The organism is Hassallia byssoidea VB512170 (assembly GCF_000817785.2).
GTDB lineage: Bacteria > Cyanobacteriota > Cyanobacteriia > Cyanobacteriales > Nostocaceae > Hassallia > Hassallia carrinoi.
The window spans coordinates 1-57,671 of sequence record NZ_JTCM02000014.1 but is presented as its reverse complement, the minus strand read 5'-3'; the positions used below and the strand labels follow the sequence as shown (position 1 = coordinate 57,671).

58 protein-coding genes, 1 tRNA gene and 2 pseudogenes (1 of these 61 running past the window's edge) are annotated in these 57,671 nt (G+C 41.9%); 24 read left to right on the top strand and 37 right to left on the bottom strand.

The annotated features are described in order from the left end of the window. The 9 genes from PI95_RS09705 to prfB form a co-directional block, all read right to left on the bottom strand. On the bottom strand, positions 1-1,532 hold the beginning of the coding sequence (locus PI95_RS09705; protein ID WP_039738349.1) for a WGR domain-containing protein. The gene continues 1,642 nt to the left of window position 1, outside the view; the window shows 1,532 of its 3,174 coding nt (coding positions 1-1,532); its start codon is at positions 1,530-1,532; the stop codon falls past the left edge of the window. Positions 1,533-1,870: 338 nt separating this feature from the next. Next, positions 1,871-2,527, bottom strand: a complete 657-nt coding sequence (locus tag PI95_RS09700) for a hypothetical protein (RefSeq protein WP_039737981.1) — start codon at positions 2,525-2,527, stop codon at positions 1,871-1,873. A 54-nt stretch (positions 2,528-2,581) separates the two neighbouring features. Further along, positions 2,582-3,355 (bottom strand): MBL fold metallo-hydrolase, encoded by a 774-nt coding sequence (locus PI95_RS09695; RefSeq protein WP_039737979.1) that lies wholly within the window; start codon positions 3,353-3,355, stop codon positions 2,582-2,584. Between the two features lie 2 nt (positions 3,356-3,357). Next, the gene (locus tag PI95_RS09690; protein ID WP_039737977.1) at positions 3,358-3,954 is read right to left on the bottom strand and encodes a glutamine amidotransferase-related protein; all 597 of its coding nucleotides are present in this window, start codon (positions 3,952-3,954) and stop codon (positions 3,358-3,360) included. A 241-nt stretch (positions 3,955-4,195) separates the two neighbouring features. Next, entirely contained in the window at positions 4,196-4,657 is a 462-nt protein-coding gene (locus PI95_RS09685; RefSeq protein ID WP_039738348.1) for a diacylglycerol kinase family protein, read from the bottom strand. 142 nt (positions 4,658-4,799) lie between these two features. After that, a complete protein-coding gene (gene ybeY / locus PI95_RS09680) occupies positions 4,800-5,324 on the bottom strand; it encodes an rRNA maturation RNase YbeY (RefSeq protein ID WP_039737975.1) in 525 nt (174 codons plus the stop codon). A 42-nt stretch (positions 5,325-5,366) separates the two neighbouring features. Beyond that, positions 5,367-5,522 carry a DUF3285 domain-containing protein gene (locus PI95_RS09675; RefSeq protein ID WP_163518750.1) on the bottom strand — a complete coding sequence of 52 codons (156 nt, stop codon included), beginning with the start codon at positions 5,520-5,522 and terminating at the stop codon, positions 5,367-5,369. Next, positions 5,519-5,764 carry a hypothetical protein gene (locus PI95_RS09670; RefSeq protein ID WP_163518749.1) on the bottom strand — a complete coding sequence of 82 codons (246 nt, stop codon included), beginning with the start codon at positions 5,762-5,764 and terminating at the stop codon, positions 5,519-5,521. The genes PI95_RS09675 and PI95_RS09670 overlap by 4 nt, the downstream gene beginning before the upstream one ends. Before the next feature lie 132 nt (positions 5,765-5,896). After that, a protein-coding gene (gene prfB, locus PI95_RS09665) for a peptide chain release factor 2 (protein WP_143598205.1) occupies positions 5,897-7,013 on the bottom strand; the annotation gives its coding sequence in 2 pieces (ribosomal slippage) (positions 5,897-6,940 and positions 6,942-7,013; 1,116 coding nt in all). A gap of 240 nt (positions 7,014-7,253) precedes the next feature. Between prfB and PI95_RS09660 the strand changes: the two genes are divergently transcribed. From PI95_RS09660 to PI95_RS09635, 7 genes and pseudogenes are all read left to right on the top strand, one after another. After that, entirely contained in the window at positions 7,254-7,967 is a 714-nt protein-coding gene (locus PI95_RS09660) for a GAF domain-containing protein (RefSeq protein WP_052324674.1), read from the top strand. A gap of 649 nt (positions 7,968-8,616) precedes the next feature. Continuing rightward, a pseudogene (locus PI95_RS35770) lies at positions 8,617-9,300 on the top strand (acyltransferase); the annotation flags it as partial. A gap of 30 nt (positions 9,301-9,330) precedes the next feature. Next, on the top strand, positions 9,331-9,861 hold the full coding sequence (locus PI95_RS35765) for a GAF domain-containing protein (protein WP_373695694.1): 531 nt from the start codon (positions 9,331-9,333) through the stop codon (positions 9,859-9,861). A 9-nt stretch (positions 9,862-9,870) separates the two neighbouring features. Further along, the gene (locus PI95_RS09650; protein ID WP_039737974.1) at positions 9,871-10,503 is read left to right on the top strand and encodes an HD domain-containing protein; all 633 of its coding nucleotides are present in this window, start codon (positions 9,871-9,873) and stop codon (positions 10,501-10,503) included. Positions 10,504-10,512: 9 nt separating this feature from the next. Next, positions 10,513-10,746 (top strand): annotated as a pseudogene (locus tag PI95_RS35760) (Uma2 family endonuclease); the annotation flags it as partial. A gap of 193 nt (positions 10,747-10,939) precedes the next feature. Beyond that, positions 10,940-11,194, top strand: a complete 255-nt coding sequence (locus PI95_RS09640) for a type II toxin-antitoxin system Phd/YefM family antitoxin (RefSeq protein ID WP_039737972.1) — start codon at positions 10,940-10,942, stop codon at positions 11,192-11,194. After that, a complete protein-coding gene (locus PI95_RS09635; RefSeq protein ID WP_039737971.1) occupies positions 11,191-11,616 on the top strand; it encodes a PIN domain-containing protein in 426 nt (141 codons plus the stop codon). The genes PI95_RS09640 and PI95_RS09635 overlap by 4 nt, the downstream gene beginning before the upstream one ends. A 209-nt stretch (positions 11,617-11,825) precedes the next feature. Here the strand turns inward: PI95_RS09635 and cpcG4 are convergent, their stop codons facing one another. The 15 genes from cpcG4 to PI95_RS09560 all read right to left on the bottom strand — a co-directional run bounded on the left by cpcG4 (position 11,826) and on the right by PI95_RS09560 (position 24,812). Continuing rightward, the gene (gene cpcG4, locus PI95_RS09630; RefSeq protein WP_039737970.1) at positions 11,826-12,587 is read right to left on the bottom strand and encodes a phycobilisome rod-core linker protein CpcG4; all 762 of its coding nucleotides are present in this window, start codon (positions 12,585-12,587) and stop codon (positions 11,826-11,828) included. Positions 12,588-12,736: 149 nt separating this feature from the next. Next, the gene (gene cpcG2 / locus PI95_RS09625; RefSeq protein WP_039737967.1) at positions 12,737-13,480 is read right to left on the bottom strand and encodes a phycobilisome rod-core linker protein CpcG2; all 744 of its coding nucleotides are present in this window, start codon (positions 13,478-13,480) and stop codon (positions 12,737-12,739) included. 94 nt (positions 13,481-13,574) lie between these two features. After that, positions 13,575-14,408: a phycobilisome rod-core linker protein CpcG1 gene (gene cpcG1, locus PI95_RS09620; RefSeq protein WP_039737964.1), complete on the bottom strand. Its 834-nt coding sequence runs from the start codon at positions 14,406-14,408 to the stop codon at positions 13,575-13,577. Positions 14,409-14,484: 76 nt separating this feature from the next. Then, complete coding sequence (cpcF, locus tag PI95_RS09615; RefSeq protein ID WP_039737962.1) at positions 14,485-15,090, bottom strand: C-phycocyanin alpha-cysteine-84 phycocyanobilin lyase subunit CpcF; 606 nt, start codon at positions 15,088-15,090, stop codon at positions 14,485-14,487. Between the two features lie 168 nt (positions 15,091-15,258). Next, positions 15,259-16,083, bottom strand: coding sequence for a C-phycocyanin alpha-cysteine-84 phycocyanobilin lyase subunit CpcE (gene cpcE, locus PI95_RS09610; protein WP_039737960.1), 825 nt, complete (start codon positions 16,081-16,083; stop codon positions 15,259-15,261). A gap of 11 nt (positions 16,084-16,094) precedes the next feature. Next, positions 16,095-16,370 carry a rod-capping linker protein CpcD gene (gene cpcD / locus PI95_RS09605; RefSeq protein WP_039737958.1) on the bottom strand — a complete coding sequence of 92 codons (276 nt, stop codon included), beginning with the start codon at positions 16,368-16,370 and terminating at the stop codon, positions 16,095-16,097. 152 nt (positions 16,371-16,522) lie between these two features. Beyond that, positions 16,523-17,383: a phycobilisome linker polypeptide gene (locus PI95_RS09600; RefSeq protein WP_039737956.1), complete on the bottom strand. Its 861-nt coding sequence runs from the start codon at positions 17,381-17,383 to the stop codon at positions 16,523-16,525. 160 nt (positions 17,384-17,543) lie between these two features. Further along, a complete protein-coding gene (cpcA, locus tag PI95_RS09595; protein ID WP_039737954.1) occupies positions 17,544-18,032 on the bottom strand; it encodes a C-phycocyanin subunit alpha in 489 nt (162 codons plus the stop codon). A 73-nt stretch (positions 18,033-18,105) separates the two neighbouring features. After that, the gene (gene cpcB / locus PI95_RS09590) at positions 18,106-18,624 is read right to left on the bottom strand and encodes a C-phycocyanin subunit beta (protein WP_039737953.1); all 519 of its coding nucleotides are present in this window, start codon (positions 18,622-18,624) and stop codon (positions 18,106-18,108) included. A gap of 752 nt (positions 18,625-19,376) precedes the next feature. Next, entirely contained in the window at positions 19,377-20,006 is a 630-nt protein-coding gene (locus PI95_RS09585; RefSeq protein WP_039737949.1) for a HEAT repeat domain-containing protein, read from the bottom strand. 170 nt (positions 20,007-20,176) lie between these two features. Continuing rightward, positions 20,177-20,947 (bottom strand): HEAT repeat domain-containing protein, encoded by a 771-nt coding sequence (locus tag PI95_RS09580; protein ID WP_039737947.1) that lies wholly within the window; start codon positions 20,945-20,947, stop codon positions 20,177-20,179. A gap of 178 nt (positions 20,948-21,125) precedes the next feature. After that, positions 21,126-21,956 (bottom strand): phycobilisome rod-core linker polypeptide, encoded by an 831-nt coding sequence (locus PI95_RS09575; RefSeq protein ID WP_039737944.1) that lies wholly within the window; start codon positions 21,954-21,956, stop codon positions 21,126-21,128. Positions 21,957-22,144: 188 nt separating this feature from the next. Next, positions 22,145-22,636 carry a bilin-binding protein gene (locus PI95_RS09570; protein WP_444881576.1) on the bottom strand — a complete coding sequence of 164 codons (492 nt, stop codon included), beginning with the start codon at positions 22,634-22,636 and terminating at the stop codon, positions 22,145-22,147. A gap of 51 nt (positions 22,637-22,687) precedes the next feature. Continuing rightward, positions 22,688-23,206 carry a bilin-binding protein gene (locus tag PI95_RS09565; RefSeq protein ID WP_039737941.1) on the bottom strand — a complete coding sequence of 173 codons (519 nt, stop codon included), beginning with the start codon at positions 23,204-23,206 and terminating at the stop codon, positions 22,688-22,690. Positions 23,207-23,852: 646 nt separating this feature from the next. Further along, positions 23,853-24,812 carry an RluA family pseudouridine synthase gene (locus tag PI95_RS09560; RefSeq protein WP_039737937.1) on the bottom strand — a complete coding sequence of 320 codons (960 nt, stop codon included), beginning with the start codon at positions 24,810-24,812 and terminating at the stop codon, positions 23,853-23,855. Positions 24,813-25,862: 1,050 nt separating this feature from the next. Between PI95_RS09560 and PI95_RS09555 the strand changes: the two genes are divergently transcribed. Together PI95_RS09555 and PI95_RS09550 are read left to right on the top strand one after the other, a co-directional pair. Beyond that, complete coding sequence (locus PI95_RS09555) at positions 25,863-26,945, top strand: response regulator (protein WP_163518747.1); 1,083 nt, start codon at positions 25,863-25,865, stop codon at positions 26,943-26,945. 621 nt (positions 26,946-27,566) lie between these two features. Beyond that, a complete protein-coding gene (locus PI95_RS09550; RefSeq protein WP_052324673.1) occupies positions 27,567-30,278 on the top strand; it encodes a HEAT repeat domain-containing protein in 2,712 nt (903 codons plus the stop codon). Between the two features lie 10 nt (positions 30,279-30,288). Here PI95_RS09550 and cobA read toward each other — a convergent pair whose 3' ends face one another. From cobA to PI95_RS09530, 4 genes are all read right to left on the bottom strand, one after another. Further along, positions 30,289-31,074 carry a uroporphyrinogen-III C-methyltransferase gene (cobA, locus tag PI95_RS09545; protein ID WP_039737935.1) on the bottom strand — a complete coding sequence of 262 codons (786 nt, stop codon included), beginning with the start codon at positions 31,072-31,074 and terminating at the stop codon, positions 30,289-30,291. Continuing rightward, positions 31,071-31,835, bottom strand: a complete 765-nt coding sequence (locus tag PI95_RS09540) for a sirohydrochlorin chelatase (protein ID WP_039737934.1) — start codon at positions 31,833-31,835, stop codon at positions 31,071-31,073. The genes cobA and PI95_RS09540 overlap by 4 nt, the downstream gene beginning before the upstream one ends. 504 nt (positions 31,836-32,339) lie before the next feature. Beyond that, complete coding sequence (locus PI95_RS09535; protein ID WP_039737933.1) at positions 32,340-33,023, bottom strand: manganese catalase family protein; 684 nt, start codon at positions 33,021-33,023, stop codon at positions 32,340-32,342. A gap of 239 nt (positions 33,024-33,262) precedes the next feature. Next, positions 33,263-33,643, bottom strand: coding sequence for a DUF4359 domain-containing protein (locus PI95_RS09530; RefSeq protein ID WP_039737932.1), 381 nt, complete (start codon positions 33,641-33,643; stop codon positions 33,263-33,265). 114 nt (positions 33,644-33,757) lie between these two features. Between PI95_RS09530 and PI95_RS09525 the strand changes: the two genes are divergently transcribed. Beyond that, positions 33,758-33,830, top strand: a tRNA-His gene (locus PI95_RS09525). Position 33,831: 1 nt separating this feature from the next. On the opposite strand, the gene PI95_RS09520 is transcribed toward PI95_RS09525, so the two are convergent. After that, on the bottom strand, positions 33,832-34,407 hold the full coding sequence (locus PI95_RS09520) for a TetR/AcrR family transcriptional regulator (RefSeq protein ID WP_039737930.1): 576 nt from the start codon (positions 34,405-34,407) through the stop codon (positions 33,832-33,834). Between the two features lie 360 nt (positions 34,408-34,767). Between PI95_RS09520 and PI95_RS09515 the strand changes: the two genes are divergently transcribed. From PI95_RS09515 to PI95_RS09490, 6 genes are all read left to right on the top strand, one after another. Beyond that, entirely contained in the window at positions 34,768-35,736 is a 969-nt protein-coding gene (locus tag PI95_RS09515; protein ID WP_039737928.1) for a sodium-dependent bicarbonate transport family permease, read from the top strand. Between the two features lie 4 nt (positions 35,737-35,740). After that, positions 35,741-36,052 (top strand): P-II family nitrogen regulator, encoded by a 312-nt coding sequence (locus PI95_RS09510; RefSeq protein ID WP_039737927.1) that lies wholly within the window; start codon positions 35,741-35,743, stop codon positions 36,050-36,052. A gap of 16 nt (positions 36,053-36,068) precedes the next feature. Next, positions 36,069-36,791 carry a carbonic anhydrase gene (locus tag PI95_RS09505; protein WP_201280376.1) on the top strand — a complete coding sequence of 241 codons (723 nt, stop codon included), beginning with the start codon at positions 36,069-36,071 and terminating at the stop codon, positions 36,789-36,791. 280 nt (positions 36,792-37,071) lie between these two features. Next, on the top strand, positions 37,072-37,560 hold the full coding sequence (locus tag PI95_RS09500) for a hypothetical protein (protein WP_236117005.1): 489 nt from the start codon (positions 37,072-37,074) through the stop codon (positions 37,558-37,560). A 228-nt stretch (positions 37,561-37,788) separates the two neighbouring features. Continuing rightward, the gene (locus tag PI95_RS09495; protein WP_052324672.1) at positions 37,789-38,049 is read left to right on the top strand and encodes a peptidoglycan-binding domain-containing protein; all 261 of its coding nucleotides are present in this window, start codon (positions 37,789-37,791) and stop codon (positions 38,047-38,049) included. Between the two features lie 566 nt (positions 38,050-38,615). Further along, complete coding sequence (locus PI95_RS09490; RefSeq protein WP_039737925.1) at positions 38,616-39,290, top strand: peptidoglycan-binding domain-containing protein; 675 nt, start codon at positions 38,616-38,618, stop codon at positions 39,288-39,290. A 162-nt stretch (positions 39,291-39,452) separates the two neighbouring features. Here the strand turns inward: PI95_RS09490 and PI95_RS09485 are convergent, their stop codons facing one another. After that, on the bottom strand, positions 39,453-41,864 hold the full coding sequence (locus tag PI95_RS09485; RefSeq protein ID WP_039737924.1) for a sucrose synthase: 2,412 nt from the start codon (positions 41,862-41,864) through the stop codon (positions 39,453-39,455). Between the two features lie 1,134 nt (positions 41,865-42,998). After that, complete coding sequence (cax, locus tag PI95_RS09480) at positions 42,999-44,081, bottom strand: calcium/proton exchanger (protein ID WP_039737923.1); 1,083 nt, start codon at positions 44,079-44,081, stop codon at positions 42,999-43,001. Positions 44,082-44,889: 808 nt separating this feature from the next. On the opposite strand from cax, the gene PI95_RS09475 reads away from it, so the two are divergent. Continuing rightward, entirely contained in the window at positions 44,890-47,562 is a 2,673-nt protein-coding gene (locus PI95_RS09475; RefSeq protein ID WP_039737921.1) for a DUF3536 domain-containing protein, read from the top strand. Next, positions 47,541-47,723 carry a hypothetical protein gene (locus PI95_RS09470; RefSeq protein WP_163518746.1) on the top strand — a complete coding sequence of 61 codons (183 nt, stop codon included), beginning with the start codon at positions 47,541-47,543 and terminating at the stop codon, positions 47,721-47,723. Before PI95_RS09475 ends, PI95_RS09470 begins: the two co-directional genes overlap by 22 nt. Here the strand turns inward: PI95_RS09470 and PI95_RS09465 are convergent. The 5 genes from PI95_RS09465 to PI95_RS09445 form a co-directional block, all read right to left on the bottom strand. Further along, positions 47,697-47,963 (bottom strand): hypothetical protein, encoded by a 267-nt coding sequence (locus PI95_RS09465; protein WP_052324671.1) that lies wholly within the window; start codon positions 47,961-47,963, stop codon positions 47,697-47,699. The genes PI95_RS09470 and PI95_RS09465 overlap by 27 nt on opposite strands. A 30-nt stretch (positions 47,964-47,993) precedes the next feature. Next, a complete protein-coding gene (locus PI95_RS09460; protein ID WP_039737918.1) occupies positions 47,994-48,236 on the bottom strand; it encodes an HNH endonuclease in 243 nt (80 codons plus the stop codon). Next, positions 48,233-48,592: a KGK domain-containing protein gene (locus tag PI95_RS09455; protein WP_039737916.1), complete on the bottom strand. Its 360-nt coding sequence runs from the start codon at positions 48,590-48,592 to the stop codon at positions 48,233-48,235. Before PI95_RS09455 ends, PI95_RS09460 begins: the two co-directional genes overlap by 4 nt. Before the next feature lie 233 nt (positions 48,593-48,825). Then, positions 48,826-49,200, bottom strand: a complete 375-nt coding sequence (locus PI95_RS09450; protein WP_052324670.1) for a KGK domain-containing protein — start codon at positions 49,198-49,200, stop codon at positions 48,826-48,828. A 329-nt stretch (positions 49,201-49,529) separates the two neighbouring features. After that, on the bottom strand, positions 49,530-52,016 hold the full coding sequence (locus PI95_RS09445) for a dynamin family protein (RefSeq protein WP_039737913.1): 2,487 nt from the start codon (positions 52,014-52,016) through the stop codon (positions 49,530-49,532). Positions 52,017-52,118: 102 nt separating this feature from the next. Between PI95_RS09445 and PI95_RS09440 the strand changes: the two genes are divergently transcribed. From PI95_RS09440 to PI95_RS09425, 4 genes are all read left to right on the top strand, one after another. Continuing rightward, entirely contained in the window at positions 52,119-52,520 is a 402-nt protein-coding gene (locus tag PI95_RS09440) for a PPC domain-containing DNA-binding protein (protein ID WP_039737910.1), read from the top strand. A gap of 330 nt (positions 52,521-52,850) precedes the next feature. Continuing rightward, positions 52,851-54,260, top strand: coding sequence for a DUF2157 domain-containing protein (locus PI95_RS09435; protein WP_039737908.1), 1,410 nt, complete (start codon positions 52,851-52,853; stop codon positions 54,258-54,260). A gap of 63 nt (positions 54,261-54,323) precedes the next feature. Then, positions 54,324-54,482 (top strand): hypothetical protein, encoded by a 159-nt coding sequence (locus PI95_RS09430; protein ID WP_163518745.1) that lies wholly within the window; start codon positions 54,324-54,326, stop codon positions 54,480-54,482. After that, the gene (locus PI95_RS09425) at positions 54,479-55,198 is read left to right on the top strand and encodes a GDYXXLXY domain-containing protein (protein ID WP_039737906.1); all 720 of its coding nucleotides are present in this window, start codon (positions 54,479-54,481) and stop codon (positions 55,196-55,198) included. Before PI95_RS09430 ends, PI95_RS09425 begins: the two co-directional genes overlap by 4 nt. Here the strand turns inward: PI95_RS09425 and PI95_RS09420 are convergent. Then, the gene (locus PI95_RS09420; RefSeq protein ID WP_039737904.1) at positions 55,195-55,434 is read right to left on the bottom strand and encodes a hypothetical protein; all 240 of its coding nucleotides are present in this window, start codon (positions 55,432-55,434) and stop codon (positions 55,195-55,197) included. The two genes, PI95_RS09425 and PI95_RS09420, sit on opposite strands and share 4 nt — an antisense overlap. A gap of 553 nt (positions 55,435-55,987) precedes the next feature. On the opposite strand from PI95_RS09420, the gene PI95_RS09415 reads away from it, so the two are divergent. Then, entirely contained in the window at positions 55,988-56,704 is a 717-nt protein-coding gene (locus PI95_RS09415; RefSeq protein WP_039737902.1) for a Crp/Fnr family transcriptional regulator, read from the top strand. Positions 56,705-56,967: 263 nt separating this feature from the next. Beyond that, complete coding sequence (locus PI95_RS09410; protein ID WP_039737900.1) at positions 56,968-57,372, top strand: NUDIX hydrolase; 405 nt, start codon at positions 56,968-56,970, stop codon at positions 57,370-57,372. Positions 57,373-57,671: the final 299 nt, after the last annotated feature.

Below are 57,671 nucleotides of genomic sequence, written 5' to 3'. Positions count from 1 at the left end.
CAAAAGCGATCGCACGTTCTCAAAACTTTGACTGCAAAATGATGAACGCGATCGCATTCACTCTGCAATAATAAATATAAAAGCGCATCTGGGTTTTGCTCCCAAAGTTGCCCAAAAGCTTCTTCTCTAACTGCCGGTTCTGCATCTCCCGGTTTATAACCTTCCCGACACTGCCACGCTTGAGAGTTGGGTTTTAACTCATAGCGGGGACTGTTTTCGTAAAGTATATGATTAAATGTCAAATATCCAGCAAAAGCATCCCAATTGCGTCGAAACTCAGTGCGTGTCCAGTTAGAACGATTCCAGCGATAGAAAACTGACTCTCTTACTTCTTCAGCATCTTCATCAGAATATTGAAGAAGAACGCCTACAGCCATTTTAACATAGTCAGGGTCATTTTCTTCGCCTAACTGTTTGAGAGTACGCCAAACGCGACGTAGCAAATATTCACGAGTATTGCTGCTGTAAGCGATTCTTGATTCAGGATGTTTTAGTTCGGCTTGAACTTCACTACCTTTAGATTCATAACGCTGTGTTTGGCGATTATAATTACCCCATAAGGTTTTTCTTAAATGTCCCCCGCTTGGCAGACTAACATAATAAGATTTGCTAGAGAAACCTGCTTTTTCTATCTCTAACCCATAAGCAAGAATACCAAACACTTCTGCATCGTGACGATATTCCGCCATTTTGAAAATATGGCGAAGTTGTTTAAAATAGTTTGGTTTGAAAGGTGCGTTGCATAAAATATCAAGTAGTGCAGGACGAACGTATTGATTATCAATTTGATAAATCGTATCTAAGACGGCAAAATGCTTGTAGTTACCTTGTTCTAGATAGTTAGATAAAGCTGTTGCAAACTTTTCTGAGGAACCATTTCGCGCTAAATTTTGTAACTCAGTTGGTAACAATTCAATTCGTTCAGCTTGCAAAGAAGCTGTCTTTTCTGCATCAGATAGTTTTAAGAGTGCTTCAAAAGCGATGCGGCGAACAAATTCGGGATTTGAGAGATTATTATATAGCTGAGTGACGCAAGCGATCGCACTATCATCCCCACACCAACCCAAAGCCCAAGCAATGCAATAATCTCTTAGTGGTTCACCAGTACCAATAAGCTTGATTAGTAAAGGTGTCGCTTCACTAATTTTAAGTTCTCCTGCCCGCCAAATTGCCCTTTCTAACTTTGATTTACTCGGTTTGTCGTCAGCAAGGCGATTGAGAACTGCTTGTTTGCGTGGATCGTCGCTAGACTCAACTGGTGGTGGTGTCGATTCTAAATTAACTGGTTGAGCGTTAACATCACGATATCCCTTTTTAGTCTTTTCGCCAACCAGCTTGTCGAAGACTTGCTGCGCTTCTGTTAAAGGTACGGGTTGAGTAGTTTTCGTACCTTCTTTTAGATTAGTGCCCCGCCGTCCGTAACGGAAGTTAACTACATAACGATCTTTACCAGTCTGACAAAGATCCACTTCGTAGATTTTATCAGAAGTTCCTTCTTGATAGTGCAGTGTAGTCTGTTTAATTAATTTCATCGCACCCATCTTGCTACTGTGCTGATGACAATCTATTGTGGCTCGATTTTGCCAGAGTTGCCAGATGCGGGGTAGTTAGAAATTGTATTTTTTATACAACACCTTCCAAGAGCTTACACCCTATAAGGATACAGAAGAGCGAATCAGGGGTCTTGCCCCTTATACGATTGTAGAGACGTTTTGCCGGACACGATTGTAGAGACGTTCCGCTGGAACGTCTTTACGAAGGTTTTTTGGTAAAATGAGGGGTCAGACCTACCATTCGCCAACGGTATCCTTCTAGGGTGTTGGATTTTGGCAAAGATTATTGTTCTCAAAACCCAATTTATTAAAGTCAATCATCTCGTTAATTGGAAAGTTGAAATAATCCGTTGAAAGTCTTGTCTAATTTTGTCTGACTTGTTTCCGTAACCGACATTTAGTATTATAATATACTGTCCCTTTTTACTGGGTAAGACTATATTATCACCACAGATCAGCCCACACCAGGAATAATATATAGCACTTTGACCGACAAAATTTAAAGTTTGATAATTACCTTGACGGAAACGTTTAAAATTTGACTGCGGAGTATTTTGAGTTACCCATTGCAGCGCTGAAAGTTTATTAGGATTACTGAATGCAGAAATGCTGATACTGCTAGATGGTGCTTCAGTCGTAAATAATTTACCAGCCTGAATTGCTTGATAGTCAGAATTTTTCCACAATGTCAAATATCCTTGGTCAGGATATTTATTTTCAAAGGTTTTATCTAAAGTGTAGCTATTAGGATATGTTATCTTAAAGCCAAATTTCTGACTTTGGTAAGTTACCTGACTACTTGCTGCAAAAATTTGGGTACTGCCAATTTTTGGTATGACAAAGATGCTAGTTGGTATCATGCAAAAAAGTGCTACAAATAACACTTTTTTGAATGTTAAACCAGTTAATTTACTGGTAAACTGAGACATTTTCCTAAATTCAAAAATCAAAATTTTTATTGAAATCAAATGCATTCAAATGAGAATTGCAGGCAGGATGCCTGCACCACAACTGTCCCTTGAATCATCTTAATATTTGTAACTTAAAAGTTGAATCTCGCCATTTTTTGGTAGACTACCAGAGCTAATAGCAAGAGTGTCACTATTGCTACGACGTACATTCACGCCCTGCATCAAATTTAAAAAATCATCGAGTGGGGAAATATCGCAGGTAGCAGTATCTGCGGCTTGTGTACGATATTGGGTAGGAATTATCAGCTTGGGATTTAACACCTGAACTGCTTGCTTGGCTTCTTGGGCGTTGTAAGCTTTCGCACCACCTCCCACGGGGATGAATGCTACATCAGGACGCCCCATGAGGATTTTTTGCTCAATTGAAATCGGTGCGGCGGCTCCTCCTAAGTGTAAGATATTAATTCCGCCTTGCTTCCAACTCCAAGCGGTGTTGATGCCAAACTGCTTACCGCCTTTGCGATCGTGGTCTATGGCAATTCCCTGGAATTTTATGCCTTGAAATTCGTAAACTCCCGGTTCGTAAATTAGCTTTGGATTTCCCAATAATCCTTCCACCGCACCTTCATCTAACAGTTGACTGCTAATTAGTACCAAATCTGCGGTGACGACTTGGGGAGGACGATATTTAGCAGTACAACCCACTGACCGAAACGGATTTACGAGAATTTTTGTACCACCACCAGTAAACAGAAAGCAAGAATGACCCAACCACTGAACTGATAATGAACCGCTAGATTGTGCGTTAGCTTGAAGGTGTGAACTAAAGTCAGTAACCAAGGCTGTTAGTAACCCCGTCCCAGCATACCCCATCAACTGTCGTCGTTTCATTACTATCTCGACTGTAATTGTTCCAGAAAGTTTCGCAATAACTGCTTACCTGAAGATGTCAGGACACTCTCTGGGTGAAACTGGACGCCTTCAATGTGAGGATAGTTCCGGTGTCGCACTCCCATAATAGTTCCATCTTCTACCCAAGCAGTGATTTCTAACACGTCCGGGCAAGTTTCGCGGTCGATCGCTAAACTATGATATCTGGTTGCGGTCATAGGATTCTCTAAACTCCGAAAAACTCCTACTCCTGCGTGAGATACAAGAGAAGTTTTGCCATGCATCAATTCAGGGGCAGAAACGATTTTACCACCGAATACTTGACCAATGCTTTGATGTCCTAAACATACGCCTAAAATAGGCAAGTTAGATCCGAGATTTTCAATCAAATCTAGAGAAATTCCCGCATCTTCTGGTCGTCCAGGTCCTGGGGAAATCACGACTGCATCAGGCTTTAGTGACCGAATTTCCGAAACAGATATCTTATCGTTACGAAAAACTTTAATATCCTCTGCTACTGGAAACTCTGCTGCTAGTTCTCCCAAATACTGCACCAAGTTATAGGTAAAGCTGTCGTAATTATCGATGACTACAAGCACAGCGATTAACTCCTAGATTTTACAACTGAATATAATGAGCGTTTTACTCTCACCAGATTTTAATAGTTGTTTAGACATGTGAATATAAAACACGATTAATCGTGCCTAATTAATATAAGATTTAGTATTGTATCAGATTTGGCAATACCAGTTGCTTCGGTGGGAGGTTATCTGGGCAACGCAGTCACCTCCTTTGATAAAGTGCGTAGACGCAAAGCGGACCTGAGTCAGACATCGCTTCTCAGGATTTCAATGCCGACAATATTAAGGTAAACATTGGCGGAAGTAAAAGTATACCAGCAACCAGCACCGCGACTAAAGCAGAAACTAGCACAGCACCAGCAGCACAGTCTTTAGCAATTTTCGCCAAATCATGATACGTTTGCTTGACTGTTAAATCTACCAGAGATTCGAGCGCTGTATTCAACAACTCTAGCGCCAAAACTAAACCGCTAGTTAAGCCAATCACCGCTATTTCCACTGCTTGTAGATGTAAAAAAAGGCTCAAGCCGATTGCGAGGATGCCAACACCTACATGAATGCGAAAGTTGCGTTGACTTTGAAAAGCATAGCTGATTCCAGCCCAGGCATACTTAAAACTAACAAATAAATTAGAGGCAACGCGCCAGGAGAGTTCCCGTTCGTTGGTCACAATTGTTTCTAAGTGGTTTGGCGTGGGTGATGAAGAAACTTGTTTGGACATAGGCTGAAAATATAACAGCAGATTAAATAAAGTGGGAATCTTAGCTGATTTTAATCGCCCAATCAATTTTTCGGTAATTTTCTACACAAGTATTATATAAAGAATGACAAAAAATTAACACTTACGGTCACGCAGGCAAGTGTTATTCTATGTCAATGGCAATACCAATTGCCTTCAGTAATATCGCTTGCTGTTTCAGCATTCGCGTTTCTGTTTCTTCATCAGGATGATCCCAGCCTAGTAGATGCAATAAACCGTGAGCCGCTAACCATGCTAATTCCGTTGCTAAACTATGCCCTTGCTGTTGAGCTTGACGTTTAGCCGTATCTACAGAAATAACTATATCACCTAGATATAAAGGCATTGCTCCACTTATTTCCTGACTTTGAGGAAATACCTCTAATGTTGCAAAAGATAAAACATCTGTCGGCTTGTTTTGCTGACGATACTGGGCATTTAAAGCTTGAATTTCTGCATCATCTGTCAAACGTAAGCCGATTTCAGAAATTGATTTTGGGGAAATATCAGGTTGTAATATTTCCAACCAGCGACGAAACCAGCTTGACCAAGTTTCAGCCGAAATTGGAATCTCAGCCTCCCCAAGATTTACAGCTTTGGCTGGGGGAGCAAAATGAAAACAATCTTCTACATATAATTCGACTTGCACTTTTCTCCACAAAGTAAGACTAAGCGAACAGCGAGGGTATCGTCAGTGAGTCAGATAAGCAAGACCCACCAAGACAGCCACAAGTCCGACTGCGGTTAGCGCAAAATGTTTAATAGAAGTGCCACCCTTACGCACCATGTTTCGCATGGCGAGTTTGACGTAGCTTGGTTTAGTTTCGGTTTTATGAGAGTTGCTCATGATGATTTGATAACAAACTCATTTATAAATGTAACAGTTTGGTGAGGCGACAGTTGCCAGTTTGGCAAATTGGGAATGGGGAATGGGGCATAGGTTTGGCTGTGCCGTGCGGAGGTTCCCTCCGTTGAGGCATCTGCCGTCATCGGGCATAGGTTTGGCTGTGCCGTGCGGAGGTTCCCTCCGTTGAGGCACCTGCCGTCATGGGGCATGGGGGAGGCAGTGCGGTCTTGGGGTCTCCCCAAGTGGAGCACCTGCCGTCATGGGGCATTGGGCATGAAAAGAATCTTATTAGAACGCGCATCAAAAATCGAGCGTCTTTAATTCCCATTGCCCAATGCCGATTAAACAATTGCCCATTGCCCATTGCCCAATTTTTATTTACTTTCTACCAACTGGTTTTCTTGCCGCAGGTAAGATTGGATGAACATGTCAATTTCGCCGTTCATCACATCGCCGATCGCTGTAGTTTCTACATTGGTACGCAAATCCTTTACCATTTGGTAAGGGTGAAACACATAGTTACGGATTTGGTTCCCCCAAGAGGCTTCGACCATATCACCCCGAATTTGGGCAATTTCTTGGGCGTGTTGCTCTTTGGCAATAACTAGCAACTTCGCTTTCAAGCGGGCGAGAGCTTTCTCTTTATTTTGCAGTTGGCTGCGTTCTTCTGTACAACGGACGGCAAGACCGGTGGGAAGGTGAACAACTCGCACTGCTGTTTCCACTTTGTTGACATTTTGCCCACCTTTACCACCAGCTCTAGATGTGGTAATTTCCAAATCTTTATCTGGAATATCTAGTTGTACGGTATTATCTATTTGCGGCATTACTTCCACCCCTGCAAAACTAGTTTGCCGTTTGCCGTTGGCATTGAAGGGTGAAATTCGCACTAAGCGATGAGTGCCTGTTTCCGATCGCAAGTACCCGTAGGCATAGCGACCTGTAATTTCTATGGTTACTGATTTGATTCCGGCTTCATCACCTTCGGAAAGTTCACTTGAGGTGACTTTGTAACCTTGCTTTTCTGCCCAACGAGTGTACATCCGCAACAGCATTTCTGTCCAGTCTTGAGCATCTGTTCCACCAGCGCCGGCGTTAATCGTCAGGACTGCGCCTTTTTCGTCGAATTGACCGGAAAGTAACTGTTGTAATTCCCATTGGTCAAGTTCGCGATTAAGGTTGCTGAGGGTAGTTTGTGCTTCTTGGAGTAGTCCCTCATCAGTTTCTAACTCCAAAAGCTCAAAAACTGCTTTAGTATCTTCTAGACTGGCTTGCCACTGATGATACTGCGACAAATGTACTTTCAGGTTGTCGAGTTCTTGCAGTATTTGTTGAGCCTGGGTTTGGTCGTCCCAAAATTCTGGCTGTGCCGATATTTGTTCTAAATCTTGAATTTTAGCTGTCAGTGCAGGGATGTCAAAGATAGTCCTGAGTTTTACCCAGGCGATTAGATAACGTTTCGATTTCGCGTTTGAGTTCTAAAACTTCCATAGACTTGTGTGAAAAGTGCGAGCGCTTTAGTAGAGCGATCGCTCTACTATACCTTATTGATTTTAGCTATAGTTGACCACACGATCGCGCAAGCGCGTTGCTGTATGTGTAATTCTTTATGCTTCATTTTTACGACTCAGTAGAGCGATCGCTTTCTCTGATAAGAACAGTTGGTGGGATTTATACCGATTTTTTCGCATGAAAAAGTTATAATTTGCTTAAAAAACACTCTTTTTAAGCATGATATTTTGGGGAAATCACACTGGTCAACCAATGCCTTATAGAGGCTGGAATGTAGTTGTAGGTGAGAGGCGAAATAACACAAAAACTCAATTTGCCGCCTCTATCAAAAGACTACTTAAATGGCTGCAAGAGTATACATCGGTAGATACAGTCACGCTTTTGCTTCCTGTGTCAGACCAACAGCATCTTGCCGTATACGCTACTTTGGGACTAGAGGAGGAAATTAGACAACAGATCCGTATCCCCATCGGGCAAGGAATTGCCGGTCGCATCGCCGAGAATATGCTGCCGATGATAATTGATGATGTGTCGGCGGTAGAAGTCTACAGTCCAATTCTCCGCCAGAAAGGTTTGCGATCGCTTGTCGGTATCCCAATACCTATTAATGAACAATCGATTGGAGTTCTACACGTCGGTACGTTTGATTCTCACTACTTTAACGAACGCGATGTACAGCAACTGCAACTGATTGCACATCGCCTGAAGTTGATGATAGGGGATGCAGATGTGTTGCAGATCGAGTGCGATCGGCATCACAATGTCGGAAAACTTATATCTTACATCAATATTATCCATCGGGAATTTTTGCTGAATTTATCTGCCTTGAGGAAGCAAATTCTTAAATTAAAAAACGTTGTCAAAACTTTCTATAATTCATCTATCCAAAGATACATTTACGTATTTAGCTTCATGCGATCGCAAGTAGATTAAGATTTTTATTATTTATTTTGCAGCCTTGGTAAATAAATAGTTTTCTTAATTGCCATAAAGCCTTATGCAGGTAAGAGATAGCTCTTTTCTGTGTATTGTTATCTTTTTGTCTTCACTGTTTTATAAACATACTCCAAAATAACTTCATTAATACTTTACAAAAAAGAGTGAAGTTACAGTAAAAATATTGTTAGACTTGTATTCCAAGTCTTAAGTAGTCAGTTATTTAATCATCTTTATTTGTAGTGAACACAATATTAGACGGTACAAACTGGCGACAAAAAAGCCGCTACAGCAGTAGGGGAAGTAGATACTTATTTAGCCCAATGGTGGACTTTAATGTGATGTCCGAAGTTGGAGATACTCCCCCCTAGATTGCGTGTAGCCGTCTAAAAAATGTAAATATAAATTGAATAATTACATCCAGGTATAAATTGTGCCTAATTGCTTGTAGCAATTATCTTCTGAGGAAAATTCAATTGAATATCTCATCAACTCAACAACTTTATTTTGACAAGATGATGAGGAAATTTAAGACGATTACAGCGGTTACTAAAAAAGTATTATTTGACTCTTGATAGCAATTGAAACTTTTGATAGTGTAGTTGCTTCAATATTAACAGCAAATTTCTTTGGGAGTTATCAAAAAATGAATACAAAACAATCTGCTTCAAGATGGATGCGATTGAAGGAAGTTTTAGTTACGACAATCCTTGGATGGATTCCGTCAATTGCTCTGGGTGCAAAGTTAAGAAATGTATTGTATCGTAGTATTTTTGCCCGTATTGGTAGCTCAGTTTATATTCAAAACGGCGTTGAATTTCTTGGCGCTTCTAGCATAGAAATAAGCGATGGAGTGCATATTTTCAAGAATGTTCGTTTAGATGGAAGAGGACATGAAAATAATAAAATTTATCTTGGAGAGCGAGTAGCCCTAGAGCGTGGTGTTGAAATTGGAGCGTTAGACAATACCTGTATTCATATTGATGAAAATACATATATCGCTCCTTACGTTTGTATCGCTGGTCCTGGCAACATTAAAATTGGTAAGCACTGTATGATTGCATCTCACTCAGGGATATATGCTAACAATCATAATTTTGCCGACCTGACTGTGTTAATCAGAGAACAAGGTGTGACTCGCAAGGGAATTATTATAGAGGATAACTGTTGGCTTGGGCATGGAGTGACAGTATTAGATGGAGTCACCATCGGTCAAGGTAGTGTGATTGGTGCAGGATCGGTTGTTAGCAAAGATATCCCTCCGTTCTCAATTGCAGTGGGTGTGCCGGCAAAAGCGATCCGCGATCGCCAAGACAAAGAACAAACGAAGCTAACACATAATAATAACAGCCGCCTCGACATTAAGCTAAGTGTAGCTCTAGCTCAAATTGAGAAGACTGCTGAACTAAGTTATCCCCTGACAGTAAACGATACTGTATTTCCTCATTTTGTTTTAGAAAATCTGCTTTCCGTGCTGCTTGACTGCATCCGTCAAGTAATGAATGTGGATACAATTACGATTTTATTGCCCACAAAGAGCGGGCAGCAATTAGCTGTATGCGCCACCATCGGTCTTGAAGAAGAAATTGTAGAAGCTGTGCGAATTCCGATTGGGCAAGGCTTTGCAGGTCGTATAGCCGCAAGTGGTGAGCAAATGATTGTAGACGATTTGTCAAAAGTAGAAGTTGTGAGTCCGATTTTGCGAAATAGGGGAATTCAATCAATGATAGGTGTCCCTTTGCAGCTTAAAAAGGGGATAAGTGGTGTCTTTCATGTTGGCACGTTTCGTCACTGTGAATTCACCAAAGATGATGTACAGCGACTGCAACTTGTAGGCGATCGCATTGGGTTGGCGATTGAACCGTTTGTTACAGATATACTGGAAACTTAAACTGTCTAAATGAAACTTGACTCATCATTATTTTGTCAGTGGCAGCGGACACTCTCTGGTTTTGAAGTTGACCAAGTAGCGGCACAGAGCGCATTTAATCTTTTAGTTGAGGCTTACTCTAGTAGCGATCGCTATTACCATACGCTCAAACACATTTACCACGTTCTCAAAATTATTGACAATTTGCAAGCTTATACCAGAAATTTAGCTGCGGTTCAACTTGCTGCCTGGTTTCACGATGTAGTTTATGACACTAAAGCTCAAAATAATGAAGAAAGAAGCGCTGCGGTGGCTTGTGAATTGCTGAGTAGTTTGGGCATTCCCCCCAGTAATATTACTGCTGTAACTCGTCTGATTATAAATACCAAAAACCATCAAGCTGCGGCAGATGACTTTGATAGTCAAGTCCTACTTGATGCTGATTTGGCAATTTTGGCTGCTAACCCAGTCCAATATCGAGAATACGCTCTTTACATTCGTCAGGAATATGCTTGGGTGTCAGAAGCAGAATATATTGTCGGTCGCAGACAAGTTTTAGAGAGCTTTTTGCAGCGTCAGCGTATTTACTTTACAACTTTGATGTTTGAGGTTGGGGAAAAAGCTGCTCGTCGCAATCTCAATGCAGAAATTCAATCTTTATAGCTCAATTGATTGACTTATCACCAAACCACGAAGCTGAAACTTTATGCATAAGCTGGAATTTTAGATTACTGGATTGTCAACTTAAATGCTCGTCAATTAGAACGTTACAATCAGCCATATGAAAATGCTCAAGATGAGTTTAATTATCTGAGCAAGCAAATTTCTCTACCCGATCGGTCAGTTGCAATTTCTGGGTTTGAAGATACTTTATTAGACTTGAGTCGGATTTTTCCGGCTTCGTGATGTGCGCGATCGCAGCGATCGCCCTTTCCTAAAATTTGAATAAGTGCGATGGGCAAAGCCCCGCAAAGAAGCGATCGCACTAATTAAAACTTCACGATGAATATGCGGTTTGCAAAGAACTAAAACTTCCTAATAGTTAGAAAATCTACAATTAAATTAGTTAAAATCTAGATAGACTAGCCAGGAAAAAGTGATGAATCGAATTTGGCAACTCCAAGAAGCGAAGAACAAATTCAGTGAAGTGGTGGAAGAAGCTATCCAGCAAGGACCACAGGTGATTACAAAACGTGGGGTTGAAGTGGCGATCGTCCTGTCTTACGTAGAATACTGTAAGATGATGGCTTCGCAGAAAAAACTGTCTACTTTTTTCCGAGAGTCTCCCTTAGCTGAGGTTGAGTTGGATTTGAATCGGGATAAAAGCAATACTAGGGGAGACTTTATTTTGTGAGCTATTTGCTTGACACCTGCGTGATTTCAGAACTGGTTGCCAAACAGCCAAATCTCAAAGTTGTTGAGTGGATTGATGCTCTCGATTTTAACAACGTTTATCTGAGTGTGCTGACGATTGGTGAGATATACAAAGGAATTGAAAAATTGCCTGATTCCAAGCGTAAAACCACTTTGCACAATTGGGTTAATGATGATTTAATGCGCAGCTTCAGTGGCAAGATTTTGTTGGTAGATATTGAAGTAATGCGCCAGTGGGGACAATTAACTGGCAAACTTGATTTGAGTGGACAGCGCATGTCGGCGATCGACTCTTTGATTGCAGCGATCGCTATGAATCACCGTTGCAGTTTAGTCACGCGCAACGAAGAAGACTTTAAACACGTAGGGTTAACCATCATCAATCCGTGGAAATTACTGTAAGATGGGGAACTCAAGCGCGATCGCTTCTTTGGGGGGCTTTGCCCATCGCACTTCCCAAAATTTCACGCTAGAAGCGAAAGCGTAAAAAACTACTGGGTCTAGTCTCCACTTAACGCAACGCCTAGCTAACAGAAAAACTATCAGCTAATTGTCACATCAACACGGAAACCAGACCCAGTATAAAATTTTAGGTATTTCTAGTTGAAATCCTAGCGTCTACCACGAGATGGCACTAAGCTCAGATAATCAAGGTCAAAAGCAGAAACCTTTTGCGCGTAATTACCTGAAGTATCTAGAGATGCTGCCATATCCGCATATTTGCGGGGGTCGCCTTCTGCCAAGCGCCGTTCTTTGGACTTGCTGCTGTAGTATTTGTCCAGGGTGAAGCGCCAGTCTGTTTGAACTGTGCCTTCTCTTTCTTGGAAGTCTTCGCCGTAGCGAGGAGTTACCAAGTTGTGGGGGCGTCCCTCCATGCGCTTGCGTTGGTAAGGTACAGTGTTCTCACCAAATGCGCTAGTGTACTCTTCACTGTCAACTAAGGCATCAACAAAGCCACCCCATCCAAGGGTTGCTATCTTGATTGACCAAGCAATTTCTTCTTCTTTATTATAAGAAGAACGACCTAACAACCGCTTTAGAGTAATGTCTACTAAGCGGTAGTTGTTGTTAACTGAGACAACCAAACGATAGAATGCCTCAGATTTGGCTAAACCACGGATGAAGTCGCGTACAGTTAGCGAGCCATTTTTCAGTTGAGATTCGAGATTTTTCTGACGGTTAAAGCTGAGAATCTCATGTTCGCTGAAAACTTGGCGATAGCCCGCCCAAATGATATTTTCCATGTCAGTATAGCTGCTGACATCTTCTATTCTATAGATATATGGTGTTTCTTCATCAAGGTCAGCTTTGCCAAAGCTTTTGACTCGTTGATTTTGACTGCTGGGTTTGTATTGAAGTAATGGCAGTGCCATGCTGCAATCTTCCTCGTAATTTATTAAGAGATTAAACGTCATTCCAAGAGAAACTGAAAACTGAAAGAGGGTTGATTGCTCAAAATCCTCATTCTTTATTTATTGTCCCTTATTTAGATTTGCGATTGAATCTAAAATCTCAAATCAATTTACCGCACGGGAAAACTAGCGCTGGGACTAACAGAAACGGGAATACCTTGGGGCTTAGTATTCTTTGTCATGTCGGGAATTTGGATATTGGCAGTGCTAACTGGTGTATAGTTAACTGTCCTAATCTCAATTCCATTCGCCATATCTAGGAAGTTACTGATATCGCCGGACTTGTAACGCTCACTTTCTTCCTTATCGCGCCAGTAATTACCGTAGCGAGGTGTCACCAAGTTAAAGGGTCTGTCTTTGAAGCGGCGTCGTTGATAGGGAACTGTATTCTCGCCAAAGTTGGTTAGATACTCTTCGCTATCTACCAATGCATCGACAAAGCCACCCCAACCGAGGGTTGCTATCTTGATTGACCAAGCGATTTCTTCGTCTTTATTATAAGACGTGCGCCCCAAAATCCGTTTGAGACAAACTTCGACGATGCGGTAGTTAGAGTTTGTCTCTACCACCAAACGCCGAAACGCTTCTGACTTTGCCAAACCTCGGATGAAGTCGCGCACGGTAATTGCGCGGTTCTTTAACTGAGATTCGAGATTTATCTGGCGGTGAAATTTCAGGGTTTCGTGTTCGCTGAAAATCTGCCGATAAGCAGCCCAAATTAATTCTTGGATTTCGCCATCATAACCACAGTCTTCTGCGCGGTAAGTTCTGGGGGTGTCTTCGTTACCGACTTCGTAACCGGCTACCCGCTGGTTTTGAGAACTGGGATTGTATTGTAGTAAAGGGATTGACATAGTTAATAAGTGTTGAGTTATGAGTTATGAGTTATGAGTTATGAGTTATGAGTTGTTAATTCCTAACTTCTCACTCCTAACTCTTAACTCGTAGTCAGGTTGTTTTGTTTCCTGGGATGTAACGGTAAGGCAAAGCAACTTCCGTAGGTTTGACGGTAGTTTCTGTAACTTGTTTTGACATCTCAGGCAGCTTGACACTTGAGATGTAATTTCTGGCGCGATCGCTCGATCGCTGGTAGTTCATGCCGCCTGGTGATATACTCGCTGCCATTGACAAGAATGTGTCCGGAATCGCTTGCCGAACTCCGCGTTGTACAGATTCTCCTGTGCGTACTGCTTGATAAAAGGTACGTCCTTCTAAGTATTGTCCCAATAGGCGATTGCGATAATCTGCATCGTACCGGGGGTTAACTAAGTTGAAGGGTCTATCTTTGAAGCGGCGGCGTTGGAAGGGTACAATGTCGTTGCCAAAGTTGCTTAGATACTCTTCGGAGTCAAGCAAGGTGTCGATGAAACCGTGCAAGCCTTTGGTGGCAATTATAATTGACCATGCAATTTCTTCGTCTTTGCCGTAGCTAGCACGTCCTAAAAACCGCTTTAAGCTGATGTCAACTAAACGGTAGTTAGAGTTGGTTTCTCCTACTAACTCCCAGTAAACTTCAGTTTTACCCAATCCGCGAATGAAATCGCGAACGGTAATCGCTCGATTTCGCAGTTGTGATTCTAAAAAGGGTTGGCGATGTCTTTTTAAAATTAAGTGTTCGCTGAAGATTTGCCGATATCCTGCCCAAATTATGGCATCAATATCTGGAACTTCAGAGGTTGGTGTTAACCGATAAGGTTGTGGGGTGTCTTCGCTGGGTACTTCGTATCCTTCAACACGCTGATTTTGCGAGTTGGGAGTATATTCTAGTAATGGGATTGACATCTTGACTTTTGCCTTTTTTTATGATATAAATCCATGACGCGATAAATCGTGTCTCTACACGCGATAAATCGCGTCTCTACATTGCTAATTGCGCTAGTTGTACGCGGGCACAAACTGCTTTCTCGGTGTCGCTGATAAGCATTTCTTTGAATTTAGCCTGAATGGGCGATCGCAAATCAGGAATTTTCGCCAATGCTTGCAACCCGACGACAGCGGCATAACGAATTGACCAGTCTGAGTCAGTAGAAATATTGAGTAATGTTTCCAAACATCGAGACAGGGCAGATGCGCGTTGGGAATCGTTCAGTTTATGCCAGTGTAAGTTTCCTAGCCCTTTGGCTGCGGCACGGCGGACACTTGGGGCAAAGTCGGTGGCAGCAGCGGTGAGTAATATATCTATTGCGCGGGGGTCAGCGATCGCACTTAAGGCACGAATCGAGTAAGCCCGTGCGCCATAGTTATAATCATCAATTTGAGAGAGCAACTGTGGTACTGCCACTTCCCCCAATTCCACCAATCCGGCAACTGCCGCAACTGCTGCGGTTGGGTTGTTATAACCAAACACAGCAATTAAGGTAGGAATTGCCGCTTCATCTTTCGCCGCTGCCAACTTTTGCACTGCTGCCACCATCAAGGCTGGTGAATCAGCCGACTCGACGGCGCGAATTAGTTCTTTAGTCATTGGTAAGAGTGTTAGGTGTTAGTTGTTAGTTGTTAGCTGTTAGCTGTTAGTTGTTAGTTGTTAGTTGTTAGTCGTTGGTTTTTGACCACTAACACTCTTACCACGCTCTCACTAACACTCTTACCATGCTCCCACGCTCCCACTAACACTTAACCACGCTCCCAATAACTACAACAGCGCATCCATCAGGTTCATTAGGCGGATGGTATCCTCTGAAAGGGAAACATCTAATGATGGAAGTTGATGCTCTAACAATCCTTTGAGGGCGATGAGTTTGAAGCTATTTTCAACTTTTGCCTGAGCGATCGCGTCTGCTGCTGCTATATACCCAATTGCACCCAAATCACTTAAGGCAACGCGGCGCAATTTCAGATCGTCGCTGTCCAACGCTTTCACTAAGCGATCGCCATAACTGGCATCAAGTGTCAGCTGGTACATTGCTCTGGCTGCGGCGCATTGCACTCGTGGTAGTGGATGCTCTAGGAACGGTTGAATTAGAGAAATAGCTTCTTTTGCCCCAATCGCTCCCAAAGCTTCTAATATGGCTTCATAGGGTTGGACTAAGTGCGGGCGTCCGGGTACTTGGACGGCTGCGGCAACACCCCCGGATAAAAGCTGCATCAGGGAAGGAGCGGCATCTGAGGCACGCAACATTTCCAGAGACTGGGCAGATGCTTCGCGCACGTAAAAGTCAGAGCTTGACAAGCACTTAATTAAGCCATCAACCGCTTGTGTATCGCCTAATTTCCCTAACGCTCTTGCTGCATTGCGTCGTAGAGGATAGCCTCCCAGTTCTGTTCTGTCGGCTTCATCCTCTAACGCTGCAATTAACCCATCTACAGCAGCTTTGGAATTAACGCGGAATTTGCCCAACCACCAAGCGGCGTAATAGCGAAGACCTGTATCTGGTGATGTCAGATTGGCGATCGCTTGCTCTTCATTTAGCGGTGGTGCGTTTTCTGGTATATATTCTTCCGCGCCATTTTCTCTCATTGCCAAGAGTCTTAGTTTTGCGTTTGAGATTCGCTATCTGGCTTCAGTGCTGATTCAGCAGTCAACGGCTCAATTTTGACAATTGTGCCGCCCATGCGGGTAATCCGCTGCATTTCTTCGTTCATCCGGTTGTATGGAACTGTGACATACACGCTGCCACTGTTACGGATTTCATAGTTATTTTTGTCGTTTTCGGAATTTTGCCGCAAGCCTGTGACTTCGTAACGGAACATCCGGCTACTTGCGCTAGAAATTCCACCAGTTCCAACTGTGGTTTGACCGAACATATGATTAATTTCTCCTTTAGTATGAATTAGTAGTTAGGAGTTAGGAGTTAGGAGTTAGGAATTAGGAGTTAAGAATTAAGAAAAGCGGAATTTATCACTTCACTACTCATAACTCATAACTCATAACTCTTAACTCATCACTCCTAACTTTATTAAGCTGGTGACACGCTGACGATTTTGCCACCTTGCTTTTGAATTTGCTGCATCTTTTCGGAAAGCCGTTCGTAGGGTACGACGATCGCGTAGCTGCTGCGACGCACGCGGGGATACCCAGGACTTAGCTGTCCGGTGACTTCGATGCGGTAAACGCGATCGCCTACGCCAACTGCGTTACCCATATTCTTCTTGGGTGTTACATCTGCGCTGGCGCGGAAATTCCAGTTCTCGTTGCTACCTGATGGTCCGACAATTGAGGAAGCGCTATTGGTTCCTAATTCCCGTGCTAGACGAGTTTTTGTTCCTTCTACTTGCGAGGTATCGCTGTTGGCGTAACCTCGGTATAACCTAAACATCCGGTTGAAACCGACGGTTTTTTGCCCTGTTTGGGTAGCAAAGCCGCGATAGTAGGGCACAATATTGTCGCCGAAGTTGGTTTGATATTCGGTTGAATCGATGTATGAGTCTATTTCCGCGTCGTATCCTTGGTTTTCGTATATGTCCAAGTGATAAACTACTTCTGACTCATCATAGGGAGCGCGACCCAACAAATGCTTGTAGTTGAGTTCGATTACTCTGGTTTGGAAACTGTTGTAGAAAAACTTTTTTTTGTAAAGTTCTGATTTGGCAACGCTACGGACAAATTCCCGCACTGTGAGGTTGCCATCTCGCAGTAGTGATTCGGCACTTTTGAGGCGTTCTGATGCCATTAAATAGTCATTTCCTAAGACTTGCCGATACACGGCACGAATCACTCCTTCGATGTCTTCTTTAGTGGCATAGGGTCGCAGTTCTACTCGTACTGCTTCACTAAAAGCTTCTGTTCCTAGCCTTGATGCTGCTGCTGTAATCGCCATTTTAATTTCCCCCTTGTCTTTAGCAGTTCGGCTGCTGCTACTTGGTGCGCGTGATAAGTTTTTTTTATCTATATTCCAGATAAAACGATGCCCGGAGCGAGATCCAACTGCTAGGTGATTTCATCCAGCACTTGCATCCCTCTCCGGGCCCGATCGCTATCTAGCTTAATGCGTTGATTGCGTAATCGATGTATGTGTTGGCTTCGTTAGCTGCTTGACCGGATAAACCGTGGCTGTTTTTGATGTTCTTCAAAGCTTCTACGTACCAGCTGTTAGACAACTCGAAGGAGCGATTGATTTCATCCAAACCAGCAATCAGGTATTCATCCATTGGACCTGTGCCACCAGCTACCAAACAGTATGTAACCATCCGTAGGTAGTGACCAACGTCACGGGCGCACTTGGACTTACCACGAGAATCAGCGGCGAATTGAGGACCGCTCATTTGGGTGGTGTAGGGGTACTTCTGATAAACAGCTTGAGCTGCACCATCAATCAAGCGTTGAGCGTTCGAGGTCAATGCACGAGCTGCTTCCATGCTGGCAGCAGCGCGTTCAAAACGACCGTTAACTGCTTGCAGTTCGGTGTTGCTCAAAAAACGTCCTTGGGTATCAGCAGCTGCGATCGCTTCGGTAATTGGTGTTTTCATGGTCTATAATCTCCTTCTTTTTTCGTACCTTTTGCCTATCAACCTAAATCTTTAGGCTTTTCAAAGTTTTTAATTAAGCAACCGCAGCTGCTGCGCGATCGAAGTAGCTAGCTAATTCCGAGATCAAGCTGCTGCAATCGCCTTTGGTGATACCGTTAGGATCGTTAGCAATCTTGATTGCTGCATCCTTCATCTTTTGAACACCAACTGCCACGGAAGAACCAGGTGTACCCAAAGCTTGGTATGTTTCGCGCAAGCCGTTCAAGCAGCGGTCATCTAACACGCTTGCATCACCAGCTAACTGAGCGTAGGTGACATAGCGTAAGATGATTTCCATGTCGCGGAGGCAAGCAGCCATGCGACGGTTGGTGTAAGCGTTACCACCAGGAGCAATCAAGTTGGGCTGTTCTTCAAACAATGAACGAGCAGCGTTGGTAACGATTGTGGAAGCATTGCTGGTGATGCGGTTGACGGTATCCAAACGGGAGTTGCCGTCTTTTACCAACTTGGTGAGTGCATCTAGTTGCTCGGTGCTTAGGAATTCTCCACGAGAATCAGCTTGAGAAACTACTTTTGCAAATGCGTCTAACATGGACTGTTTTCTCCTAATTCCTTACGTTGAGTGCTGTCTTGATTAAAACTGGCAATGTTTTATCAATGCGGAACTGCTAAACAACAGACTTCAAATAAAACTGTTTCTCAACTCCTCTCACATTCCCCTTTCACTGTCTGAAAGAGAAATTATGAGAACCTGGGGTGATTTTATGAGAAACCAGCAACCTTTACGAATTGATTGCCTCGTTTAACTTTTGTCTGTTCTTTAACCCCTCCAGCTTATGTTTATACAACGCCATAGATCCATAATTTGTTACAAATTGTGAAGAAATAAGTTGCACAGATAAGAAAAGCCTCAAATCCTTTACATACAAGGGCTGCGCCTGAGAAAAACGAAGAATTTCTGTAACAAAACTTAATAAGTTGGGGATGTTTATGCAAAACATTACTGTTTTAATATTTTCTTAATTTTTCCGCCAAGCCTTACGATACATATATTACAGTCTCATATAGTCTTCACGGCTTAGGGCAGATTTATTACAAAAAGTTAAATTTACCTTTCAAAAGATTGTTGCAAATTTTTTAAATTCTTCGTCCCAAGGGGGGAGAGGGGGGATGGGGGGATGGGGGGATGGGGAGACAAGGGGGACAAGGGAGACAAGGGGGACAAGAGAGACAAGGGAGAAATTCCTGTTTGTCCCCCTGCAAGAAAGCCCCCTGCCCCCTGTCCCCCTTGTCCTCCTTGTCCTCCTTGTCCCCCCCCTCCCTGTCCCCCTGTCTCCCTACCCCCTACCCCACGCCAAGCGCTTCTAAGGCGGTTGTAATGCGATGAAGGACAACTTTATCGGTTTCTTGGGTTAGAGCGTGTTCTAGGGTTACTAGAGCCTCTGGTGTAGCAATTTCTGCCAGAGAAACTACAGCAGCGTAACGCAGTCCCCAATCTTCGGGAGAGGACAACGCCCAAGTTAGCTTGTCCAAAGTACGGCGGATGTTTTCTAGGTTGTTAGAATTCTGGGCGATTCGTCCGAGTCCTCGTGCGGCGATGCGGCGGACATTTCCCTGACAGTGATTGGCGACTGATGTACCGATAACTTCAGCTAATACTTCAATTGCTTCTGGGTCGCCAATTTGGGCTAAAGCCTGAATAATATGAGCTTGTAACCCCTGATCGCTAGAAGTATGAAAAGCCGCAATTAACGGTTTGACTGATGCGGGTGCTAATTGCACCAAAAGTTTAACAGCAGCAGCACCAACAGAAGGATGGTGATGACTCAAAGCTGAAATTAACGCTTTGATAACTGATTGTTCTTTTATACCAGTAGCAGCTATAGCAGAAATTGAAGCGATCGCATCCGTTGGTGTCGAGGCGTGGTTTAATTGCAAAATCAAGCCGTCAATATCGTGATTGATTGTATTCATAGTTGAATGTTACTGATATTAAAAAAGGGACTAAGAGTCGTTAGTGGTTAGTAGTTAGTAGTTAGTAGTTAGTGGTTAGTAGATAGTAGTTAGCAACGTACCAACTATCAACCAACAACCATCAACGCTCCAACTATCAACCAACAAATAACAATTCCTAGTCCCTAATCTCAAAGCTGAAATAACAAATCATCAATTGCTTTGAAAATTAACTGCGATGTTTCCTTTTGTGAGTGCTGATTATCCAAAACGGCTTCTAAAATTCGCTTTAAATTTAACAGCTTTAAACTGTTAGGAACCTTAGCCGTCAAAATCGCCTCTACAGCTTGCTGATGACCAACAGATCCTAAATCAAATATCGCTGCCCAGCGCAAATACATATTCTCATGGTTGAGATTTTTAACAATACGTTCAATGTACTGTGGCTGTTGAGTCAAAAGATACATATACCGTGCTGCTGCACATTGTACCCGCTCAGAAGGATGATGAAGAAAAGGCTCAACTAACAAACGAGCTGACCAAACTTGCAAAGTGGCTAGTGCTTCAATTAGCGCTTCATAAGGTTGCTCTTGGGTGGATTGCAAAAGCTGAAGCAAAGGAGTAGCCGCTTTTTCGTCACCAATAGCGGCTAAAGCTTGAATTGCTGCTTCCCGCAAACGCAAATCAGTATCACATTCTAACGCTGCAATTAACGCGCTGACGGCTTGCGGATTTTGCAGTTGTCCGAGCGCTCGTGCGGCTTGACGGCGCAGAGGATACCCACCTGACGGGATGCGATAGTTTGCATCCGCAAGGGCATTACACAGCGCCTCACAGCCGGATTGTACCCGATGCTTCCCCAGCCACCAAGCAGCATAATAACGGATTTGATTATCTTCGCAAGACAGCGCCGCGATCGCTGAATCACAAGACAAAATCGGTTCGGGGTGTTGAGTATTCATAAGAATTGGGAGTGGGGAGTGGGGAGTGGGGAGTGGGGAGTGGGGGAGTGGGGGGACAAGGGGGAGAGGGGAGACAAGGGGGATGAGGGAGAAATTCCTCCTTGTCCTCTTTGTCCCCCTTGTCCCCCTTGTCTCCTTGTCCCCCCCTCTCCCCATCCCCCCCTCTCCCCCTCCTCTCCTACACTTGGGAAATGTTGACGATCTTCCCACCGCGCTTGTGGATTTCTTGGTATGTGGCGGAGAGTCGTTCGTAGGGTACGGTGTAAACTTGTACGCTACGACGCACTGCTGCTTTAGAACCAATTCCACCAGCGATCGCTTGAATCACAAACATGCGAGAATCTCCTTTTGGAGCCGCACTGATTAACGTCGGTGCTGTTGAGGCAAAGTGACTGCCCGGTGATGAAGGTGGCGAAATCCAGTTAGCCGAATTCATCGAGATTTTTGACCGCAAGCGGGAATTTTTACGCCCCATTTGCGCGTTATCACTGTTACCGTCACCGCGATAAAGTTCAAATATGCGGTTATATCCTACAGTCTTCATTCCCGGAATAGATTGAAATCCACGGTAATAAGGAACGACAGAAGTACCAAAAGCATTTTCGTATTCTGTGCCGTAAATGTAAGACTCAATATCCGCATCGTAGCCACGAGATGCGTAAAGGTCTGTATGATAAGCAATTTCTGATTGATCGTAGGGAGCGCGTCCTAATAAGTGCTTGTAGTTCAACTCAATAAAACGCCCTTGGGAATTACTGTAGAAAAAGCATTCCTTGTAAAATTCAGATTTTGCTAAAATCTCAATGAATTGTTGAACGTTGATTTTGCCGTTACGTAACAAAGCTTCAGCGCTAGTAAATTTTTCACTTGCGTATACTCCTTGACGCCCAAAAACTTGTTCGTAAGCAGCCTTGAATAGTATTCGCAAATCATCTTGAGTCCAATTTTGGCGAAGCTCAACTTTTTTGCCGATTAAATCTCTAACCCCTAGTCGTTCTGCAACAGTCATCTTGCTAATCGCTCCCTTGCAAAGATTTTTCTTATTAATAAAATTGGGTCTTTGAAATTACATAAAGACTGAACTTAATCAAGATAAACAATACTGTTTGTAGTAGCGCTACACTACGACAAAACATTTAATTTTGCCTATCTAATTAATCAGTAATTATCTACTTCCAAAGACCCAAGAGTTTTGCCTTAGCTCAATGCGTTGATTGCATAATTGAGGTAAGTATTAGCTTCACCAGCTACGTCACCACTCAAACCATGATTGTCACGGACAAATTCTAAGGCAGCTACATACCAGCTAGGAGATAAACCAAGAGCGCTGTTGAGTTCGCTCAAACCTGCAACCACATATTCATCTAATGGTCCAGTTCCACCAACTACACAGCAATAGCTGATAGTGCGGAGGTAGTGGTCGATGTCACGCACGCACTTAGATTTACCTTCGCTTGAAGAAGCGTATTGGGGTCCTTGCATTTGCGTGGTGTAGGGGAACTTTTGATAAACGTGATTGGCTGCTGCTTCCGACCATTTCTTACCATTATCAGAGAAAGCTTTGGCGGCGTCTAAACCTGCACGAGCGCGGTTGAAACGACCAAATACCGCTTGCATTTCGGTATTGCTGAGGTAAGATCCGCGAACATCTGCGGAGGCGATCGCTTCAGTCAATGGGGTTTTCATGATTCTCTTTTTCTCCGATAATTACTAAAAAAAATGCTTTGAAAAAATGCTTGCTTAAGCAACTGCGGAAGCTGCGCGATCGAAATAGCTAGCCACTTCAGACATCAACTGGCTGCAATCACCTTTGGTGATATTGTTGGGGTCATTGGCAATATTCAGTGCAGATTCTTTCATCTTTTGAATTCCTGATGCTACTGCATCACCAGGAGTACCAAGTGCTTGATAAGTTTCACGCAAACCGTTCAAGCAGCGATCGTCCAATGCACTGGCATCGCCTGATAATATAGCGTAGGTGACATAACGCAGAATAAATCCCATGTCGCGGATGCAAGCTGCTTGATTGCGGTTGTGGAAGCAAGCACCACCAGCATTAAATACTTGGGGACGTTCTGCAACTAAGGCGCGATAAGCATTTGCCACAATGGAGGAAGCATTACTGGTAAGTCTGTTGACTGTATCTAAGCGCTTATTGCTATCACTAACCATTGCTGATAGAGCATTGATTTCGTCACTGCTTAGGTAAGAACCTTTTCTGTCGGCTTGTTCAACTACTCTGGAAAAAGCGTCAAGCATTTCTTAAATTCCTCTGAAAATCATGGCAGTTATTTTTCGGTTAAAAACAATTAACTCATCATTGCCATTAATATAAATCTGGCAATAATCGCACATCAAAAATACTGAAAACACTTTATTAATGTGCAATCAATTAATTTGAAACAGCGTTTTTTTGCTTGTTGTAATTGCTTTTAAAACCTTGTTTGTATTTTATATATCGATTGAGTTCCTTTTTTATTAAGTTTTTTCAATTTGTGTAAAACTCTACAGCAATTCGTGAAACTCATTACCAGTAAGGGTTTGTTCAAATTTATTTACTCAATTATTTACAATTGCATACTTTTCTTTACATCGCTTAACGCAATCGTGTTTATACTGAATTTTGTAGTAATCAGCAAATTAATCAACTCTAAGTATTGTAGTCTGCTAAAGCGTTATGGAGATTATGTAAACAAAATTATGTATTTGATGTCACAAGTTTTCGTAAATTAAATAGAGTAAAAATGCTCATCATTTAAAACTGCAAATATCAAGCTGAAATCCTTGACGCAAGCGGTTATTGCCACGATTTACGGCAACTTTGATGCAGCAGCTATTTATAACTTTTTGTAAAGCTTAATTAAGAAAACTCGAAAAAATTTATCAGATTTCTCAGATTTTATGTCTAAGAGGAGATGGCAGCGCGTCTTCGGAGAACTTCTAGCAGAGTTGTGAAAGTTTGGGGAGGGGGTGCTGTCACTTCAATCAACTCTCCAGACAGCGGATGTTGTAACTGAAGTCGCCAAGCGTGCAATGCTTGACCGGGTAGGTTTACACCTATGGAACGATTGGAACTATAAATAGGGTCGCCGACAATGGGATGATTAATTTGGGCGCTATGTACGCGAATTTGATGGGTGCGACCAGTTTCTAGCTGGAAGTGCATTAATGTATAGTTGCCCAAGCGTTCTAATATTCGCCAATGAGTGACAGCGTTGCGTCCACCTTGTTCAACGGGTACGATCGCCATTTTTTTGCGGTCTTGTGGATGACGCCCAATCGGCAGTTCAATTGTACCACTTTCCGTTTTAGTAGCACCGTAGACAATACCCAAATATTCTCGACGTGCGGTTTTGGCTTTGAGTTGCGCTTGCAGATGTTGATGAGCAAGTTCTGTTTTGGCGATCGCGATCGCTCCGGTGGTATCCTTATCTAATCGATGGACAATTCCCGGACGTTGCACACCGCCGATACCTGGTAAATTAGGACAATGAGCTAACAAAGCATTTACCAACGTTCCATCTGGATGACCGGGTGCAGGATGAACGACTAAGCCAGCGGGTTTGTTGAGAATTAATAGAGAATCGTCTTCGTAGAGAATATCTAAGGGAATATCTTCGGCTTGCAGTTTTAGAGGTTCAGCTGATGGTATTTGTAGAGTAATGCGATCGCCTGCTTTGACATTTATCTTTTTAGATGTGCAGACTTTGCCGTTGAGTTGAAGTTGACCTTGTTCGATTAACTGTTGAATGCGCGATCGCGATAAGTCAGGTAGTTCTTGGGTAAGATAGCGGTCTAAGCGTACCCCGTTTTCTTCGACTTGTAAATTAAATTCTGTTTGGGTATCAGACAAGTGTGTAAGCATTGCTATCAGTCTTTTTCGACTGGTGGTGTTATTAATTTTAACGAAAGTGGCGATCGCTTTTTTCCAAGCAAAATGTTATTCCTAGGCAGTTAGCAAAATAATCTCTAACAAACTGTTTTTATTTATACGATTCTTATAATTAAGTAAAAGCACGTAATATATTATAATTGATAAAATATTTCCGACTAATTATATATTTATCGTTCATAGTTTCTTTACTTTATCCAAATTATTTTTACATAGTTTTTAACTGTTTTAAAAAAATTGGAGTAACCTAAATACTAGGAGTAGCTTACTTACATCTACCATTTAGGTGAAAATTTTCCTTTTTCAGATATGCACTATGGTTTTTGAGTTTTGCCGCCAAGTTGAGAATTTGGTATTTAGAATTCTCTAGGGTGAAGAAGGAATGATAAAACAACCTGATTAGCATGTTTTGTGTACTGATGAAGGAATTGCCTTCTTCTGAGTTATTAGCCGCTGCATCTGATTACACTCCTTCGCTACGTAAATTATCAGATACCTCACTTTTATTAGGAGTTTGCCATTTTTGTTTCTAAAGCGAAGATATTGCCCAAACCTGGGAAAAAAGCTCTACAATCTAACGTTTGGGTAAGATTTTCAACTTTCATAAACTAGATACGCACTTTTTTGTGCAGCTTTGCACTCTTAGTTGCGAGAAGTCGTGCAATGCTTGTGAGACAACTTGATTAAGGAGCAAATTTTGCTTTTTTTTGCCAGAAAGTAAATTACAATCTCACACCTCGAAACACGCTCAACAGCGTTATTCTAGCACCGCGCCCAGTAGCGCTGAACCTCTATGTCGGCGTTTAAGCTACTGTTAGATTAGCGAAAGATACAGAATGTACAATCTGATTTTTGGAATACTGTTGAATGGCAATAACTTGAGCCATTTTGCTATTTGGCAATAATAGCATGGCGTGTCTCTTCTATTCGCCTCCAGTAAGCATGACAATATACCTGTGAATTCCGGACAGGATATTGACCAATTTCAATTGCAAATATTAATTTTATATAAGAGCCGTAGCAATGAAGACACTTCCCATTAGTAGATACAGATTTTACCAGAAGCTACAACCCCTCTCTCTATTGACCAAAATTAGTAATAAGTCTGTTACTGGTTGTTTGCAAGTATTCAGCACGACAGGTTCTTGGTCAATCTATATAGAGTCTGGTAAATTAACTTATGGCTGCTACTCAGATCGCGTCTTTGAGATGCTTTACAAAAATTTGCAGCGATTGAGTCAACACATTCCTGCTTTTCCGAAAGGAATTTACGAGCAGTTACGGGCAATATTTGAAACAGGTATTGATAATGAAGCAATACCGAATCCAGATTATCTAGCTATTTGCTGGTTAGTTAATCAAAAGTATCTTAGCCCAACGCAAGCGGGGATTTTGATAGAACAATTAGCAATAGAAGTTTTGGAGTCGTTTTTGAAATTGCAAGAGGGAAGTTATGAGTTTACTCATGAAAGCTTTCTTGATGATATGCCAAAGTTCTGTCATTTGAATTTGCGATCGCTTGTCGAAAAGAGTCAAAAGCGAGCTTCATACCGCAAAAATACTCAGTCACAATCCCAAGAACAGCGATCGCAATTTTTACGCGAACCTCAACCAAAATCGCAACAATTACCCAGACAAAACCGCTATAAACCGATAGAAAATCCTAACTCGGCTTCACCTCGCGATGTTCACATTGCTGATAAAAGTATACAGCAAAACAACCAGCAATCAACGGAGAAGAAACTCTATAAAATCTTCTGCATTGATGATAGTCCCACAGTGTTGAATGCAATGAAAAGCTTTTTAGATGAGCAAATGTTTTCTGTTATTGCAGTTAACGAACCATTAAAAGCTTTAATGCAAATTCTCCGTACCAAACCAGATGTTATTTTACTAGACATTGAAATGCCGAATTTAGATGGATATGAATTATGTTCTTTGTTGCGGAAACATTCATCTTTTAAAAACACACCTGTGATTATGGTTACAGGTAGGACAGGATTAATAGATAGAGCTAAAGCAAAGATAGTTAGAGCTTCTGGCTATTTAACTAAGCCTTTTACACAAGCAGATTTATTGAAAACTGTTTTTCAACACATTGTTTAATTCAGCAATTAGGATAATCAAGACGCTAAACTAACTTATTTATGCTAAAAGATTTAACTTTTAGTGTTAGTTGCTTTGGCAGAATTATGATGCTTGCATCCCAACACTATTAAAGTGACTGGCGTTGTGTTGCTTTCTCAAAATAAATCTGGTTAATCAACAAATTTGGAGTGTAATTTCCAGTTACAAAAATTAAGCGAATCAGCATTTTATGACTTGCAGATAAAATGCTGACACCTATAACTCAAGCTTTACAGCCGCAAACAGCTTCTGGTGCAATTTAATTAGTGGCTGCATGGATCTACATTCTACCATGAGCAGGTCAAAAATTGCAATCTTATCCTGACAAATCCAATCTTACTAAGCTATAGCGATCGCATAGAACTAAACCCTTATTTCTTAGTATGTTTGATTTGATTGATTAAACAAAATTACTAATAACAAAGAAAGTTTTGCGCGACTGGTTACAATTTTTGCTAAATAACAAGGGCTAGGTTCTTTGATTTGAATAAAATCGACCATTAAAGTTTACGTAAGCTGCATAAATAGCACATAATGTCACCTATTACTTTATATCAGGGATGTAGAAATAATTCTTAGTGATTCAATAGGGGCGCACTTATGGCTAAACATATCTACGGAAAGCTTTTAACTCATATTAGTTTATGTGCGATCGCTATTTCATCGCCTTTACTTTTGACCGGCATCAGTTGGGCGCAAACTTCCACCGACACGAACGTTGAGCAAATTCAGCAGCAAAAGCCAGAAGATATTCAAAAACGTTCAAATCAAATCAATGCTTTAATTAAACGCGGTTCGCCAGATGCTATTGTTGAGCTAAAAAAGGCTTTGAAAGACAGTAATCAAGAGATGCGTAGCTATGCAACCGATGGTCTGAGAAGCATCGGTACAGGTGCTGAAGCTGCTTTGCCTGACCTGATTGAGACTCTTAAAAAAGACCCAGATAAGGATGTGCGTGCTGGTGCAGTCAGGGCTATTAGAGCGATCGCTCCAGAAGCTGGTGTCCCTGCATTCATCCGCGCTTTCAAACAAGACTCAGATGCTAGAGTGCGCGAACTAGCTGCCCAAGCTTTAGGAGAGGTTCCGACAAAAGCCAAACAAGCTATTCCTGACTTGATCGAAGCTCTTCTAAACAACCCTAAGCTAGACGTGCGTAAAGGTGCGGCTGAAGCCTTGGCAAAGATAGAGTTGCATCAAGATGCTGTGCCTAACCTGAGAAAGGCACTAAAAGACACAAGTTGGCAGGTGCGTCGCTCTGCTGCTGAAGCTTTAGGAAATATTGGTGCAGAAGCTTCATCCGCTGTACCTGACCTAATTGCCGCTCTCAAAAAAGACCGTAACTATACCATGCGTCGCTCTGCTGCTGAAGCTTTAGGAAATATTGGTATGAAAGCTTCATCCGCTGTACCTCAACTAATTGCCGCTCTGAAAGACGAAAATTTTAAGGTACGTGGCTCTGCTGCTGAAGCGTTGGGAAAGATGGGTGTAGAAGCTTCATCAGCTATGCCGAATCTGGTTATAAATCTCAAAGACGAGAATAAAGATGTGCGTCGCAAGACTGTCACTGCCCTGAGCCAGATTGGTCTTAGCCTTAAGACCAAGGCAAGCGATAATCAGCTATCCATCTCAGAATTGAATCGAGGCATATCGCCTTTGGAGACAGCCTTAAAAATTGTAGAAGAGCCTAAGAATAAGTTCTCAACAGAAGATATGGAAAAAATAAAACAAGTTCTCAATCTTCTTAATAGCAAAAAAACAGAACACTTATTCATCAATCAGATTCTCAAGAATCCGTTAGTATGGGCAGTTGGAATTTACTTTATCTTACTCTTCGGGATTTTTTGGCTACGCCCTCTGTGGTTGCTAAAAATTGATAAATTCCTAAAACCTATAGGTTTTAAAGTGCCTGTTGTCGGTACAGAAATATCGCTGAACTTTTTATTGTTGCTGCTGAAAGACCACCCCAGAGTGCTAGATGCTTGGGTAGCTGCACACCTGAAATCAGTTAGAGAGGAATTTCAAGAAAAGGATACAATCAGCAATAGAAATGTTCATATATCTATCCCTGTTATACAGAACGGTAAAACCGTAGCCCAAATTAACGGCAAAGATTTGCACGCTAGCTTTAAAAAACACCGAGGTTGCTTGCTGATTCAGGGTGAAGGCGGAGTAGGTAAGACCAGCCTTGCCTGTCAAATCGCGAAGTGGGCAATGTCAGAAGATGAGGCAGAACGCCTCTGCCAACACCCGATGTTACCAGTGCTAATTGAGGAAGAACTGGATTTGCAATCAGCAGAAGATACACAAGTAGCAGCTAAACAAGCTTTGATGGCGGCTATCAGGGGACAGGTGCAAGATTTGACGAACCAAGCAGAGCCACCCTCCTCAGAATTGCTGGAACTCCTTCTCAGGCAACGGCGAATTTTGGTAATTGTAGATCACTTTTCGGAAATGAGCGAAGCCACACGCAAAGCAATTCGCCCTGAATCTCCGGATTTTCCGATCAACGCTTTAATTGTCACCTCACGCTTTCAGGAAAAGCTGGGTGGAGTAACCAAAACTACCTTAAAACCTCTGCGAATTGAGGGTAATCGCCTATCCTCGTTTATGGAATCTTACTTAACTCAGCAAGGCAAGCGTGACTTATTTACCGATACAGAGTTTTTCAATGCTTGCAGTCGCCTGTCGCTGATGGTGGGTCAGCGAAACATCACCGCACTACTAGCGAAACTGTACGCCGAACAACTGATTGCTGTCAAGGTTGAGGGGATGAAGGAGTTATCGTTACAGATGCCTGATAGTATCCCGGATTTGATGCTTTCTTACCTAAACGAACTTAACGCGAGCGTGACCGGGGTAAAATTGAGCGATCGCACTGTACACAAAGATGCTCGAGCGATCGCTTGGGAATGCCTCAAACAAACTTTTCGACCAGCAACTGCTAATACAGAGGTGGCGATCGCTATCTTGGGTGGTAACAATGCGGAAACTCGTCTCAAGTATCTAGAAGACCGTCTTCGTTTGATCCAAACTATCGGTGCTGCACAAGACCAAATCCGCTTTGCCCTTGACCCCTTAGCAGAATATCTGGCAGCTTTGCACTTAATAGACTTTTACGGCAAAGACTCGCAATTATGGCAGGAGTTCTTACAACAAGCAGAGGCTATACCCGGATCGCCAGATTCAATCAAAGGCTTTCTCCTCGCACTGCGAGATTGTTGCCTTATCAAAGGCAAACAAGCAAACGTGCCAAACTTTGTAGCAGAGGAATTAGGAAAACTGGCGATATCTCCTGCACTTATACCAGTTTGACTTCTATAGGTCAAACCGGACGACAAGCAGATAAAATGCTGTGCATGTTCACCACAGATCCAATAACAGCGATCGCCGGCGCTCCAAATCCAGTTGTCTCTACTTGCTCTACAATTGTCTTTAATTTACCAATTAATTCTTCTTGATCCGGTCGCGTACCCCAACGCACTAAAGCGATCGGCGTTTCTAAATCCAACCCGGCAGCATGTAACTCTTGGACAATGTAGGGTAAATTGTGAATTCCCATATAAATCACAATCGTTTCTGAACCGCGAGCGATCGCATTCCAGTTTACCGTCGGTTGGTACTTACCCGCTGCTTCGTGACCTGTGACAAATGTCACCGAAGAACTATACAAGCGATGAGTTAAAGGAATACCCGCATAAGCGGTCGCGGCGATTCCCGATGTAATACCGGGCACAACTTCGGTGGGTATCCCAGCTTTCACCAATTCTTCCATTTCTTCGCCACCGCGACCAAAGATAAACGGATCGCCACCTTTTAGCCGCACCACAACTGCATTATTATCTGCTTTATCAATCAATAACTGCGTAGTTTCTGATTGTAATAAAGAATGTCGCCCCATTCGCTTACCGGCGTTTATTTTCTCTGCGTTAGGATTAATCATTGCGAGAATTGCCGGACTTACTAAAGCATCATAAATGACGACATCGGCACATTCCAACAAAGCTTTACCCTTGAGAGTCATTAATCCCGGATCGCCGGGTCCCGCACCGACTAAATAAACTTTTCCCAAATATTTCTTTTCTACTTCGTTGGTGTCTTCGCGGTTCATTTGTTAATCAAATCCCAAATCAGATCGGCTAATTCTGCACTTGCTCCCAAAGGTTCAGCCAGTTGGAAACGCACAGCAGGGAATTGTAATTTTAACTGAAGTTCAGAGCGAGCGATCGCATCTGTGATACCGCCAGCAAATAAAAAGTATGGCAAAATAGTAATATTTTTACAATCGGCACTCACCAACTGTTTCACTCGTGATTCTAAACTAGGAGCCACAGACCAATAAGCTGTTAATACTCCCAAATTAGCTGCCATTGCTTCGACTTGTTTTTTAGAACCAGGACGACGGCTACCATGAGTTAAAAGAATCCATCCTTGGTTATAACCATTTTCGCTGCTTTTAGCAATTTGCTTTGCTAGCAACTTTTCTACACCAGCATGACTACCTAAATATGGTTGCAACTCAATTATGATATCTTCAACCGCCTGTTGAGCCAAAGCCACTTCACCGGGAATATCTTCCATTACATGCACCCCCGCCAGCAGAAATAATGGTAATATTTTTAGGCGATGATACCCATTCGCTTTCAGCATTTCAGCAAATCTTTTAATCTGCTCGTGCAAAGGTTCAGGCTTCAATTCTAAGTATGCAGTACCTACCAATTCACATTTTGGCGGTGACACCACACCACCAATGATAGACCTTTGTAAGTTGCTTTCCAGCTTATTATTTACCAGTTTTGCCAATTGCTGCATAGCAATTTCCTGGCGCGGATCGCGACTTCCGTGAGACACCAACAGATATGCAGATAGCATTAGCAAGGGTTACTCAAAGCGGAAATTTTATATATTTTATCAAATTATTAAGATACCTAGGGTGTGTTAGCAACGAAAGTACGGCACCATTTTTAAGGATTTGGTGCGTTAGCGTTCCGCTTAACGCACCCTACAAATATAGGAATCCGATTTGAATTTTGAAAAAAATTAAGTCTTGTAGGGTGCGTTAGGATGAAATCCGTAACGCACCATTATTAAGGTTTTGGTGCCGTACTTTCGTCGCTAACGCAACGGGCCCTAAAGCGGGAGGAACATCCACACCGCTTTAAGCCGGACCCTACGTGTCTGTTCAAAAATCAAATAGTAGTCCTATACGTAATTTTGTTCACAAATAAAACCGGATTCCTATATTTTATCAAATTATTAAGTAGCGTAGACGCAAATCTAATTCGCGTCTACGCAGCCTTAACTATATAACCTGCAAAGCTGATAAATTAACTTCTAGGATAGGATATTCCCTCTTCGTTTTCCTTGAAATTAAAACTATTTTGCCGCACCTGGGTCAGCAACGTAACGGAAAGTCGGTTCAGAATTCCAAGGACCGCGTTCATCCTTACCGTTGGTAGACAGGTTATAGTAAATATCCACAGTGTTATCTGGTTGGATATTTCCAAAGAACGGGTCAGTTAATTTACCCAAAGAATCCAACGCTTTCATAAACATTTGGGTATGAGAAATTTCTCGTGTCAACAGATGAACGAGCGTGTTTTTCGTTCCTTCATCGGAGGCTAGTTTAATCAAGGATTCGTATGTTTGACGTGCCCCAGCTTCAGCAGCAATGTTAGCCCGCAAATCGCGCACTACATCGCCACCTTCATTTACATAGCTAGCACTCCAAGTATTACCTTGACTATCTAATAAGTGTGGTCCCATACCCCGCACTGCAAACAAAGTGCTTTTGTAAGCTTCAGTTTGGTCAACATTTTTGGTGTGAACTTCAATCAATTGACCCACCATTTCTAAGTGACCAAATTCTTCTAATGCAATATCTTGCAGCATATCGCGAATACCTGGATCTTCGCAATGAAAAGATTGAGTCCAGTATTGCAAAGCTGCTGTTAGTTCACCAGTTGCACCGCCAAATTGCTCTAAAAGCAGTTGAGCAAAGCGCGGATTTGGCTCTTTGACATCAACAGAATGAATCGGGTCTTTTTTGTGAAAAAACATCAACGTTTCCCTCTCTTTTTATGGCACATTACAGCATTTTTACTTGTTGCTGAAAATGCTCGGCACACATTTAATCATGTTATAGATCACATCCAATCTTTACATGAACCTTGAGAATGACTTACTTGATAAGCATCTATAACCAAAGTTTGATTTTGTCAATTAGAAAATGGAAATAAAAATAACTCTAAGAGAAGAAAGCGTCTTTGAAGTGAGGAGCAAGAAATTACGCTTCTTTTCTACTGCTGTTCCGCGCTGTAAGTATAAAAGCTTTCAAATGCTCCTACACTTTCAAATGTATAAGAAGGCAGCCATGAATTCAGTTTTAAATCTGTACGATAAATACTAAAAATAATAAAATCTTGCCGTTCCGTAGTCCCTGCAATAAGTTCCCGCACTTGTGGACTAGCGGAGTCTACTAGTTTATCGCAATCTAATTTAATTAAATTTTCTAACATCTTTGGTGTTTTTTTGCAGACATCGCTTTTTAAGTATTTTGTCAACCGTTGCATGGCATATTCTTCATATTCCGCTTGACTGGGATTTGTCTTCGCCATCGTCACTCCCAAGACAACTAGTCCGACGCCGACAACATATGTCATAATTGTTGAGAGTCTCATTTTTCCTAACTGTTAATCACTGAAGTCTCTTGACTCTAGATTAACTGACTCCGTTCCTTAAACAAAAACTCTGGATCAATTTATCAGGGTTATGTTATAATGAATCGAAGAATGGCGAGCGTAGCCAAGTGGTTAAGGCAGTGGTTTGTGGTACCACCATTCGTGGGTTCAAGTCCCATCGTTCGCCCTCATTTGAGAATAAGACCAACGGCACGGCGGATGTATGCTTCGACTGGTTCAACGCTAGGCATAAATACCAGCGCATAAAGCATGATTCCGCTCATCAGATCAAAAACTAAATCGCTGTCTGTATCAGCCGGAATTTCATTTCTAGTCTTAGCCCGCTTGATCGCAACCTGAAAAGCTTGGCGTCGTGGTAAAAGGTATTTTGTCCAATAAACTTGGGCAAATTGCGGACTGCTGGAAGCAGCACCGATAATCATCGCCAAAATTTGACGACCCAAAGGTGTGAGGGTAGTTTTCACCGCAATCTCAATAATGCAGTCTATATCGCTTGAAAGCGCACCTGTATCAGGTATTTCAATTTCTTGACGAACACTTTCAATTGCGTCAGCCACTAGTTCTTCTTTAGAAGCATACCATCGATAGATTGTGGTTTTGCCAACACCAGCCGATCGCGCGATCGCATCAATACTCAGGCGATCGTAACCCATCTGAGAAAGCAAATCGAGAGTTGCCCGAAGAATGGCTTGATGAGATTCTGCACTGCGCGGTCTTCCTGGTTTTTTGTCTGATTTCGTCATGATTGGGGATTAGGGACGCTTGGACGCTTAGATTAGGGACGCTTGGACTGGTGAGTCCTGCACAATTCTCTTGTTTTCCCTCTCAATCGCAAAGACGCTTCGCGTTCACGAAGCAATACAGTTGAGTTAGAGAAAAGAAAAGGTGCAAAGGTGAATGTTTTAAATTTTATTTCACCTTTACCTTTCTCCTATCAGAGTGTATTCCACGCAACCGAAAACCCTTAGTCTGTTACTTAGTCTTAAAAAATACACAATTGACAGGGGGTAGCAATACACGATACATGATGATTCAACAGTTAAATTTTTGAAGATGAAAAATTTGATTAATTGCAAGTTTCATCAGCATAAGGAGGGGTGGTAATGGATGCCAGCTTAATCATTTCCAATATCCTGAATCCGCCAGTCTTATTTTTCTTTCTGGGGATGACTGCTGTTTTTGTCAAGTCCGATCTAGAAATTCCGGCACCAATACCCAAACTCTTCTCGCTTTATCTGCTGTTTGCGATTGGTTTTAAAGGGGGGGTAGAACTGAGCAAAAGCGGTATCACTCAAGAAGTAGTGCTAACAATGTTTGCAGCCATGTTGATGGCTTGTTTTGTCCCAATTTACTCCTTTTTCATTCTCAAGCTGAAGCTGGATACTTACGATGCGGCGGCGATCGCAGCAACCTACGGCTCTATTAGTGCTGTCACCTTCATCACTGCTAGTGCCTTTCTGGATGAGCTTGCCATTGCTTATGATGGCTACATGATTGCAGCCCTTGCCCTGATGGAATCTCCAGCAATTATTGTTGGACTCATCCTGGTGAATATATTTACCGCCGATGGGAAGCGGGACTTTTCCTGGACGGAAGTCTTACAAGAGGCATTTCTCAATAGTTCAGTTTTTCTTCTAGTCGGTAGCCTCTTGATTGGTGTCTTAACAGGAGAACATGGTGGGCACGTATTAGAACCCTTTACTCAAGGCTTATTTTATGGTGTTCTTACCTTCTTTTTGCTGGACATGGGACTAATCGCTGCCAGAAGAATTAAAGACTTGCAAAAAACCGGATTTTTTCTCATTTCATTTGCCATACTAATTCCAATACTCAATGCAGGAATTGGGTTGCTGATTGCTAAATTCATCGGTATGCATCAGGGAGATTCACTCTTGTTTGCTGTGTTATCTGCCAGCGCTTCTTATATCGCTGTCCCAGCTGCAATACGGATGACTGTTCCAGAAGCGAACCCCAGCCTGTACGTTTCTACCGCTTTGGCAGTAACATTCCCGTTCAACATTATCGTGGGAATTCCGTTATATCTGTACGGAATTAACCTGTTTTGGAGGTAATAATATGCACGTAGTTAAGAAGATAGAAATTATTGCCAACTCCTTTGAACTAGGCAAAATTTTAGATCGTTTAGACAAGTCAGGTGTACATAGTCATATTGTGATTCGCAATGTTGCTGGTAAAGGATTGCGAGGAACCGCAGAAGATTTAGACATGACAATGCTCGATAATGTTTACGTCATCGCGTTTTGTATGCCAGAGGAAATCAAGACTGTAGTCGAAAACATCAAACCACTTCTCAACAAATTTGGGGGTACTTGTTACATCTCAGATGTAATGGAGATTCGCTCTGTAAAATGTGTGGCGTCGCTGTAAGAGGCTCATAAATCTAATGAAGCATTTCATAGACCGTCGTGACTTTTTGAAGTTAGGGGTTACGGGAGCATTTGGGATGATGGTAACTGCCGCTGATTTACTTTGGCAGGTCGAACAGGCTAAAGCCGCCGGATTGCCAAATGGCTCTTTAGCTATCCCTCAATCTCTTAGTGCCGATGCTGCACTACAAAAGCTGATCGAAGGAAATCAGCGATTTGTGCAACATAAACCTCAATACCCCGATCAATCTGCGGCTCGATTGCAAGAAGTCGCTCAAGCTCAACATCCATTTGCAACTATCCTTAGTTGTGCTGATTCACGGGTGCCGGCAGAAATTCTTTTTGACCAAGGCATTGGAGACATCTTTGATGTACGGGTTGCTGGAAATATTGCCACGCCGGAAACACTCGGCAGTATTGAATATGCGGTTGTGCTGTTAGGCACGCCGTTAGTCATGGTGCTGGGTCATGAACGATGCGGGGCAGTCACCGCAGCTGTACAAAACGAATCGCTGCTGGGCGAAATTGGTAGCTTTGTGAAAGCAATTAAGCCAGCCGTGAAAAGAGTCAAGGATCGACCAGGTGATGCGGTTGATAACGCTGTGGTGGCAAATGTGCAATATCAAATTGAACGGTTGAAGCGATCGAAGCTCTTAACTGAACAGATCGAGGCGGGCAAGTTAAAAATTGTGGGGGGTCGTTATGACTTGGATACAGGCAGTGTGACTATGATTACTTAATTAGGCAGAGGTTACAATATACACTAGCTATTCAGCCTGATTGAACTTGTACTCGGTGTAACGTTTCCAAAGTTCAATAATTTTGTGTGTAACGTTGGGTGTAATGTCAAGCTCGGTTGTACTGAGTAGGTAAGGGCTTCAGAAAAGTGAAATTGAGCGATAAATCGCTCACTACGAAAACATCAAAATTAATCACACATACCACTAAGTATGGGCAAGCTTGACATTTACGCCTAAAATTTACGATACTGTATCGTATCGATAAATAATGGTGCAAATTATGAGGCGTACTCGTCCCCAATATACCGATAAAAGCAGCACTCAAACCCTACGGCAAGGAATCGAAGAGTTTTACGCAGTAAATCCACATCTGACCAATCCAAGTCAAATGCCGCCGGATTTTGCGAAAATCTTAATTGCTCATGATGTTACGCATGTTATCCTTGGCTGCGATACCGATATGTATGATGAACTGAGACTTTTGCCATTGTGCTTTTTAACTAGTGACTTCAAGTTTCGTGACTATTTACGGGAGCGAAAAAACCCGGCTGTTGATGTAATGTATAAAGATTTGGTAAAGCAACATGGGCTGCTGTGGTTGTATAGCTCAATATTTGTTGTATTGCCGCGATTATTGCCAACAGTTGTGGTAATGTGGTTCAAAACTCGCGGAACACGCAAGTACTATCCATTTCTCGACTTTGAACCACTACTTGACCGTTCTCTGTTAGAGATTCGCCAAGAGTTCAGCCTGTTACCACTGCTTTGATGCAAAAGACAAAATATTAACTGATCGGGGGTAATGCGATCGCTAGTTTTCAACATTAAGAAAGGAAGTGTCCCACAATAAAACCGAATCAATCCAAAAAGCTTTGCAAACTAAAGAATTAGCTATATTAACCAGGTAGTTATTTGAAAATTGACATACAGAGGTAAATTTTGGCTAATCCCGATAAAGTGGAATGAAAGAGAAACAGTTTGATAAAAAATTCAGGACATGGAAAATTCCGCCGAACAACCACAACCTTTAAAATTACAAGCTGCTGCTATTCGCAGTTTGCCAACTCTGAATTTTGGTGACTCTGGTGACTCTGTAAAAGTCTTACAGCGGCTTTTATCACAGAATGGCTATCCTGTTCGAGTTGATGGAAATTTTGGTGCCTTAACAGAAACAGCCGTCAAAGCCTTTCAAAGTCAGCACAACCTAAGTGCGGATGGAGTAGTCGGTTCCAGGACTTGGCGTGAGTTGACAAGCTAGTTAACAATTAAAAATTAAAAGTTATTAACCCATCAATCAAATAAGAGGTTGGGAATTAGGATGCGTTGTGTTTTATAACAAGATTAGAACACAATTATTTATTTTGTGATTAATATTTAAAATTTCTTTATTATAAAAATTTTCCTCAGCTACCACCCATAGTGCATGAAAGCAAAAGGGAGGAAAGCTTATTTTGCAAGCTTTTCAACTGGATAGTTATTTGTGCCACGCTGCAAAGCGCGATTTTTCTGCTCTCAAGCTTATTGATGGGTAATAGGTTTGACAGAATTATTTTGCCAAGAGAGATAAAATTGCACAAAGTTTAATAATCGACTCATTAGACAAGAGTGACAAGTTTAGAGATTTAGACCAGACTTGTGTGTGAATAATCGACTTATCCGTCTATCCCACATTTTTCTAAACCAGATATTACAAGTGCAAATACTTAATAAATGATTTTATCGCCAAAATAATTACATTTTTTTAACTTATAGCTACGCATTATTCCTGAGGAACAACTATTTTGTCTGTCAAGGGAAATATGGGTGTTAGTAAAATGAAATACGATGAGTCATATTGGTCTGCTGATGACCGGTGTCTTAACAACAGGACAACCGTCTTTGCCCAAGTTACCCGTACAGCCATTATTTCAGTCAGACAAGCCGGTGCAGCAGTCAACAGAGGAGCGCTCAAATGATGTCGTTGCCGCTACTGAAATCACACCGCCTGAATTTATACAGCTAGATGATAATCTCCAAGTCGCCCATTCACCGCTGAATAATGAGCAGCAAAATATACTAAATAATTTTACTGAAAAAATTAAGTCAATACAATCTAAATTTTCCCATTTAGGAAAGGACACCGCTGTAGAAGGCTGGACGCTGGGGGAAATTTCAGTTGTCGCTGCTGTGAATTCTCTGATTGTAAAAGAAGATGAGCAAAGTAGTGATGAGTTAGTTATTGCGCGATCGCGAAGTGTCTCCAAACGAGAATCGCCAAAGCTAAAGCCAAACCTAAAGCCCAAATTTACTAACCAAAATCTGCCAATTCTGGGTTTTGGTAGCTCAGGTGTTTCTGTCAAAGTTTTGCAACGCCTATTATTATCTAACGGCTATGCTGTTCGAGTTGATGGAGTTTTCGGTGCGCTGACAGAAAGTGCTGTCAAAGCCTTTCAAAATCGGCGGAATTTAGGTGTGGATGGAGTTGTTGGTTCTAGAACTTGGCGGGAGTTAACTAAGTAGTTAGGAGTTAGGAGAACGGAGTAGGAGTTAGGAGTTAAAACAGAGACAGAAGATAGAGCAATTTTTTCATTACTTACCCCTCACTATTCACTCATAACTCCTAACTCCACACCTAAGTACAGACGTTCCGGACTGAACGTCTCTACCGCTTTTCCTAACTTCTTACCGATGCTTATGCTCTTCTAAAATTGCTTGCGCTCTTGGCTTGTAAATCAAATAGAACAAAGTCTCAATGTAGCGCAACAAATCCTCCCGATTTTCCTTAGAGTTAAAGTTCCAGAAGCCATAAATCCGTGCTAATGATAGCAGCTTGGTAGTGTGGATTTTCCAGGTGTAGGTGCTATAAACTCGGTTAATAGCTTGCTGAGAAACTTCATTCCAATAGTTCGGATTTTGTTCGCACTTAAGCACAAATTCGATAATTTTATCGGCTGTCTCTTCTAAATTTGTGGGGTTAATGTAAAAGCCATTAACTTTATTTTGGATAATTTCCAAAGGACCACCAAACTGAGTGGCAAAAGTTGGTAATCCGGAAATCATTGCTTCCAAAATTGTCAAACCAAAAGCTTCAAATAAAGCTGGCTGGACAAAGACACCTTGATGGTCAGCAATTACTCGGTAAACTTCACCAGATTGACCTTTAGACAAGCGCACACCTAACCAACGAATCTTGCCTTGGAGATTGTATTGCTCAATGATGTTGTAGAGTTTGATAATTTCGTCGCGTTCTTCGTTGTCGCCTGATTCTTCAACTCGTAACTTACCGGCGATTAAAATTAAGTTGAAATGCTCTTGCAATTCTGGACTTTTACCAAAGCATTCGGCTAAACCTGTCATGTTCTTAATGCGGTCGAGACGTGCCATTGAGAACAGCGGACGCTTGTTCGGGTCGTCGAGTTTACCAAATATTTGGGAAGAGTCGTCTAAGGTAAAGAGCATTTCTTCAATTCTCAGGCGATCGCTCTCTACGCGGTCTTCATGACGCGTGTAGGGGAAGTAAGCATTCTCATTTACTCCCGGTGGTACTACATTAAACTTGGGACTAAACAGTTCAATTCCATTCACCACATGATACAAATCTGGCATGGTGAAGCATTTGTAAGACTCGTATTGTCCGACACTATCGGGCGTGCCGACAATTTCTTGATAGGTGCTGCTGATGATGAAGTTAGCAGCATTCATCGCAATCAAATCAGCAGTAAACTGTAAGGAAAAATGATATTTATCCTCCAAATCATTCCAGTAAAGGTTACTGAACAAGTATTTGGACTTTTCCAAAGCGTGGGCAATGTTACACTGTGTTACTTTCAGACGTCGCGCTAAGAGAAACGCCACCAAATTTCCATCAGTATAGTTACCCACAATTAAGTCAGGTTTACCTTGAAATTCTGCCAGCAATTCTTTTTCAGAGTCAATAGCGAAAGTTTCTAGATAGGGCCAAAACTCAAATCGAGAAATCCAGTTTTGCGTCATGTTGGGATTAAATTCCCGCAGAGGTACGCGCAAAATCCAGGCATTTTCGGTGCCATGAACTTTTTCTAAACGTTGGTTACAAAGAGTGCCATCACTGTTGGGTATTAAGCGGCTGAGAATAATTACTTTTGGCTCAACATTGAGTTTCTCTAAACCAGCTAAAATGGCATCTTCTTGTAACTGTTGTTCGAGAGTTTTTGCTTGGTCGAGGACGTAAACTACTTGACCGCCGGTATCGGGACGCCCTAAAACTCCTTCTTGTCCAAACCAACCGTGGGCAGACACCAAGACGATTTTAAAAATCATCGGGATGCGAGAGATAAAGGCTTCTAGGGTTTGGGGGTCGGGAGAGTCGATTAATTCATCAAGAATTTCTAAGCTTTCGCGGACGCGAGAAGCGGTGTTACCCCAACCCGGTTCAAAGCCCATCATTTGCAATTGAAACCGGAATTCTTCGTAGGGTTCATCACTTGGGCGATCGCTTACAAATCCGATAGCTTTCTTAACTTGTTCGGAAAGTTGCTGCTGTGTTTGAATGTTGTTATTGATCAGCAGTTGGATACCGTTGTATTGGTGCAAGCGCAGAAAATTAAACAAGCCTTCTAGCCATTCCTTCGGGTCTTGGAACAACTTGCTGGAGAGATAACGGTTGAGGTACTGCACCCCTTTGCCAATATTTTTCGGGTCGCGAATTGTCGGGGTGTAGTCGTAAAATGGACCGAAATCCAATTCTAGCAGGTCGCCTTCTTGGGGATGAAATCGATTTACTAGGCGATCGCGCAGATCCAAAAGTTCGTCCACCGATATCGATTCCACACTCAAGTCTTCCGTTAGCCGATAAACTTCTTGACTGGCTATTTTTGGGCGAAAAATGAAACAGAGATTTGTACTGTCCTGAATAATTTCCTGAGTATAGTAAATTAGTTTGCCTAAGAGCGAAAAAGGCTGCTCTTTCTGGTGTTTAGAGCAAAATTCACTGTACACGTTCAGGATGTCGTTTCGCAGCAAATACCCCTTTTCTTGGCTGCGTAACTCGCTAATAAACGAACGTAAATCGCTTTTTTCTTCACTGTTCAAGACTGCATGAATCAATTCAGACATGGGAACCCCACTTATCGATTTTTGATTTTAGCTTTTGTTTAGATTTTGACTGGATAATGCCTAAAAAGTCAAAAAAAGCAACATAAAGGCAAAAAAAAGCAGATTTTTGCTTTTTACTTTCACCTTTTCTGTTTACCCGTCAATTTCATCACCTTTCTACGCATATCTTATTGCTGAACAAATTTCCCTCTAACTAAAGACGTACAATTTGAGATTTTTTCATCCGCAGGAAAAATTTTCTCAGTGTCAAGTAACCTCAGGGCTATTTTGGGAGCAGAAATTTTTGTTATTCACTGTAACAATTATCAAGTTAGATTTATAACGTGGCTGACAAAATTTTGCAAGCTTATTTGTTACTGATTAACAAGCATTGTTAATTTGAGGCTCAACTAAATTTTAATTGTTGATATTGCTGGGTATTAATGCTTATTTTTATACTTTGGTGCAGAAAAGCTATTTTCAATCATTCACAGGATTTATGAGAGAGTGATTAATTTTTATCAACAACAAAAATTAATTGTTTGCAAGTAAATATACTCAAAATGTTTAACTTAAATGAATTAAAATCAACTTTTGGATGTTAACTAGAAAAAGCCTGATTCAATGTGTTTATAATTTCAGCATAAAGTCGTAGAAATCAGGTTGTTTCATATGGCTACAAACACACAAAAAGCAACATCTGACCACAGCGTAGGCAACATAGTTATTATGTCCTTGCTTGCCTTCTGTGGGTTGACCGTCATCTTTCTGCTTGGTCTTTTTTAACTAGTATATGTAGGGTCCGGCTTATTAGGGTGTGGATTTTTGAGGCAGTTTGCGGTGTAGATTTTCTTCCCGCAAAACTGCCGTCCTCCCCTAATATTGCCGTTGCGTTATGGCAGAACGCAAGAGCGCACCGCACTCTTATCATAAAAACGGTGTCGTACCCTCAGGCATAACACACCCTACTAGCTACTAGCTAATCGCGGGCTTTGTACGCGCAACGCCAGAGGCTAAAGCGCCTGAGGGCGGTAAATTTACACCCCAAATTTTCCGAAACAAATAGCGATGTCGTCAGACATCGCTATTGATATTTAACTAATTTTTTTGTTGGCTAGTAATTTTTAATTTACCCGTAGGGAGTTGACGTTATAACTAACCCATACCATCGATTACGGGATGAAAGTAGAAAGCGAACCCCAACACTGTATAAGCGGCTAATAGCAATGTGCCTTCTAGCCAATTAGATTTCCCATCAGAACTAATAGAATTTGCAATTAACACCGATACAGCCACAGCCACTAATTCAAAGGGTTTAAAATCTAAATCCATCGGCTGACCGAATATTCGCCCAGCTATCACTAAAACAGGAGCGACAAATAAAGCAATTTGCATACTCGATCCCACAGCCACGGAAACAGAAAGATCCATCTTATCTTTCATTGCCACAGTAACTGCGGTAGCATGTTCAGCGGCATTACCGACGATGGGAACCAAAATCACCCCTGTAAACAGTGCCGTCAAACCAAGCTGGGATGTGGCTACTTCTAAAGAATCTACCAGCATTTCTGACTCAAGCGCGACTAATAGAGTACACACTAGCAGCACCCCAGTCCACAACAAAACATTGGGCTTGGTATGAATTTCCTCAGACTCGACTAAACCGACCTCATAAAGATAAGCGTGGGTTTTCATCGAAAATAGCAACGTCAAAGCGTAAACCACGATTAATACTATTGCCACCGCAAGCGAAAAATTTTCTACGGTTTGTTGACTAATTCCAACAGAAGTTACGTTCATCGCTGTTGGCAGCAAAATCGCAATCACTGCCAAATTCATCGAAGCTGCATTTACCCGCGCTACAATTGGCTGAAATGTCTGTTCTTTGTAGCGAAGTCCTCCCAACAGCATAGAAAGACCCATCACAAGTAGTAAGTTGCCAATAATCGAGCCGGTTATACTGGCTTTGACTACATTCACCAACCCAGCTTTTAGGGCAATTAAAGCAATGATCAATTCTGTGGCGTTACCAAAGGTGGCGTTTAATAATCCTCCTAGCGTTGGACCAACTACCACAGCAATTTCTTCTGTAGCTGTACCCATCCAAGCTGCTAACGGCAAAATCGCTAGTGCAGCGGTGATGAAAACTGTCAACTCTCCCCACTTGAGAAATTCGGCTGCTAAGGAAACGGGGATAAACAATAACAGAACGAGAAAGAGAATGTTTTTACCGGACATTTGTTACCTAAATTCTACGGGATCAATCATAAAGTAGTGCTGAGTTATCCGGAAATCGAGGATTAGGAATTGAAAGTTGTTAGTTGATGGTTGATGGTTGATGGTTGATGGTTGATAGTTGATGGTTGATAGTGGGCATGGGGCATTGGGCAATGGGCATGGGGCAATGGGTAATAATTCTTTTTCCAGTCCCCAGTCCCCAGTCCTTAGTCCTTAGTCCTTAGTCCCTAGTCCCCAGTCTCCAGTCTCCAGTCTCCAGTCCCCATGCCCCATGCCCCATGCCCCATGCCCCATGCCCCACTAACCACTAACCACTACCGACTAACCACTATCCACTATCCACTATCCACTTCCACTCAGCACCTCCAAAGACTAGATTCTAGGATACTCTCTACCCTGCGGTACAACGGCTGAGAGATTCTACTGTTTGCACTTTTTGGCTAGATATGTAAAATGAAATTGCGATTTGTGCAGCTTTGGCAATCTTTCGTTACAAATCTATCAATTTCAGCCCGAATACTACACCAAAAATGGGGTTTAATATATTAAAAGACAATTAAGTTTTTTCGGGCTGCAAACCAAATAACCCGTTAACTAAGGCTTTTGACAATGGATAATTCATTCATGCCTGCGGTTCGGCTGAAGTTTGAGAAAGCAGATGACCCGCAAGACTAAAGCAAGATGTCAAAAATTAGCAAGTTTTGTCATAGTTGTTTATACCGAGCGAAGCGAAGATGGCGCGGTAACGATTTTTGCATAGATATTCGATAGCACAACTGTAATTTTTAGTGATTCAGGATAAAGATACATGACTTCAGCTGCTGAAATGCCAGCTAGTACTGGCTCCAGATCGATGTCAAACCAAAGTACTGCATACACCCAGCAAGATCCATTGAGAACGGCTAGCGGTGTTTACGTAGCTGTACACGGTCATTTTTACCAACCGCCACGGGAAAATCCTTATTTGGATGCGATTGAACGCCAACCTGGTGCCGCACCTTTCCATGATTGGAATGAGCGGATTCACTGGGAATGTTACCGCCCAAATGCCTTTGCCAGGGTGTTAAACAACCGAGGTGAAGTGCTGGGGATCGTGAATAATTACGAGTATTTCAGCTTTAATATTGGACCTACGTTGATGTCGTGGCTGGAACGCCATGATGTGGAGGTTTATCAACGGATTTTAGAGGCAGATCGGAAAAGTTGCGATCGCCTAAACGGTCATGGCAATGCGATCGCGCAAGTATACAATCACATCATCATGCCTCTTGCCAACGAACGTGACAAACAAACCCAAATCCACTGGGGTAAAGAAGACTTCCGATCCCGCTTTGGACGCGATCCCGAAGGTATGTGGCTAGCAGAAGCCGCCGTAGATTACGCAACCTTAGAAGCTTTAATTGCTGAAGGCATTCGTTTTATCGTCCTCGCACCTTCTCAAGCACAACGTTGTCGTCCCTTACCAAATAACGAGAATCCGCACCCAGGATGGCACGAAGTCGGCGGCGCTCAAATTGATTCTACCCGCCCTTATCGCTGTTATTTGAAAGATAGTCAAGAGTCAATAGTCAATGGTCAAGAGTCAAAGAACAAACCATACATTGATATTTTCTTCTACGATGGTCCGATATCGCGGGATATGGGTTTTAGTGATGTGGTTTACAATTCCAGTCACTTTACAGGACGCATCGGTTCAGCGGTGCGCGGGGATCATCGTCCTGCACAGTTGATTTCTGTAGCGACGGATGGGGAAACCTTTGGACATCATAAGAAAGGAACTGAGAAAACTTTAGCTTATGCCTTTATAGAAGAATTTCCCCGCCAAGGTTGGACGGTAACGAACTTTGCCCACTACCTCAGCTTAGAAGCGCCTGCGTGGGAAGTAGAATTAAAGCCAGTCACAGCATGGAGTTGCGCCCACGGTGTCGATAGATGGCAAGATGATTGCGGTTGTGGTGGTGAAGGTGGAGTATGGCATCAAAAATGGCGGCGTCCGTTGCGAGATGCGCTAAATTGGCTGCGGGATCAGTTAGTTGAGGTGTATGACGACTATGGCAGACAGCTTTTTAGCGATCCCTGGCAAGCGAGAAATGAATATATCGAGGTGATGCGCGATCGCTCTCCAGCGAATATTAACCGATTCCTCAACCGCCATCAAACCCACAAACTAACAGCCGCAGAACAAGTAGACGCATTACGACTTTTAGAAATGCAGCGTCATGCAATGCTTATGTTCACTAGTTGCGGTTGGTTTTTTGAAGAAATTTCCCGCCCAGAAGGAACGCAGATTATGCGCTATGCGGCGCGGGCGATGGAATTGGCGGGAGATGTGGCGGGTGTACAGTTAGAAAAAGGCTTTGTCAAACGCCTTGGTTTAGCCCCCAGTAATGTTGATATATTCAAGCATGGTGGGGAAATTTATCGCCAACTGGTGTTAACAGCGCAAGTGGGTTTTAAGCAAGTTGCAGCACATTACGCGATTACTTCATTATTTGGAAATAGCGATCGCAAACCGACAGAAACGCGCAATTCTGCCAGCAAACTTCCGCATCCTTACCAAAAGCGGGTTTATTGCTACACGGCAAATGAGCTAGATTACCAAATGCAACGCCTGGGATCGCTAACTTTGGCGATGGGACAAGTAAAGCTGGTGTCAGAAATTACTTGGGAGAGCGAGCATTTAGTCTTTGCCGTGCTGCATTTGGGTGGCTGGGATTTTCATTGCTGCATTCAACCGTTTGAGGGCAGACGTAGTTACAGCCAGTTAAAAGAAAAGCTGTTTGCAGCGCTGGAACAAGCGAGTGCGGCGCATACTATCTTGGCGATGACGCAGTTGTTTGGCGAAGAACCTTTCAGCTTGCAGAATTTATTCGCCGAGGAACGCCATCGAATTATGCGGTTATTGAGTCAGGAAACACTGGCACGTTTAAATGAGCTTTATACTCAAACGTACCGGGATAATTACGGAGTGATGATGGCATTCCACCGGGATGAACTGGAAGTACCGCAAGAATTGCAGGTGGCGGCAGAGATTGCCTTAGGGCATCGGTGTATGATGACATTGCGATCGCTTGAGCAAGACATCGCCGAGCCACAACTTTGCGCGAATCATCTGGTAGAATTAGAGGCGATCGCCAAAGAAGCGAAACATCTGCATTGTCGGTTGAATATTCACGACGGCAAGGTGATGTTAGAGCAATTGATATTGCGATCGCTTTGGCAATTATTGCACGATCCCAACGGCACATTCGATGCAGATATCCAACGTTTGGAAAGGTTGATAGATATCGGCTATGACATGAATATCGGCATTTCTCTTGAGCGATCCCAGGAATTATACTTTAGCTGTTTGCATCAGATATTATCGCATTGTGCGGTTGCGGTGGCTAGTGGGAAAGATACTCATCAATGCCGGCATTTGTTGAAGTTGGGACAAAAGTTAGCTGTTGATGTTAGTCCTTGGTTGAGTCAGTTCGGGTAAGGGGACAAGGGGGACAAGGGGGACAAGGGGACAAGGGGGACAAGGGGACAAGGGAGACAAAAAGAATAATTCTTCTTTCCCCCATCTCCCCATCTCCTTGTCTCCCCATCTCCCCATCTCCCCATCTTCCCTACTTAAATGTGACGGTGAGTATTTTTTGAAGAAGCTTCGCGATCGCAATGGTAGGGATAAAGCCACTCACATTTGAAGAGTCCGTGGCTGTATTTTTCAAAAACGGTGCCGGCGTGTATTCCTGGTGCTAAATCAATCCCGGCTTTTGTTTTGATTTCGTATAGTTTGGGAAAAGCTGCGATAAAAACAGCTATTACCACGAAAAAGCAAAAGAAAAGAGTTGTAACTTTGGGAACTTTTTGGTAATTACTGTTAGGGTTTTTAGACATATTCCTAAGAAACTAACAGTCAATATTATCCTATAAATCAAAATGTCGCCGAAAGCGGTGAACTATTTTGTCTGTTTTTTGAAGGTTGCAGGTAAAGCAGAGAGTTTGTAAGTTACTGATATCATTTTGACCACCACGGGCAAGGGGGATGATATGGTCAATAGTGAGATTAGTTTCGTCATTTGTACCACAACTTTGACATTGATATTTGTCGCGTTGAAATACATATTTCCTCACCTCGGTCGGGATGCGAATGCGAGGAGTTTTACTCATATGCTGACTTCGTTTATCTTGCGGCGGATGTCATCAAGTGGTGACTCAGGTTCAGTGATTTCGGGTTCATCAGGACAAAATTCTACGCTAACTCTAATTTTAATTTTTCCTTTTTGCCAACCTTTAGCTCCTATCTTCAGTATTTCACAATCGATACCGTCGCCCAACCAGTCTTTTCCGTGGGTATAAAATTCTAATTTAGCAGATTTTAATACATCATTTAATGCTGTTTGTACCGAACCTCTAAATGCCTCTTTTATCTTTTCTCTAAGTTTACCGACTTTAAACATTGCATTATCAGAAGAATAACAAACATCGTCATCGCCGTAATTTGGTAAAAAAGAGTTGTCGTGCATTTGAACTTTTATCCTGAAAATTATTTAAAAAACTATACTAAACAATTATATTCGCATCAAATATAAATCGTCACTACTTATGCAAATAATGCGCCCTCAAAATAGAATTATGCGGCTATACAAACAAAGTCCGCCTACGCGGACTTGAAAAAACTACAATTTACTCATGATTGGACTTCATTGGCTATACAAACAAAGTCCGCGTAGGCGGACTTGAAAAAACTACAATTTACTCATGATTGGACTTCATTTGTCATGCGGCGAATGTCGTCAAGCGGTGATTCTGGTTGAGTAATTTCGGCTTTGTCGGGGCAAAACTGTAAAGTTATTTTGATTCTAAATTTACCTTTTTGCCATCCATTACCATTAACTTTCAATATTTCACATGGTACACCATCTTTAAACCAAGAATCTTTCATCTCTCTCCAAGTTGGTATACCTCCTCGATTACTTAATATTTTACCTAACTCATCCAATCCTTGATGCTTAAATGCTTGTTTCATTCCTTCCATCAATTCACACATTTTAAACATAGATTTCGTGGAAAATACAATAACACTATCTTTATGTTCAAAATCAGTGTCTAGATTTATGAATTTCTTTTCCATATAACTCTCCAGTATCAAAACTTTAGTACTATTCTTCTGTCCTCTTCTCTCTGCGTCTCTGCGTCTTTGCGTGAGAAAAATCTTTAACCGCAGGTAAACACAGATACAGCAGATTCGATGTTTATGAGGTACAGCAACCGATTCAAATTCAAAGTTTAAAAACCATCCCTGAAATTGGTGTACCTCACGTACCTCAAAAGCGCTGTAATTACCTGCATTTACCTAAGCACAAATTCCTAACGAATTAAAATCAGAAAACCTCTGCGATCCTCTGCGCTTACTTTGTGTTCCTCTGCGTTTAAAAACGCGCTCATTTTCACGCTTAGATTCTAACCCTCCTCTACAACATCCCCTAAACCATCCGATATCAGAAAACCATTACTCAAAATACTACTTTTACTAGCATCCGAAACCTCATAAATTTTCAGCGAATCATCAAAAATAGGTAACAAACAGTCGTATAACTGCATCGCTTGCAAACAACTATTAATTGCCGAAACTGCTGAATTATACTGCTCAATCTTTTGTTCAACAGCAAGTAGTAACCGCCGATTATTCAAGATTTTATTTTCAGCTTCTTGTGCAAGCGTTTCTTCTAAATAAGCACGCGCATGAGAGTATTGTTGCAAAATCTCATCCGCTTGCTTATCTGCCATTGGTAACAACTGACTTTTGATAGTTTGGTTAACAGTCTGGCGAAAGTTTTTGCGGATGGTTTCGGAAACTTTAGGTTCAAAATCTAACTTCAATAATTGTCTAATTGCAGGTTCCGCTTCAACCATGCTTTCGCAGTCGTAACCTTGAGAAGTTTGCAGCAATGTTTGCCGAAACTGATATATAGAAAAAGTGCCTTCATCGTAAAATCTGGGACTTTCTCTGACAAAGCGATCGCATTCAACCCGCGCTGCATTTACAATAGCTTCAGATACAGCTTTTTCTAACGTTTTTAACTCAACCTCAATTCCGCCATCATTACCTAATAAGCGATACAATTGACGATAATATTCAGATTTCCGAATTCTTTCCATCAACCCTTGGAAAAGATTAGCAATTACCTCCCGTGAAGACTCTACTAAAATATCTTCCAACTGATTCGCCAAATAATAAAAAGCCTCTACTAAAATAGCAATTAACGGTGCAGTCGCATTGCGAGGATGAGTCAAAGTTGCGCGTCGGTAAGCATTACTCACAGAAAAGGTATGTAGTAACTCATCTAAACGGTGAGTCATGCGTAATTGTAATTGACGAAAATCAGCTTCAAAAGCATCACAAGCGTTATTAATAACGTTGTTTACTTCTTCTGTAATATGTTGACGAAAATCATTGCCAACTTGCTGTAATTGCTGATTGAGGCGTTGTAATTCCTGCGCTTTCATCGCCTCAATTTCTCGCGGTTGACTATCTAACTCTCGCCGTATAGATTGGTAATGTTTTTTGAGTTTGATACAAACATCTTCCAAATCGTCAGCTAAATTTTGGAATAGTAACGGACGCTTTTCTTCAGTCAGATAGCGAGTAATGGCTGTTCTAAATCCTTCAATACCGCTATCTTGAATTAGCTGATTAATTAATGGCGTTCCCTGTTCATTCAAAATCCGCACGTAATTCTCATTCGGAGTTTCAAAGCTGTTAACCGAAATCCGAAATTGACTAGGTGATAACTTACCAGAGTTTGCACAATAGCGATTGAACTCATTAACAAATTGCGGTGTTTCTTCGCTATCATTCTGTGATAGTGGGGAAACCCCACTGCTACTAGCCAAAATCGAATCTAAACCAAATCTATCTTGTACGCTTGTCTGTTTAATTTGACTGCCGTAAAATCCTAATAAAGCACTCGTTTTATAAACTCTAGTTGTATCTCGAAATTGCCCATTAATCAAATCATCCAATCTTTGTCTTAGCTGATTGTTGTACCAAGTTTCATCAATGCGGTTGAAAATATAAAATACGCGATCGCGAATTCCCCCATTCCCCCGCATCGTTTCCAAAAGTTCCGTTTCTTCCTTCGTCATATCACCCGCTGAAGCAGGTTTTAGCACACATACCACCGCAGATGTATCAGGATGTTGAATTTTCGCGTAAGTTAACTGTGCATCCTTCTCAACTGGCGCATCAATTCCCGGTGTGTCGATAATCACATTACCATCCTGCAACAAAGGATGATGACAGTAATATTCAATGCGTTTCAAAACTGCACTGTTGCTACCTCGACGCGCATATCCCGCAGCTTCCTTCAAATTAGAAAAGTTGAATTGCTCCATCGAATATGTGGCATTATTAACTGTGTGAATGCGTTCTCTATTTGCCACATATCCATCAAGCAATAAAATTAACGCCTTTGCTTGTTTCGCACGTTCCGATTTATTCTCACCACCTTCTTGCTGAATAATTGCTTCACATCCTTGATGCAACAAATCAATTACTTCAACTTGATTGATATTGATTCCTTCCTTAAATTTCAACAGTTGACACAAAGAAGTTGCTTGTTCTCGAATTTCAACTTCACTTAAAAACGTTAAAACAACTCGTTCCTTATTAACTTCCGCATACTCAATTTTGCATTCCGTGCCAGTAGCATGTCCCTCTGCACTATACAACAATTCCCGCTCCAACAGCGCATTAATTAACATCGACTTACCCGCACTAAACGCACCCGCAAACACAATTTCAAACTTCGGAGAAATCGCTTTACCCAAAGATGTTTGCACTGATGTAATATCATGCGATCGCAAACTTGCTTCTTGCTGTAAAAGTTGTAATATAAACTCAACTTGTTCTTTCAGATTTTTACACTGAAGCGGTAGATATGACATATTCGACACCTAAAAATATATTAATATAGTTTAAGAATATTTCTCTACTTAATGGTTCAGTAAAATTACTAGGTTAGTTTCTCATTCCTAACCCCACCAAAAATGAAAGTATTTCCTCTCAGACTCAAACCCGACCAAGATTTAAGACAAAGTTTAAAAAACTTCGTCAATCAAGAAAATATCAAAGCAGGTTTTATACTAAGTGCAATTGGTAGCCTCAAACAAGCAAAAATCCGCTTTGCAAATCAATCAGATAGCATATTATTAATAGAGAAATTTGAAATTCTTTCCCTCAACGGTACAATAGCAACTTCCGGCGTACATTTGCATATTGCTATTTCCGATAAACAAGGTAAAACTATCGGCGGACATCTTGACAATGAATGCATTATTTACACAACCGCCGAAATAATAATTGGTATCACCGAAGAATTTATCTTCAATAGAACTATCGATGAAGAAACAGGCTATAAAGAACTAGAAATCATCCCCAATAACTCCTAACCTCTTCCTTTCTTTCTCTGCGTACTCTGTGCCTCTGCGGTTCGTATTCTTAGTAGTAGTAAGCGATTTATCGCTTATTATGAGCACTAAAGTGCTCACTACGAGTTTAAATTTACATTACCATCAGTCAAACTGTCACATAAGAACAATTTAATAAAACTGTTGGCATCATACTAATAATATTCTGACCGCCTGATAGCAATCCGCATAGTGATTCGTGAACGGTGGTAGGTGGGGATTGTCTTCTGCGTTACATCCATCTCTGCTCACCCTGTCAAATCACAACATAAAATGGAGCATTGCTATGACTAAACGGCATTGGAGATTGTCATGGTATTAGACAATTTTCGCCGAAAATTACGCCAAGAAGCACAAAAATGGCGGGATGAAGGAATTATTAGTTCTTCATGTTACCAAGACCTAGGAAAACGTTATCAATTTGATAACCTGGAAATAGCTGCACGCGATCGCTTCGTTTTCATCGTGATTGCGATCGGCAGCATTTTGTTAAGCTTAGGCATAATTACCTTTGTAGCCGCAAACTGGCAAGCATGGTCACGAGATGTCAAATTTGTCATTTTGCTAAGTTTGTTTTTCGCAACTACTATCACAGGTTTTTACTCTTTTAGAGAACCTACACTTAATGCCGAAGGAAAAAAACAGCCACGCAGCAAACAACTATTAGGAGAAGGTTTGCTAATTTTAGCGGCTTTGATATTAGGGGCAAATATTGCGTTGATGGCGCAAATGTTTAATATCAGCGGTTCAACTTCCCAACTATTTCTTTGCTGGGGGTTGGGTGTTTTAATCATGGCATATGGACTTAGCTTGACTTCCTTAGGAGTCTTATCAATTATCCTTTTACAAATAGGATATTGGACGGGATTAGGAGAATTATCTTACTCTGCAACTGACTTTAGTTGGTCGCGATTATTGGTGCAACATATGCCATTAGTTATTTGGTTGCTGTTTGTACCCTTAGCTTATTTATGTCGATCGCGTTGGATATTTGCACTCGCAGCGATCGCCTTTACCATTTCCTTGCAATTCAACCTCAATCCCCTGCAACGTTTAGCTTATAATAATACAGCGCCTTGGGTTGCATCTTTTGCTTTTGCACTTCCAGCCGCATTATTTTGGAGTTACGATGACCTACTATTCCCCACAATAAATTTTAGGTTATTTCAACCCCTCGCCCAAAGCCTCGCGCTATGGTTTTTCGGAACTCTATTTTACGTCCTTTCCTTTTATTGGGTTTGGCAATATCCATCTTCCGGATTTTATCCCCTAACAACCAACTCACCGATTAGGTCATTTCCCCTAATTGATTTAGGAATTCTCAGCGGTTTAGTAGTCTTGCAATGGTTGTTTATGCTGCGTTATCGCAACAGCCTAACCCGCCGAGGAATGGATATCACCAATGTCTTCATTACCAGCTTTCTTGTCATCGTCGCTTTAGTACCTTTTTGGCATCAAGCTGTTACTCGCATTCCCGCTTTAGCAGTTTTTATCTTCAATATTCTTCTGGGAATATTTGCTTTTGGACTTATGCGACACGGCATAGAATACGGTGATAGACGCACATTTTGGGGCGGAATGCTGTTATTAACACTGCAAATTATTAGCCGCATGTGGGAATATGACACAGACTTAATTTTCCGGTCATTTGTCTTTGCTATGTGCGGCATCGGTATCATTAGCGCCGGACTTTGGTTTGAACGACGAATAACAGTCAAATAAATAGGGAATGGGTAATGGGTAATGGGGAATGGGTAATGGGGAATGGGTAATGGGTAATGGGTAATGGGTAAAACGCACATCACTATTCCCAATTCCCAATTCCCAATTCCCAATTCCCAATTCCCAATTCCCAATTCCCAATTACCTATTACCAATTCCCAATTACCTATTACCTATTACCTATTACCAATTCCCAATTCCCAATTCCCACAACAAAAATGAAAAGCAACGATCGCGAATCTAACAAATCTTTGACACCGGAAATGGAATTCTCCAAAAAGGTGACTTTTGACGATTATATTAAGGCTAATGAACAAAAATCAACAAAGCCTTTACCTTTTTGGCGGCTGATAGTTCCGCTGTTGATTCAAACAGCATTGATTATGGCGATACCATTTCAAGCGATGTTTACTCATGTCACTGGTAAAACAGTAATCTTGCAAACTGTACCAGTAAACCCTGATGATGCGCTACAGGGAAATTCGGTGAATCTTGATTACAACATCGCTCGTTACAACACTTTGAGAAGATTACCAGGATGGCAAGAATTAGTTAGACGCCGTTCTAATAGAAACAGACAATACGTTTCTTTAGCTGAGGGAACCAACTTTTATGTAACTTTGCAAGAGCAAGAATTTCCAGATTCTCGCAATCCTACAGCTTGGAAGCCGGTGCGGGTTAGTGTTAATCCCCCTAGAACTTTAGCGGCAAATCAGGTTGCTTTAAAAGGTGTTTATGAGGATGGAGCTATTAACTATGGTATGGAATCATATTCCATCCCAGAAGACCAAAGGCAGCAAATTAATAATAATCTGTTTCAGGCACAGCAAACCCAACAAAGACGGCAACAACCGATTTTAGTGGAAGTTAAAGTAGATGCAGAGGGTAATGCCGTACCCGTTAGTATGTGGGTACAAAATCGCAACTACCGCTTTTAATCCTCACGTCTCAACTGCCATGCGGCACCAAAAGCTGCCCCAGCCCCAGCTAGCAAGCCAGTACTCATTCCTTCTATAGTTTTGTTAATGGGGTTTTGGGTCAAGCAATCACTCGTCACGGTATCGGCTCGCAGGCAAATGGTGCTTTCTGCCCAACTTGACGTACCTCCTAAAACTACACCGGTGACACTACAGGAAACAATTAGCAGTAAAAGGCGTTTGGTTTTTCTATCCATAGAGGGTTGCGGAAAATCTTACTGATGGTATACGACTCTCAACTACTTTACACATACGTGGAAATAATGTCACCTGTTTTCGTCTAAAAAAAGCGATCGCTCCTTAACATTTCGCTGCTTTTGCTGACCCAGCCGCAACCAAAACCCACACCCGTGAGTGTTGCGCTCATTACTGCTTCTCGCTTTTCGTGGATAAGTTAGGTTTTTCCTTGCGGATTTAGGGGCAAAGGCTAATTTAAATGTCATATTTCACACCATAATTGTACCGATATGGTGACAAAACTTATTAATTAATAGCATAAAAAATTATTTTTATTAAAAAAATATGGCTTTTTTTAACTTTAGATGTTTGCCAAAATACAAGTAATTTTTACATTAATGCATCAAAAATATTGGGCGATCGCTTGACAATAATTAACCGCAAATATACATCTCCAGATTGAAGATGAATGTGTCTTCAACAGAGTTTAATAAATACATTATCTAAATATTCTTTCAAAAGCAATATTAATCAAAAATTGCAGAAAGCACTTAAAGGAGACTCTTAATTTTAATGACAAAAAATCCCGATTTCCCAAAAAATAAGCTGCTTGCGGCTTTGCCAGATGAAGATTACCAACGCCTTGTTCCTGACCTAGAGTTCGTTGAACTTCCAATCAAACAAGTTCTCTACGAACCAGAAGAACCCATCAAACACGTCTATTTTATCAATCAGGGAATAACTTCGATAGTCTACACTACCGAAGACGGCTCGACAGTCGAAGTCGGTATGGTGGGCAATGACGGGATGGTAGGTATTCCCGTATTTTTGGGGGGCAACATGACGACCACAACCGCATTTATGCAAGTCCCTGGCACTGCTATGAGGATGAACGCTGTTCGGCTGAAAGCGGAGTTTGACCTTGGTGGTTCGCTGCAAAAATCGCTGCTGCGCTACACCCAAGCACTGTTCACCCAGATTACCCACACAGCTGTCTGTAACCGCTTGAATACGGTGGAAGAACGACTTGCCCGCTGGCTGTTGATGGTCGCTGACCTGACGCAATCAAACGAGTTTCCACTCACTCAGGAATTTATCGCCCAAATGCTCGGTGTGCGTCGCTCTGGTGTGACGGTGGCTGCTGGCATTCTCAGCCAAGCCGGAATGATTCGCTACAGCCGTGGCAGAATTACCATCCTCAATCGGGAGGGTTTGGAAGCAACTTCTGGCGAGAGCTATAGAGTGATAAAAACGGAATTTTCGCGCTTACTTGACACTGAGCGTGCGTAGAACTGAAATTAACTCTTGTAATGTCCGCAACCGTACAGAACACTGATACCGATATGTTTATTTTAAGAAAAGACAACATTAACATTAACATTCTTTCTTACGCTCACTCTTAGAGAGAGAGCGTGAGCTTTTTCAGAGAGTATATTTAGCTACTTTATAAAATTAGTTAACTATACTACTTTTTAGCTGAAGACATTAACTCAATTTTGCAGCAAAAGTATTTTTATTGTATAAAAAGAGTGAATGCAACGAATGTAAATGTTATGAGTCGAAAAGCCAAAAAAGTATTTAAACAATCAGGAGTAATTCCCTACAGAGTTACAAACGGAAAAATTGAAGTTTTGCTGGTGACAGCTAGCGACTGTAAAAACTGGGTAATTCCCAAAGGAGGTATTTGCAATGGCATGAGTCCCCCTGCTTCAGCCGCAAAAGAAGCGTGGGAAGAAGCTGGGGTAATTGGTCAAGTGGATGGTAATGAACTGGGCAGATACAAATATCGCAAAAAAGGCAAAATTTACCAAGTCAAGACGTTTTTGTTAGCAGTTGAAACTGTATTGTCAGATTGGCCCGAAGCGAATCAAAGAAGGCGGCAGTGGTTAGATCCAAGCAAAGCCATCAAGCGGGTTAAGAAAGCCTCACTCAAGCAAATTCTCAAAGGGTTTAGCTGAGAATAAGTGCATTCTTTCTCGAAGTTTCTAATTTTATTAGAGTTGAGAAATGTTAATATTGCTGAGTTAAGTAAAGTTTTGCTAAAACAAATAAATTTTTGTAAGAAAATTGAGAAATAAATGAAATATTTTGATAAGCATTTAACTGGTAATGAAGATAATTATTAGGCGTAAAATAAGCCTCAGTTATCATTTATGTATAATATCATGTCCGGGTAATTAGTTATGATTCCCAAAGTCAAAAGAACCCCACCCCTTAATCCCCTCCCCGCTTGCGGGGAGGGGAGACAAAGCATCGC

What these genes read in the sequence shown, in the direction of transcription:
- PI95_RS09700 (WP_039737981.1), bottom strand. Translation starts at nt 2,527, where the DNA reads ATGCATTTGATTTCAATAAAAATTTTGATTTTTGAATTTAGGAAAATG.
- PI95_RS09695 (WP_039737979.1), bottom strand. Translation starts at nt 3,355, where the DNA reads ATGAAACGACGACAGTTGATGGGGTATGCTGGGACGGGGTTACTAACA.
- PI95_RS09685 (WP_039738348.1), bottom strand. Translation starts at nt 4,657, where the DNA reads ATGTCCAAACAAGTTTCTTCATCACCCACGCCAAACCACTTAGAAACA.
- PI95_RS09675 (WP_163518750.1), bottom strand. Translation starts at nt 5,522, where the DNA reads ATGAGCAACTCTCATAAAACCGAAACTAAACCAAGCTACGTCAAACTC.
- PI95_RS09660 (WP_052324674.1), top strand. Translation starts at nt 7,254, where the DNA reads ATGATATTTTGGGGAAATCACACTGGTCAACCAATGCCTTATAGAGGC.
- PI95_RS09650 (WP_039737974.1), top strand. Translation starts at nt 9,871, where the DNA reads ATGAAACTTGACTCATCATTATTTTGTCAGTGGCAGCGGACACTCTCT.
- PI95_RS09640 (WP_039737972.1), top strand. Translation starts at nt 10,940, where the DNA reads ATGAATCGAATTTGGCAACTCCAAGAAGCGAAGAACAAATTCAGTGAA.
- cpcG4 (WP_039737970.1), bottom strand. Translation starts at nt 12,587, where the DNA reads ATGGCACTGCCATTACTTCAATACAAACCCAGCAGTCAAAATCAACGA.
- cpcG2 (WP_039737967.1), bottom strand. Translation starts at nt 13,480, where the DNA reads ATGTCAATCCCTTTACTACAATACAATCCCAGTTCTCAAAACCAGCGG.
- cpcG1 (WP_039737964.1), bottom strand. Translation starts at nt 14,408, where the DNA reads ATGTCAATCCCATTACTAGAATATACTCCCAACTCGCAAAATCAGCGT.
- cpcF (WP_039737962.1), bottom strand. Translation starts at nt 15,090, where the DNA reads ATGACTAAAGAACTAATTCGCGCCGTCGAGTCGGCTGATTCACCAGCC.
- cpcE (WP_039737960.1), bottom strand. Translation starts at nt 16,083, where the DNA reads ATGAGAGAAAATGGCGCGGAAGAATATATACCAGAAAACGCACCACCG.
- cpcD (WP_039737958.1), bottom strand. Translation starts at nt 16,370, where the DNA reads ATGTTCGGTCAAACCACAGTTGGAACTGGTGGAATTTCTAGCGCAAGT.
- PI95_RS09600 (WP_039737956.1), bottom strand. Translation starts at nt 17,383, where the DNA reads ATGGCGATTACAGCAGCAGCATCAAGGCTAGGAACAGAAGCTTTTAGT.
- cpcA (WP_039737954.1), bottom strand. Translation starts at nt 18,032, where the DNA reads ATGAAAACACCAATTACCGAAGCGATCGCAGCTGCTGATACCCAAGGA.
- cpcB (WP_039737953.1), bottom strand. Translation starts at nt 18,624, where the DNA reads ATGTTAGACGCATTTGCAAAAGTAGTTTCTCAAGCTGATTCTCGTGGA.
- PI95_RS09585 (WP_039737949.1), bottom strand. Translation starts at nt 20,006, where the DNA reads ATGAATACAATCAATCACGATATTGACGGCTTGATTTTGCAATTAAAC.
- PI95_RS09580 (WP_039737947.1), bottom strand. Translation starts at nt 20,947, where the DNA reads ATGAATACTCAACACCCCGAACCGATTTTGTCTTGTGATTCAGCGATC.
- PI95_RS09575 (WP_039737944.1), bottom strand. Translation starts at nt 21,956, where the DNA reads ATGACTGTTGCAGAACGACTAGGGGTTAGAGATTTAATCGGCAAAAAA.
- PI95_RS09565 (WP_039737941.1), bottom strand. Translation starts at nt 23,206, where the DNA reads ATGCTTGACGCTTTTTCCAGAGTAGTTGAACAAGCCGACAGAAAAGGT.
- PI95_RS09560 (WP_039737937.1), bottom strand. Translation starts at nt 24,812, where the DNA reads ATGCTTACACACTTGTCTGATACCCAAACAGAATTTAATTTACAAGTC.
- PI95_RS09555 (WP_163518747.1), top strand. Translation starts at nt 25,863, where the DNA reads ATGAAGACACTTCCCATTAGTAGATACAGATTTTACCAGAAGCTACAA.
- PI95_RS09550 (WP_052324673.1), top strand. Translation starts at nt 27,567, where the DNA reads ATGGCTAAACATATCTACGGAAAGCTTTTAACTCATATTAGTTTATGT.
- cobA (WP_039737935.1), bottom strand. Translation starts at nt 31,074, where the DNA reads ATGAACCGCGAAGACACCAACGAAGTAGAAAAGAAATATTTGGGAAAA.
- PI95_RS09540 (WP_039737934.1), bottom strand. Translation starts at nt 31,835, where the DNA reads ATGCTATCTGCATATCTGTTGGTGTCTCACGGAAGTCGCGATCCGCGC.
- PI95_RS09535 (WP_039737933.1), bottom strand. Translation starts at nt 33,023, where the DNA reads ATGTTTTTTCACAAAAAAGACCCGATTCATTCTGTTGATGTCAAAGAG.
- PI95_RS09530 (WP_039737932.1), bottom strand. Translation starts at nt 33,643, where the DNA reads ATGAGACTCTCAACAATTATGACATATGTTGTCGGCGTCGGACTAGTT.
- PI95_RS09520 (WP_039737930.1), bottom strand. Translation starts at nt 34,407, where the DNA reads ATGACGAAATCAGACAAAAAACCAGGAAGACCGCGCAGTGCAGAATCT.
- PI95_RS09515 (WP_039737928.1), top strand. Translation starts at nt 34,768, where the DNA reads ATGGATGCCAGCTTAATCATTTCCAATATCCTGAATCCGCCAGTCTTA.
- PI95_RS09510 (WP_039737927.1), top strand. Translation starts at nt 35,741, where the DNA reads ATGCACGTAGTTAAGAAGATAGAAATTATTGCCAACTCCTTTGAACTA.
- PI95_RS09505 (WP_201280376.1), top strand. Translation starts at nt 36,069, where the DNA reads ATGAAGCATTTCATAGACCGTCGTGACTTTTTGAAGTTAGGGGTTACG.
- PI95_RS09500 (WP_236117005.1), top strand. Translation starts at nt 37,072, where the DNA reads ATGAGGCGTACTCGTCCCCAATATACCGATAAAAGCAGCACTCAAACC.
- PI95_RS09495 (WP_052324672.1), top strand. Translation starts at nt 37,789, where the DNA reads ATGGAAAATTCCGCCGAACAACCACAACCTTTAAAATTACAAGCTGCT.
- PI95_RS09490 (WP_039737925.1), top strand. Translation starts at nt 38,616, where the DNA reads ATGAGTCATATTGGTCTGCTGATGACCGGTGTCTTAACAACAGGACAA.
- PI95_RS09485 (WP_039737924.1), bottom strand. Translation starts at nt 41,864, where the DNA reads ATGTCTGAATTGATTCATGCAGTCTTGAACAGTGAAGAAAAAAGCGAT.
- cax (WP_039737923.1), bottom strand. Translation starts at nt 44,081, where the DNA reads ATGTCCGGTAAAAACATTCTCTTTCTCGTTCTGTTATTGTTTATCCCC.
- PI95_RS09475 (WP_039737921.1), top strand. Translation starts at nt 44,890, where the DNA reads ATGACTTCAGCTGCTGAAATGCCAGCTAGTACTGGCTCCAGATCGATG.
- PI95_RS09465 (WP_052324671.1), bottom strand. Translation starts at nt 47,963, where the DNA reads ATGTCTAAAAACCCTAACAGTAATTACCAAAAAGTTCCCAAAGTTACA.
- PI95_RS09460 (WP_039737918.1), bottom strand. Translation starts at nt 48,236, where the DNA reads ATGAGTAAAACTCCTCGCATTCGCATCCCGACCGAGGTGAGGAAATAT.
- PI95_RS09455 (WP_039737916.1), bottom strand. Translation starts at nt 48,592, where the DNA reads ATGCACGACAACTCTTTTTTACCAAATTACGGCGATGACGATGTTTGT.
- PI95_RS09450 (WP_052324670.1), bottom strand. Translation starts at nt 49,200, where the DNA reads ATGGAAAAGAAATTCATAAATCTAGACACTGATTTTGAACATAAAGAT.
- PI95_RS09445 (WP_039737913.1), bottom strand. Translation starts at nt 52,016, where the DNA reads ATGTCATATCTACCGCTTCAGTGTAAAAATCTGAAAGAACAAGTTGAG.
- PI95_RS09440 (WP_039737910.1), top strand. Translation starts at nt 52,119, where the DNA reads ATGAAAGTATTTCCTCTCAGACTCAAACCCGACCAAGATTTAAGACAA.
- PI95_RS09435 (WP_039737908.1), top strand. Translation starts at nt 52,851, where the DNA reads ATGGTATTAGACAATTTTCGCCGAAAATTACGCCAAGAAGCACAAAAA.
- PI95_RS09430 (WP_163518745.1), top strand. Translation starts at nt 54,324, where the DNA reads ATGGGTAAAACGCACATCACTATTCCCAATTCCCAATTCCCAATTCCC.
- PI95_RS09425 (WP_039737906.1), top strand. Translation starts at nt 54,479, where the DNA reads ATGAAAAGCAACGATCGCGAATCTAACAAATCTTTGACACCGGAAATG.
- PI95_RS09420 (WP_039737904.1), bottom strand. Translation starts at nt 55,434, where the DNA reads ATGGATAGAAAAACCAAACGCCTTTTACTGCTAATTGTTTCCTGTAGT.
- PI95_RS09415 (WP_039737902.1), top strand. Translation starts at nt 55,988, where the DNA reads ATGACAAAAAATCCCGATTTCCCAAAAAATAAGCTGCTTGCGGCTTTG.
- PI95_RS09410 (WP_039737900.1), top strand. Translation starts at nt 56,968, where the DNA reads ATGAGTCGAAAAGCCAAAAAAGTATTTAAACAATCAGGAGTAATTCCC.